This is a genomic window from Streptomyces sp. NPDC044063, from assembly GCF_056434285.1.
In genome coordinates this window covers 158,507-214,008 of sequence record NZ_JBWKFM010000009.1, presented here as the reverse complement: position 1 = coordinate 214,008, position 55,502 = coordinate 158,507, and the positions used below count along the sequence as shown (strand labels likewise).

At 71.8% G+C, this 55,502-nt stretch carries 54 protein-coding genes, 1 tRNA gene and 1 pseudogene (2 of these 56 running past the window's edge); 35 read left to right on the top strand and 21 right to left on the bottom strand.

The window, feature by feature from the left end:
- The 4 genes from AC07BS_RS14495 to AC07BS_RS14480 form a co-directional block, all read left to right on the top strand.
- Window positions 1-1,611, top strand: the 3' portion of a protein-coding gene (locus AC07BS_RS14495) for a DNA polymerase III subunit gamma and tau (protein WP_478932321.1). 648 nt of this gene lie to the left of the window's left edge; the window shows 1,611 of its 2,259 coding nt (coding positions 649-2,259); its start codon lies off the left edge, out of view; it ends in the stop codon at window positions 1,609-1,611.
- A 108-nt stretch (window positions 1,612-1,719) separates the two neighbouring features.
- Window positions 1,720-2,064 (top strand): YbaB/EbfC family nucleoid-associated protein, encoded by a 345-nt coding sequence (locus AC07BS_RS14490; RefSeq protein WP_478645525.1) that lies wholly within the window; start codon window positions 1,720-1,722, stop codon window positions 2,062-2,064.
- An 89-nt stretch (window positions 2,065-2,153) separates the two neighbouring features.
- A complete protein-coding gene (gene recR, locus AC07BS_RS14485) occupies window positions 2,154-2,753 on the top strand; it encodes a recombination mediator RecR (protein WP_368434589.1) in 600 nt (199 codons plus the stop codon).
- Entirely contained in the window at window positions 2,746-3,429 is a 684-nt protein-coding gene (locus tag AC07BS_RS14480; RefSeq protein WP_478645528.1) for a DUF5063 domain-containing protein, read from the top strand. The genes recR and AC07BS_RS14480 overlap by 8 nt, the downstream gene beginning before the upstream one ends.
- 28 nt (window positions 3,430-3,457) lie before the next feature.
- Here the strand turns inward: AC07BS_RS14480 and AC07BS_RS14475 are convergent, their stop codons facing one another.
- Window positions 3,458-3,679 (bottom strand): hypothetical protein, encoded by a 222-nt coding sequence (locus AC07BS_RS14475; protein WP_478932318.1) that lies wholly within the window; start codon window positions 3,677-3,679, stop codon window positions 3,458-3,460.
- A 239-nt stretch (window positions 3,680-3,918) separates the two neighbouring features.
- Here AC07BS_RS14475 and AC07BS_RS14470 point away from each other — a divergent pair, with 239 nt between their 5' ends.
- The 5 genes and pseudogenes from AC07BS_RS14470 to AC07BS_RS14450 all read left to right on the top strand — a co-directional run.
- The gene (locus AC07BS_RS14470) at window positions 3,919-5,190 is read left to right on the top strand and encodes an aspartate kinase (RefSeq protein WP_478645532.1); all 1,272 of its coding nucleotides are present in this window, start codon (window positions 3,919-3,921) and stop codon (window positions 5,188-5,190) included.
- Window positions 5,187-6,296, top strand: coding sequence for an aspartate-semialdehyde dehydrogenase (locus AC07BS_RS14465; RefSeq protein WP_478645534.1), 1,110 nt, complete (start codon window positions 5,187-5,189; stop codon window positions 6,294-6,296). The genes AC07BS_RS14470 and AC07BS_RS14465 overlap by 4 nt, the downstream gene beginning before the upstream one ends.
- A 428-nt stretch (window positions 6,297-6,724) precedes the next feature.
- A complete protein-coding gene (locus AC07BS_RS14460; RefSeq protein WP_478645536.1) occupies window positions 6,725-7,324 on the top strand; it encodes a SigE family RNA polymerase sigma factor in 600 nt (199 codons plus the stop codon).
- A complete protein-coding gene (locus tag AC07BS_RS14455) occupies window positions 7,321-8,406 on the top strand; it encodes a hypothetical protein (protein WP_478645539.1) in 1,086 nt (361 codons plus the stop codon). Before AC07BS_RS14460 ends, AC07BS_RS14455 begins: the two co-directional genes overlap by 4 nt.
- Window positions 8,407-8,481: 75 nt before the next feature.
- Window positions 8,482-9,300, top strand: a pseudogene (locus tag AC07BS_RS14450) (SURF1 family protein); the annotation flags it as partial.
- Here AC07BS_RS14450 and AC07BS_RS14445 read toward each other — a convergent pair.
- From AC07BS_RS14445 to AC07BS_RS14435, 3 genes are all read right to left on the bottom strand, one after another.
- Window positions 9,254-11,161: a S9 family peptidase gene (locus AC07BS_RS14445; RefSeq protein ID WP_478932315.1), complete on the bottom strand. Its 1,908-nt coding sequence runs from the start codon at window positions 11,159-11,161 to the stop codon at window positions 9,254-9,256. The pseudogene AC07BS_RS14450 and the gene AC07BS_RS14445 sit on opposite strands and share 47 nt — an antisense overlap.
- Window positions 11,162-11,380: 219 nt before the next feature.
- Window positions 11,381-12,169: an alpha/beta fold hydrolase gene (locus tag AC07BS_RS14440; protein WP_478932372.1), complete on the bottom strand. Its 789-nt coding sequence runs from the start codon at window positions 12,167-12,169 to the stop codon at window positions 11,381-11,383.
- Between the two features lie 90 nt (window positions 12,170-12,259).
- On the bottom strand, window positions 12,260-13,177 hold the full coding sequence (locus AC07BS_RS14435; protein ID WP_478932313.1) for a TetR/AcrR family transcriptional regulator C-terminal domain-containing protein: 918 nt from the start codon (window positions 13,175-13,177) through the stop codon (window positions 12,260-12,262).
- Between the two features lie 90 nt (window positions 13,178-13,267).
- On the opposite strand from AC07BS_RS14435, the gene AC07BS_RS14430 reads away from it, so the two are divergent.
- Window positions 13,268-14,440 carry an FAD-dependent monooxygenase gene (locus tag AC07BS_RS14430; protein WP_478932311.1) on the top strand — a complete coding sequence of 391 codons (1,173 nt, stop codon included), beginning with the start codon at window positions 13,268-13,270 and terminating at the stop codon, window positions 14,438-14,440.
- 226 nt (window positions 14,441-14,666) lie between these two features.
- On the opposite strand, the gene AC07BS_RS14425 is transcribed toward AC07BS_RS14430, so the two are convergent.
- Entirely contained in the window at window positions 14,667-15,356 is a 690-nt protein-coding gene (locus AC07BS_RS14425; RefSeq protein WP_478932309.1) for an HAD family hydrolase, read from the bottom strand.
- Window positions 15,346-16,212 carry a GntR family transcriptional regulator gene (locus AC07BS_RS14420; protein WP_478932307.1) on the bottom strand — a complete coding sequence of 289 codons (867 nt, stop codon included), beginning with the start codon at window positions 16,210-16,212 and terminating at the stop codon, window positions 15,346-15,348. The genes AC07BS_RS14425 and AC07BS_RS14420 overlap by 11 nt, the downstream gene beginning before the upstream one ends.
- 441 nt (window positions 16,213-16,653) lie before the next feature.
- Between AC07BS_RS14420 and AC07BS_RS14415 the strand changes: the two genes are divergently transcribed.
- From AC07BS_RS14415 to AC07BS_RS14345, 15 genes are all read left to right on the top strand, one after another.
- Window positions 16,654-17,667, top strand: coding sequence for a DUF4097 family beta strand repeat-containing protein (locus AC07BS_RS14415; protein ID WP_478932305.1), 1,014 nt, complete (start codon window positions 16,654-16,656; stop codon window positions 17,665-17,667).
- A 108-nt stretch (window positions 17,668-17,775) separates the two neighbouring features.
- On the top strand, window positions 17,776-18,225 hold the full coding sequence (locus AC07BS_RS14410; RefSeq protein ID WP_478932304.1) for a transcriptional regulator: 450 nt from the start codon (window positions 17,776-17,778) through the stop codon (window positions 18,223-18,225).
- A 93-nt stretch (window positions 18,226-18,318) separates the two neighbouring features.
- Window positions 18,319-18,609, top strand: coding sequence for a hypothetical protein (locus AC07BS_RS14405; protein WP_478932370.1), 291 nt, complete (start codon window positions 18,319-18,321; stop codon window positions 18,607-18,609).
- Entirely contained in the window at window positions 18,606-19,733 is a 1,128-nt protein-coding gene (locus AC07BS_RS14400; protein ID WP_478932302.1) for a conjugal transfer protein, read from the top strand. The genes AC07BS_RS14405 and AC07BS_RS14400 overlap by 4 nt, the downstream gene beginning before the upstream one ends.
- Window positions 19,730-20,734 (top strand): DNA cytosine methyltransferase, encoded by a 1,005-nt coding sequence (locus AC07BS_RS14395; RefSeq protein WP_478932300.1) that lies wholly within the window; start codon window positions 19,730-19,732, stop codon window positions 20,732-20,734. Before AC07BS_RS14400 ends, AC07BS_RS14395 begins: the two co-directional genes overlap by 4 nt.
- 49 nt (window positions 20,735-20,783) lie before the next feature.
- Window positions 20,784-21,098, top strand: a complete 315-nt coding sequence (locus tag AC07BS_RS14390; RefSeq protein WP_478932298.1) for a hypothetical protein — start codon at window positions 20,784-20,786, stop codon at window positions 21,096-21,098.
- Window positions 21,099-21,100: 2 nt separating this feature from the next.
- Window positions 21,101-21,271, top strand: coding sequence for a pRL2-8 (locus tag AC07BS_RS14385; RefSeq protein ID WP_478932296.1), 171 nt, complete (start codon window positions 21,101-21,103; stop codon window positions 21,269-21,271).
- Window positions 21,272-21,422: 151 nt separating this feature from the next.
- A complete protein-coding gene (locus AC07BS_RS14380; RefSeq protein WP_478932294.1) occupies window positions 21,423-23,552 on the top strand; it encodes an FtsK/SpoIIIE domain-containing protein in 2,130 nt (709 codons plus the stop codon).
- Window positions 23,553-23,755: 203 nt separating this feature from the next.
- Window positions 23,756-24,223: a hypothetical protein gene (locus AC07BS_RS14375; protein WP_478932292.1), complete on the top strand. Its 468-nt coding sequence runs from the start codon at window positions 23,756-23,758 to the stop codon at window positions 24,221-24,223.
- A 15-nt stretch (window positions 24,224-24,238) separates the two neighbouring features.
- The gene (locus AC07BS_RS14370; RefSeq protein ID WP_478932290.1) at window positions 24,239-24,490 is read left to right on the top strand and encodes a hypothetical protein; all 252 of its coding nucleotides are present in this window, start codon (window positions 24,239-24,241) and stop codon (window positions 24,488-24,490) included.
- Between the two features lie 18 nt (window positions 24,491-24,508).
- Window positions 24,509-25,234 (top strand): hypothetical protein, encoded by a 726-nt coding sequence (locus AC07BS_RS14365; RefSeq protein ID WP_478932288.1) that lies wholly within the window; start codon window positions 24,509-24,511, stop codon window positions 25,232-25,234.
- An 89-nt stretch (window positions 25,235-25,323) separates the two neighbouring features.
- Window positions 25,324-26,196 carry a bifunctional DNA primase/polymerase gene (locus AC07BS_RS14360; protein ID WP_478932286.1) on the top strand — a complete coding sequence of 291 codons (873 nt, stop codon included), beginning with the start codon at window positions 25,324-25,326 and terminating at the stop codon, window positions 26,194-26,196.
- Window positions 26,197-26,198: 2 nt separating this feature from the next.
- Complete coding sequence (locus AC07BS_RS14355; protein WP_478645575.1) at window positions 26,199-27,665, top strand: ATP-binding protein; 1,467 nt, start codon at window positions 26,199-26,201, stop codon at window positions 27,663-27,665.
- A 482-nt stretch (window positions 27,666-28,147) separates the two neighbouring features.
- A complete protein-coding gene (locus tag AC07BS_RS14350) occupies window positions 28,148-28,363 on the top strand; it encodes a helix-turn-helix domain-containing protein (protein ID WP_478932285.1) in 216 nt (71 codons plus the stop codon).
- Window positions 28,360-29,526 carry a site-specific integrase gene (locus AC07BS_RS14345; protein WP_478932284.1) on the top strand — a complete coding sequence of 389 codons (1,167 nt, stop codon included), beginning with the start codon at window positions 28,360-28,362 and terminating at the stop codon, window positions 29,524-29,526. The genes AC07BS_RS14350 and AC07BS_RS14345 overlap by 4 nt, the downstream gene beginning before the upstream one ends.
- Window positions 29,527-29,603: 77 nt before the next feature.
- Here AC07BS_RS14345 and AC07BS_RS14340 read toward each other — a convergent pair.
- From AC07BS_RS14340 to AC07BS_RS14330, 3 genes are all read right to left on the bottom strand, one after another.
- Window positions 29,604-29,677: transfer RNA gene (locus AC07BS_RS14340), tRNA-Pro, on the bottom strand.
- Between the two features lie 47 nt (window positions 29,678-29,724).
- Window positions 29,725-30,504 (bottom strand): Pr6Pr family membrane protein, encoded by a 780-nt coding sequence (locus AC07BS_RS14335; protein ID WP_478645582.1) that lies wholly within the window; start codon window positions 30,502-30,504, stop codon window positions 29,725-29,727.
- 34 nt (window positions 30,505-30,538) lie between these two features.
- Complete coding sequence (locus AC07BS_RS14330; RefSeq protein ID WP_478645585.1) at window positions 30,539-31,465, bottom strand: metallophosphoesterase; 927 nt, start codon at window positions 31,463-31,465, stop codon at window positions 30,539-30,541.
- A 139-nt stretch (window positions 31,466-31,604) separates the two neighbouring features.
- On the opposite strand from AC07BS_RS14330, the gene AC07BS_RS14325 reads away from it, so the two are divergent.
- Entirely contained in the window at window positions 31,605-32,069 is a 465-nt protein-coding gene (locus AC07BS_RS14325; protein ID WP_478932281.1) for a GatB/YqeY domain-containing protein, read from the top strand.
- A 123-nt stretch (window positions 32,070-32,192) separates the two neighbouring features.
- On the opposite strand, the gene AC07BS_RS14320 is transcribed toward AC07BS_RS14325, so the two are convergent.
- Window positions 32,193-34,454 (bottom strand): transglycosylase domain-containing protein, encoded by a 2,262-nt coding sequence (locus AC07BS_RS14320; protein ID WP_478645591.1) that lies wholly within the window; start codon window positions 34,452-34,454, stop codon window positions 32,193-32,195.
- 385 nt (window positions 34,455-34,839) lie between these two features.
- Between AC07BS_RS14320 and AC07BS_RS14315 the strand changes: the two genes are divergently transcribed.
- Window positions 34,840-35,175, top strand: coding sequence for a WhiB family transcriptional regulator (locus AC07BS_RS14315; protein WP_478645593.1), 336 nt, complete (start codon window positions 34,840-34,842; stop codon window positions 35,173-35,175).
- Window positions 35,176-35,385: 210 nt separating this feature from the next.
- Here AC07BS_RS14315 and bagB read toward each other — a convergent pair whose 3' ends face one another.
- The gene (gene bagB / locus AC07BS_RS14310) at window positions 35,386-36,876 is read right to left on the bottom strand and encodes an ATPase BagB (protein WP_478645595.1); all 1,491 of its coding nucleotides are present in this window, start codon (window positions 36,874-36,876) and stop codon (window positions 35,386-35,388) included.
- A complete protein-coding gene (gene bagA / locus AC07BS_RS14305; protein WP_478932278.1) occupies window positions 36,873-37,937 on the bottom strand; it encodes an ATPase BagA in 1,065 nt (354 codons plus the stop codon). Before bagA ends, bagB begins: the two co-directional genes overlap by 4 nt.
- A 71-nt stretch (window positions 37,938-38,008) precedes the next feature.
- Between bagA and AC07BS_RS14300 the strand changes: the two genes are divergently transcribed.
- The 4 genes from AC07BS_RS14300 to AC07BS_RS14285 all read left to right on the top strand — a co-directional run bounded on the left by AC07BS_RS14300 (window position 38,009) and on the right by AC07BS_RS14285 (window position 40,627).
- Window positions 38,009-38,167, top strand: a complete 159-nt coding sequence (locus tag AC07BS_RS14300) for a Sp36 family protein (protein ID WP_019992579.1) — start codon at window positions 38,009-38,011, stop codon at window positions 38,165-38,167.
- Entirely contained in the window at window positions 38,164-38,628 is a 465-nt protein-coding gene (locus AC07BS_RS14295; protein ID WP_478645600.1) for a RidA family protein, read from the top strand. The genes AC07BS_RS14300 and AC07BS_RS14295 overlap by 4 nt, the downstream gene beginning before the upstream one ends.
- Window positions 38,629-38,858: 230 nt before the next feature.
- Window positions 38,859-39,800 (top strand): NUDIX hydrolase, encoded by a 942-nt coding sequence (locus tag AC07BS_RS14290; RefSeq protein ID WP_478932276.1) that lies wholly within the window; start codon window positions 38,859-38,861, stop codon window positions 39,798-39,800.
- Window positions 39,797-40,627 carry an MBL fold metallo-hydrolase gene (locus AC07BS_RS14285; protein WP_478932274.1) on the top strand — a complete coding sequence of 277 codons (831 nt, stop codon included), beginning with the start codon at window positions 39,797-39,799 and terminating at the stop codon, window positions 40,625-40,627. Before AC07BS_RS14290 ends, AC07BS_RS14285 begins: the two co-directional genes overlap by 4 nt.
- A gap of 188 nt (window positions 40,628-40,815) precedes the next feature.
- Here AC07BS_RS14285 and AC07BS_RS14280 read toward each other — a convergent pair whose 3' ends face one another.
- Entirely contained in the window at window positions 40,816-41,490 is a 675-nt protein-coding gene (locus AC07BS_RS14280) for a Crp/Fnr family transcriptional regulator (protein WP_004939715.1), read from the bottom strand.
- A gap of 250 nt (window positions 41,491-41,740) precedes the next feature.
- Here AC07BS_RS14280 and nth point away from each other — a divergent pair, with 250 nt between their 5' ends.
- From nth to AC07BS_RS14265, 3 genes are all read left to right on the top strand, one after another.
- Window positions 41,741-42,673: an endonuclease III gene (nth, locus tag AC07BS_RS14275; RefSeq protein ID WP_478932271.1), complete on the top strand. Its 933-nt coding sequence runs from the start codon at window positions 41,741-41,743 to the stop codon at window positions 42,671-42,673.
- Between the two features lie 143 nt (window positions 42,674-42,816).
- Complete coding sequence (locus AC07BS_RS14270) at window positions 42,817-43,536, top strand: NUDIX hydrolase (RefSeq protein WP_478645945.1); 720 nt, start codon at window positions 42,817-42,819, stop codon at window positions 43,534-43,536.
- Window positions 43,537-43,586: 50 nt separating this feature from the next.
- Entirely contained in the window at window positions 43,587-44,786 is a 1,200-nt protein-coding gene (locus tag AC07BS_RS14265; RefSeq protein WP_478645610.1) for a MarP family serine protease, read from the top strand.
- A 51-nt stretch (window positions 44,787-44,837) separates the two neighbouring features.
- Here AC07BS_RS14265 and AC07BS_RS14260 read toward each other — a convergent pair whose 3' ends face one another.
- The 7 genes from AC07BS_RS14260 to AC07BS_RS14230 form a co-directional block, all read right to left on the bottom strand.
- Window positions 44,838-45,044 carry a hypothetical protein gene (locus tag AC07BS_RS14260; protein WP_478645612.1) on the bottom strand — a complete coding sequence of 69 codons (207 nt, stop codon included), beginning with the start codon at window positions 45,042-45,044 and terminating at the stop codon, window positions 44,838-44,840.
- A gap of 201 nt (window positions 45,045-45,245) precedes the next feature.
- Complete coding sequence (locus AC07BS_RS14255) at window positions 45,246-46,256, bottom strand: alpha/beta fold hydrolase (RefSeq protein WP_478645615.1); 1,011 nt, start codon at window positions 46,254-46,256, stop codon at window positions 45,246-45,248.
- Complete coding sequence (locus AC07BS_RS14250; RefSeq protein WP_478645618.1) at window positions 46,253-46,711, bottom strand: phage holin family protein; 459 nt, start codon at window positions 46,709-46,711, stop codon at window positions 46,253-46,255. The genes AC07BS_RS14255 and AC07BS_RS14250 overlap by 4 nt, the downstream gene beginning before the upstream one ends.
- Window positions 46,712-46,757: 46 nt before the next feature.
- Entirely contained in the window at window positions 46,758-48,155 is a 1,398-nt protein-coding gene (nhaA, locus tag AC07BS_RS14245; protein ID WP_478932268.1) for a Na+/H+ antiporter NhaA, read from the bottom strand.
- A 205-nt stretch (window positions 48,156-48,360) separates the two neighbouring features.
- Window positions 48,361-50,331: an acetate--CoA ligase gene (acs, locus tag AC07BS_RS14240; protein WP_478932266.1), complete on the bottom strand. Its 1,971-nt coding sequence runs from the start codon at window positions 50,329-50,331 to the stop codon at window positions 48,361-48,363.
- 174 nt (window positions 50,332-50,505) lie between these two features.
- The gene (locus tag AC07BS_RS14235) at window positions 50,506-52,347 is read right to left on the bottom strand and encodes a carbonic anhydrase (protein ID WP_478932264.1); all 1,842 of its coding nucleotides are present in this window, start codon (window positions 52,345-52,347) and stop codon (window positions 50,506-50,508) included.
- A gap of 179 nt (window positions 52,348-52,526) precedes the next feature.
- Entirely contained in the window at window positions 52,527-53,519 is a 993-nt protein-coding gene (locus AC07BS_RS14230; RefSeq protein ID WP_478932262.1) for an ATP-binding protein, read from the bottom strand.
- 101 nt (window positions 53,520-53,620) lie between these two features.
- On the opposite strand from AC07BS_RS14230, the gene AC07BS_RS14225 reads away from it, so the two are divergent.
- Window positions 53,621-54,442 carry a Fic family protein gene (locus AC07BS_RS14225; protein WP_478932260.1) on the top strand — a complete coding sequence of 274 codons (822 nt, stop codon included), beginning with the start codon at window positions 53,621-53,623 and terminating at the stop codon, window positions 54,440-54,442.
- A gap of 313 nt (window positions 54,443-54,755) precedes the next feature.
- On the opposite strand, the gene AC07BS_RS14220 is transcribed toward AC07BS_RS14225, so the two are convergent.
- Window positions 54,756-55,502, bottom strand: partial view of an HAD family hydrolase gene (locus AC07BS_RS14220; protein WP_478645630.1) — the 3' portion only. The gene runs 93 nt beyond the window's last position; 747 of the gene's 840 nt are visible here — the last part of the coding sequence; its start codon lies off the right edge, out of view; its stop codon occupies window positions 54,756-54,758.

The following is a 55,502-nucleotide window of genomic DNA, read 5'->3' as shown; positions in this document are numbered from 1 at the left end:
CGTGACTCCATGTCCGTCATGGACCAGCTCCTCGCCGGCGCCGCCGAGGACGGTGTGACATACGCCATGGCGACGTCCCTCCTCGGGTACACGGACGGCTCGCTCCTCGACTCCGTCGTCGACGCCTTCGCCGCGGGCGACGGCGCGGCCGCCTTCGAGGTCGTCGACCGGGTCATCGAGGGCGGCAACGACCCCCGCCGGTTCGTGGCCGACCTCCTGGAGCGGCTGCGCGACCTCGTGATCCTCGCCGCCGTCCCCGACGCCGCCGAGAAGGGCCTCATCGACGCCCCTGTGGACGTCGTGGAGCGCATGCAGGCGCAGGCCTCCGTCTTCGGCGCCGGGGAGCTCAGCCGGGCCGCCGACCTCGTCAACGAGGGCCTGACGGAGATGCGCGGCGCCACCTCGCCGCGGCTCCAGCTGGAACTGATCTGCGCGCGGGTGCTGCTGCCGGCCGCCTTCGACGACGAGCGCTCGGTGCGCGCCCGCCTCGACCGGCTGGAGCGCGGCGGCATCGTGGCCGCGCCTCCCGGCGGCCCCGCCATGGGGTACGTGCCCGGGCCCGAGGGCCACGCCCCGGCCGCCGCCGGGATGCCCGGTGCCGGTCTGTCCGGGCCCGCCGCGGCCCGTGCCGCCGTCGGCCCCGCCGCCGGCGCCCCCGCCGCGCCCCCGGCCGCCCCGGCCCCGGTTCAGGCCCAGCCCCCGGCCGCCCCGGCCCCGGCGCAAGCCCCCGCTCCCGCCCCCGTCCAGCCTCCGCAGGCCCCGCCGGCCGCCCCCGCTCCCGCCGCCCCGGCTCCCGCCGCCCCGGCCCCGGCCGTGGGCGCCTGGCCCACCGCGGCCGCCCCGGGCGGCCAGGCCCCCGCGGCCCCGCGGGCCGGCGCCTGGCCGACCGCCGCCACGGCCCCGCAGCCCGCCGCGGCGCCGGCCCCGGCCGCGCCCGGCGCCGGCGTACCGCAGGGCGCGCCCGCCGCGCAGGTCCAGGGCGACGCCACGCAGGCGCGCCAGCTGTGGCCGAACATCCTGGAGGCGGTCAAGAACCGCCGCCGCTTCACCTGGATCCTGCTGAGCCAGAACGCCCAGGTCGCCGCCTGCGACGGCGCCACCCTGCAGGTCGGCTTCTCCAACGCCGGCGCGCGCGACAGCTTCGCCAACAGCGGCAGCGAGGAGGTCCTGCGCCAGGCTCTCGGCGACCTCGGCCTCCCGTGGAGGACCGAGCTGATCGTCGACCCCTCCGGCGGCGCGGGCGGTGGCTCACCGTCCGCCGGCGGTTTCGGCGGTGGCGGGTACGGCGGTGGCGCGGCGGCCTCCTACGCCCGCCCCCAGGCCGCCCCGGCGTCGCCCCAGGCGTACGCCCCGGCGGCTCCCCAGCCCGCCGCGGCGGCTCCGGGCGCCCCCGCGCCCGCCCAGGAGCCCCGCCAGGCCCCGCCCGGCCCCTCCGTGCCTCCCGCGCCTCCGGCGCAGCAGTACCGGGAGCCGGAGCCGCCGCCCGTCCCCCTCGAGGACGACGTCCCCGCCGAGGACGACCCCGACCTCGTCGACAGCGCCCTGAGCGGCCACGACCTCATCGTGCGCGAGCTGGGGGCGACGGTGATCGAGGAGATCGCCAACGAATGACCCGCGGCGGTGCGCCCGTCTCCTTCCCACGGTGTAGGGCGCGCCGCGCGGTGAGCACGTAGGCTCGGGCTACCGAAGCATTCAGTCGTCGACAGCCAGGAGCGACCCGTGATCCCCGGTGGTGGCCAGCCCAACATGCAGCAGCTGCTCAAGCAGGCCCAGAAGATGCAGCAGGATCTCGCCGTGGCCCAGGAGGAGCTGGCGCGCACGCTCGTCGAGGGATCGGCCGGCGGCGGCCTGGTGAAGGCCACTGTCAGCGGTGCCGGCGAGCTCAAGGGCCTGGCGATCGACCCCAAGGCGGTGGACCCCGAGGACACCGAGACCCTCGCGGACCTCGTCCTCGCCGCCGTGCGCGACGCCAACGCGACCGCCCAGCAGCTGCAGGAGCGGAAGCTCGGCCCGCTCGCCCAGGGCCTGGGCGGCGGCAGCGGCATCCCCGGCCTGCCGTTCTGAGGCCGTACGCCTGACAGACATCCGTACGCAGCCCCTCGCACACGGAGCGCGCGTACGACAACCGCAGAAGCAGAAGGAGAACCCGATCCGTGTATGAAGGCGTGGTCCAGGACCTGATCGACGAGCTGGGCAGGCTGCCCGGCGTCGGTCCCAAGAGCGCCCAGCGGATCGCCTTCCACATCCTCCAGGCGGAGCCGGCCGACGTCCGCCGGCTCGCCCACGCGCTGACCGAGGTCAAGGCGAAGGTCCGCTTCTGCGCGGTCTGCGGCAACGTGGCGCAGGAGGAGCGGTGCCGGGTCTGCCAGGACCCGCGCCGCGACCCCTCCGTCATCTGTGTCGTCGAGGAGTCCAAGGACGTCGTCGCGATCGAGCGGACGCGAGAGTTCCGCGGCCGCTACCACGTACTGGGCGGGGCGATCAGCCCCATCGAGGGCGTCGGCCCGGACGACCTGCGCATCCGCGAGCTGCTCGCGCGGCTCGCGGACGGCACGGTCACCGAGCTGATCCTGGCCACCGACCCCAACCTGGAGGGCGAGGCCACGGCCACGTACCTCGCGCGCATGGTGAAGCCCATGGGGATGAAGGTCACACGGCTGGCCAGTGGCCTGCCCGTGGGTGGGGATCTTGAATATGCCGACGAGGTCACGCTCGGGCGTGCCTTCGAAGGGAGAAGACTGCTCGATGTCTGACGCAACGCTGCACGACTCCAAGCGCGATCCCGGCGACTTCGTCGTTTCGGTCGCGGACTCGATCGAGAGCTTCATCGTGGCCGTCACCGAGGTGTCACGCGGCGACGAGCCCGACAGCGCGGTCCCCTTCCTGCTGCTGGAGGTCTCGCAGCTCCTCCTCACCGGCGGCCGGCTGGGTGCCCACGAGGACTTCGTCCCCGACGAGCGCTACGAGCCGGACGTCGGCCCCGAGCCGGACGTCGACGAGCTGCGCGAGCGGTTCGCGACCCTGCTCGACCCGGTCGACGTCTACTCCGAGGTCTTCGACCCCTATGTGCCGCGCAGCGCGCCCGTGGCGTCGCGCATCTCCGACGACCTCGCCGACATCATCACCGACCTGCGGCACGGCATGGCCCACTACCGCGACGGCCGCGTCAACGAGGCCCTGTGGTGGTGGCAGTTCTCCTACCTCTCCAACTGGGGCCCCACCGCCTCGGCGTGCCTGCGCGCCCTGCAGTCGCTCGTGGCGCACGTACGGCTGGACCAGCCGCTGGACGAGCTCGACGGGCTCGACACGGACACCGACGTCACGGCCGACGAGCAGCTGGCCGAGGAGGCGGGACGCGTCATGGCGGCGGAGATCGGCGGCCCGCTGGGCCTGCGGGCCAAGGCACCGGGCGCCCAGCCGCGCGCCTGACCGCCGGGGGCGGGTCAGGAGCCGGACGTCAGTCCTGCTCCCGCTCGCTCTCGGCGTCCGCGTCCATGACGGCCCCTTCGGCCTGCCCCTCGCCCTCGGGCGGGCTCTCCTCGGCCGCGGCCGCGCCCTCCGCGCCCGCCTCTTCCGCGCCCGCCTCTTCCGCGCGCTCCTCGCGCCGCTTGCGCGCGAGCTCCGCGGCGATCCTGTCCGAGTACAGCCGCATGTCCACCTCGGCCTTGCGGTCGAACATGGCACCGCCCCCCTCCCGGCTCCCCGTCCACTGTGCGCCCCGCCCCCGGACACACGACGGCGTACGGATGCGGCGTACGGATGCGCCGCGCGGCGCGCACGCCCCGCGCCGGGCGCTGTCGTCGCAGGTGGCGCGGCCCGGCGCCGCCCGCTGTCTCACCATGCGGGACCGGCGGGGCCGGTTCCTGTCCCTCGTTAGACTGACGGCGACCGCATTACGTATAGCTGCGAGGAGCGCACGTGGGCCTTGTCGTGCAGAAGTACGGAGGCTCCTCCGTTGCCGATGCCGAGGGCATCAAGCGGGTTGCCAAGCGAATCGTGGAAGCCAAGAAGAACGGCCACCAGGTGGTCGTCGTGGTCTCCGCGATGGGCGACACGACGGACGAGTTGATCGATCTCGCCGAGCAGGTCTCTCCCATGCCTGCCGGTCGTGAGTTCGACATGCTGCTGACCGCGGGAGAGCGGATTTCCATGGCCCTGCTGGCCATGGCGATCAAAAACCTCGGTCACGAGGCGCAGTCGTTCACGGGCAGCCAGGCCGGTGTCATCACGGACTCGGTCCACAACAAAGCGCGCATCATCGACGTCACGCCCGGCCGCATCCAGCAGTCGGTCGACGCGGGCAACATCGCGATCGTGGCCGGTTTCCAGGGTGTGTCCCAGGACAAGAAGGACATCACCACCCTGGGCCGCGGCGGCAGCGACACCACCGCCGTCGCGCTCGCCGCGGCGCTGAACGCCGAGGTGTGCGAGATCTACACCGACGTCGACGGTGTCTTCACCGCCGACCCGCGGGTGGTGAAGAAGGCCCGCAAGATCGAGTGGATCTCGTTCGAGGACATGCTGGAGCTGGCGAGCTCCGGCTCCAAGGTGCTGCTCCACCGCTGTGTGGAGTACGCGCGCCGTTACAACATCCCGATCCACGTGCGCTCGTCCTTCTCCGGGCTGCGCGGCACCTGGGTCAGCAACGAACCGCAAGGGGACCAGCCGATGGAGCAGGCGATCATCTCGGGCGTCGCGCACGACACCTCCGAGGCGAAGGTCACGGTCGTCGGGGTGCCGGACAAGCCGGGCGAGGCCGCGTCCCTGTTCCGGGCGATCGCGGACGCCGAGATCAACATCGACATGGTCGTGCAGAACGTGTCGGCGGCGACGACCGGGCTGACCGACATCTCCTTCACGCTGCCGAAGACCGAGGGCCGCAAGGCCGTCGAGGCGCTGGAGAAGACGAAGGCCCGCGTGGGCTTCGACTCGCTGCGCTACGACGACCAGATCGCGAAGATCTCGCTGGTCGGCGCGGGCATGAAGACGAACCCGGGCGTCACGGCGACGTTCTTCGAGGCGCTGTCCGACGCCGGCGTGAACATCGAGCTGATCTCGACCTCCGAGATCCGCATCTCGGTCGTCACGCGCGCCGACGACGTGAACGAGGCCGTGCGGGCCGTCCACACGGCGTTCGGCCTGGACACCGACAGCGACGAGGCCGTGGTCTACGGAGGCACCGGCCGATGACGGCCGCCGGTGGTACGGGCGTCGCGCGCGGCAGTGCGGACGACGCCCGTACCGCCCGGCCCACCCTCGCCGTCGTCGGCGCGACCGGCGCGGTGGGCTCGGTGATGCTGGAGATCCTCTCCCGGCACGCGGACATCTGGGGCGAGATCCGGCTTGTCGCGTCGTCGCGCTCGGCCGGGCGGATGCTGTCCGTCCGGGGCGAGGAGACCGAGGTCGTCGCGCTGAGCGAGGAGGCGTTCGAGGGCGTCGCCGTCGCGATGTTCGACGTGCCCGACGAGGTGGCCGCGCGCTGGGCGCCGATCGCGGCGGCCAAGGGCGCGGTGGTCGTGGACAATTCGGCGGCGTTCCGGATGGATCCGGACGTCCCGCTGGTGGTGCCCGAGGTGAACGCGCACGCGGCGCGGATGCGGCCGCGCGGGATCGTCGCGACCCCGAACTGCACGACGCTGTCGATGATCGTCGCGGTGGGCGCGCTGCACGCCGGGTTCGGGCTGAGCGATCTGGTGGTCTCCTCGTACCAGGCGGTGTCGGGCGCGGGCCGCGCCGGTGTGGACGCGCTGCGGGCGCAGCTGGCGGCCGTGACGGGCACGGATCTGGGCACGCGGCCCGGCGATGTGCGCCGGGCGGTCGGTGACGGCATGGGCCCGTTCCCGGCCCCGGTGGCGCTGAACGTGGTGCCGTGGGTCGGGTCGCTGATGGAGGACGGCTGGTCCTCGGAGGAGCTGAAGGTCCGGGCCGAGACGCGGAAGATCCTGGGACTGCCGGACCTCAGGGTGGCCGTGACCTGTGTACGGGTGCCGGTGGTCACGACGCACTCGCTGAGCGTGCACGCGCGTTTCGAGAACGAGGTGACGGTCGAGCGGGCCCACGAGATCCTGGCGAACGCGCCGGGTGTGGTGCTGTGCGACAGCCCGGCGGAGGGGGAGTTCCCCACGCCCGCCGACGCGGTGGGCACGGACCCGACGTGGGTGGGGCGCGTACGGCGCTCGCTGGACGACCCCAGGGCGCTCGAACTCTTCGTCTGTGGCGACAATCTGCGCAAGGGGGCGGCGCTGAACACGGCGCAGATCGCGGAAGTCGTGGCGGCGGAGCTGACCGCTCCGTAATACTGGGGCGAAGTGTGAAGGTCCTGTGATCACCGTTGTTCCGCGTGTGATCAACTTGTTGGTACGGACCACTGGAACAACGGGGCAGACGGACTGTTCGGCGATCCGCTCCCCGCCCACTGCAACCGCGGTCGAGGCGGGGAGCGTCTTTGTTGCCGTCTCTCGCAGCGGTACCACATACGGGGCATTGAGGAAGAGTTGGTACGCATGAGGGCATGTGACGCGTGGTCCGGGGGTGTGTCGGTCGCGATGTCCCTGTGCGTCGTGCCGAACACCGCGCCGGGCACCGCGGCGGGCGTCGTGCCCCGCGCGTACAACCCTGACGGGGGGAAGCGTGTCCAACAGGCGTGGCAGAGGTCATCAGCATCGCAACCGTTCCGCGGCGCGGGGGCGCCCCGGCGCGTCCGCGTGCCGGCTCGCCGGGCGGTATGCCGGTGATAGCCCCCTGGTCGGCCGCCCGTCCCGGCCGGATACCGCCCCAGATCCCCACGCAGACGTCCGCGCCGCGCGGGGACGCTGACGAGGCGATGGCAGCGGGCACCACCGTCGACCACCTCACCGAGACCTACCGGGCCCACTACCGGTCGCTGCTCGGCCTCGCCGCCCTGCTTCTCGACGACACCGCGTCCTGCGAGGACGTGGTCCAGGAAGCGTTCATCCGCGTGCACTCCGCGCGCGGCCGGGTCCGCGACCCGGAGAAGACCCTCGCCTATCTGCGGCAGACCGTCGTCAATCTGTCCCGCTCCGCCCTCCGCCGCCGCATCCTCGGACTGAAGCTGCTGTCCAAGCCGATGCCCGACATGGCGAGCGCGGAGGAGGGCGCGTACGAACAGCTGGAGCGCGACCAATTGATCAAAGCGATGCGTGGACTGCAGCGCCGCCAGCGTGAGGTCCTCGTCCTCCGCTATTTCGCCGACATGACCGAGGCCCAGGTCGCCGAGACCCTCGGCCTGTCGCTGGGCTCGGTGAAGGCGTACGGCTCGCGGGGGATCGCGGCGCTCCGGGTCGCCATGGAGGCACCGGTATGAGCCAGCACCAGCACCACGACCCGGGTGCCGGCGACGGCGGCGGTGCCGAGGGCGGTGTCGACGAGCAGGCGCTGAGCCGCCTGCTGCGGGACGCGGTCGGCGGCATCGAGCCGTCCCCGGACGCGCTGGAGCACCTCCGCCGCGCCGTGCCGCTGCGGCGTACCCGCAAGCGGCAGGCCGTCGTGGGGGCCGCCGCCGCGGTGATCCTCGGTGCCACGGCCCTGCCCGTGCTCATCCACGCCGCCACCACCGGCTCCACCACCGACGGGCGGTCGGCCAACGCGGCCAGCAGCCGCCAGCGCACCCATGACTCGTACCCCGGCGGCCCCTCGCTCACGGACGGCGGGGACGGCGGCCCGCGGGACGCCGCGCACGGCCAGGACCGCCGCGAGGCCGAGGCGAAGGAGAAGACGGGGCCGAGCGGGAAGGACGCCGGTACGCCGGGCCCCTCGGGCACGACCGGCGGCGCGCCGTCCGCCTCCGCCCCGACCCTGGCCGCCTCCTCGCCCACCTGCGACCGCAACCAGCTCGGCCGGGGCGTGGGCTCCGTCGGCACGGCCGACCGCGACGGCCGGGTGTACGGCGCCTTCCGCGTGGTCAACGTCTCGGGCAAGGTCTGCGCGGTGAACGGCGGCGGCGAGGTCGCCGTCCGCACCCCGGGCGGGAGCGCCGGCTCCCGCGTCTCCGTGGTGGACCACACCTCGGGCGACGCGGCCACCGGGCTGCCCGACCCGGCCGGCGAGCCCAGCGAGGTGATCCTCCAGCCCGGCCAGGCGTACGAGATCCAGTTCGCCTGGATCCCGTCGGCCGACGGCGGCGCCGGCGGCTGCTCCCGGCCCGCCCGCCCCACGCCCAGCCAGCAGCCCGCCCCGTCCTCGGCCCCGGGCTCCGGCCACCCCGCCGTCGCGGAGCGGACCCAGCCGCAGGAGGACACCGCGGCGCCCGGGCCGTCCCCGGCGGGCGTCACCGTGAGCCACACCCCGGAGCCGGGCGAGCCCAAGGCGGCGGCCGCCACCATCCCGGACGCCTGCGCGGGCACCCTCTACCGGACGGGACCGCTGGCGACCAACCCGGCGGCCTAGGGACTCCTCCGGCTGATCCCCGCGGGCTCCTGCCCCGGGGGACGCGCTCCGGCGCCGTGCCCGTACCGTGGTGGTGTGTATCGGTTCCTGCTGACTCCCCGGTGGTGGGGGATCAACGTCTTCACCGTGCTGGCCATCCCCGTGTGCCTGTTCATGGGCACCTGGCAGCTCGGCCGCTTCGAGACGCGCGTCGACTCGCACCGCGATCAGCGGGACCGGGCCGGCGAGGCCCGGGCGGCGGACGCCGCGCCGCTGCGGGACCTGCTGCCGGTGAGCACCGAGACGTCCGGGCGCCGGGCCACCGCGTCCGGACGCTACGACGCCGGCCACCAACTGCTCGTCCCGGACCGCGATCTGGACGGCCGCAAGGGCTTCTACGTCCTGACGCTCCTCCGAACGGACGGCGCCGGCGGCAAGGCGCTGCCCGTCGTCCGCGGCTGGCTGCCCGGCGACGCCGCCTCGCGGGCCGACACCGCGAAGGTCCCGGCGCCGCCGGCCGGGAAGGTCACCGTCACCGGCGCCCTCCAGCCCTCCGAGAGCCCGTCGTCCAAGGGCGTACGGACCTCCGGCGGCGTGGACGCCGGCCAGGTCGCCGTGATCAGCGCGGCCTCGCTGGTCAACCTCGTGCCGTACGAGGTGGAGGACGCCTGGGTCACGGTGACCGAGGCGCGGGACGGGCTGACCGCGGTGCCCGCGGCCGCCGCCCCCAACACCGGCCTGGACCTCAAGGCCTTCCAGAACCTCGGCTACACCGGCGAGTGGTTCGTCTTCGCCGGCTTCGTGCTCTTCATGTGGTTCCGGCTCTTCCGCCGCGACGCGGAGGCCGCGCGCGACCTCGCGCTCGGCATCACGCCCGAGGAGCCCGAGGAGCCCGAGGAGCCCGGGGCGCCCGCGGGTCCGGAGCGCCCGGACGGTCCGGAGCATCCGGACGGTCCGGACGGCCCAGATGACGCTCCGCGAAGGCGATCTCCTGCCGGAGCTGCTTGATCCGCTCCTCCACCACCAGGGAGCCGTGGCCCGCGTCGTACCGGTACACCTCGTGGGCGTGGCCGCGCCGCTCCAGCCGTTCCACGTAGTTCTCGACCTGCCGTATCGGGCAGCGCGGGTCGTTCATGCCGGCGGAGATGTACACCGGCGCGCGCACCTCGTCGACGTACGTCAGTGGTGACGAGGCCGCGTAGCGCTCCGGCACCTCCTCCGGGGTGCCGCCCAGCAGCGTGCGGTCCAGGGCCTTCAGCGCCTCCATCTCGTCGTGGTAGGCGGTGACGTAGTCGGCGACGGGCACCGCGGCCAGGCCCACCGCCCAGGCGTCGGGCCGGGTGCCCAGGCCGAGGAGGGTGAGGTAGCCGCCCCAGGAGCCGCCGGCCAGGACCAGCCGCTCGGGGTCGGCGAGCCCGGAGGCCACCGCCCACGCGCGGACGGCCTCGATGTCCTCCAGCTCGATCAGACCGACCCGGTGCTTGAGCGCGTCGGTCCAGGCGCGCCCGTAGCCGGTGGAGCCGCGGTAGTTGACGCGGACGACCGCGAAGCCGTGGTCGACCCAGGCGGCCGGGCCGGCGGCGAAGGCGTCGCTGTCGTGCCAGGTCGGCCCGCCGTGGACGTCGAAGACCGTGGGGAACGGCCCCTCGCCCGCCGGCTTCTGCACCAGGGCGTGCACCGTGCCGCCCGGGCCCTCGACCCAGGCGTCGGTGACCGGCACGGAGTCGGGCGCGTGCGCCGGCCCCTCCGGCACGGCCGGGGCGGTCAGCACGACGTGGCCCGCCGTGGACCGCACCACCGGCGGCTTGGCCGCCGAGGACCACAGGAACTCCACCGTGCCGTCCGGCCGGGGCAGCGCCCCGGAGACGGTGCCGCGCGGGGTGTCGAGCCGGGTGAGCGTGCCGTCGGCCAGGTCGTAGCGCCACAGCTCGCTACGGGCGTGGTGGCTGTGGTCGACGAGGAGCGCGGTGCCGTCGGGGAACCAGGCCGCGGCCAGGTCGCCGGGCAGATCGAGGGCGAGCGGCGTCTCCTCGCCCGTGACCGCGTCCCACAGCATCGGCTCCCAGCGGCCGGCGCGCTGATGGCCCACGAGCAGCCGGGAGTCACCGTCGACGGGCGCGAAGCCCATGACGCCCAGGCCCAGTTCGACAGTGCCGCCGAGGCTGTCGTCGAGCTCGCCGACGACAGTGCCGTCCGTTCGCACGACCCGGATCGCGTAGTGCATGGCGTCGCCGTGCTCGGTGTGCTCGATCGCGATCAGCGAGCCGTCGTGGGAGAGGTCGCCGACGCCGGCGGACTGCCGGTGGCGGTAGATCTCGTCGGGCTCCTGCCCGGGGCGCACGACGTGGATCGTCGAGCCGCCCTTGTCGGTGGACCGGCCGACCACGGCGGTGCCGTCCCGGCCCAGCGCCAGCCCGTCGGGGTACGAGGGGTCGAGGCCCGGCGTGGCGGGCTCGTCGGGACCGCCGTGGAACGGCTGGCGCACCCAGGTGCCGAACTCGTCGCCGTCGGTGTCGGCGAACCACCAGATCCACTCGCCGTCCGGGGAGAGCACCCCGCCCGTCGTGCCGTTGGGCCGGTCGGTGACCTGCCGCTGCCGCCCGGTGGCGCGGTCCCAGGCGTACAGCTCGAAGGTCCCCGTCGCGTTGCAGGTGAACAGCGACCGGTCGGGCGCGTCCTCCGCCCACTTCGGCAGCCCCATGCGCGGTGCCCGGAACCGCTTCTCCCAGTCCGGCACGCCCGCCTCGCCCCGCAGGGGCCCATTGCTATCGGTCATGCCCCCCATTCTGCGCCGCCGGGCGCGGCGGATGCGGACCGCGTCACTCCTGTGGAAAACGGCGGTGAACCGGGCGCCGTCGGCGAGGCCGGAGACGCCCGGACGAAGCCGGTGAGGACCGAGCCGGTCGGGACCGAGCCGGTCGGGACCGAGCCGGTCAGGACCGAGCCTGTAAGGACCAGCCTGTAAGGACCGAGCCGTTCGGGGATCAGGCCGTGATCAGGCCGGTGAGCCCTGCGCGGCCGGTGCCCCGAGCGCCTCGGCGGTCAGCCGGACGAAGTCCTCGGGTCGGTCCAGCATGATGTTGTGCCCGGCGCCGGGAACGGCCAGCAGCCGCACCCCGGCAGCGGCCAGCTCCTCGGGACGGGCCGGGGCCTCGCCGTGCTCCCCGTACAGCAGGGTGCGCGGTACGGACAGCAGGGTCAGCGTCTCCCGCATGGTGGGGACTGTCGCCGCGGCCAGGCGGACCGCGCTGCGGTGCAGGGCCAGTGGGTCCGCGAGCCGCATGGTGACCGCCCAGCCGGGGTCGACCCGTTCGAGGGTCTCCGCGAAGCCGTGGTCCAGGAACTCCGCCTCGGAGTACGCGGCGATGCCGCTGCTGCCCGGCTGTGTGCCCGGGGCGATCCGGTCCAGGTTGGGCTCGGCGAGCACCAGCCGTGCCACCAGGTCGGGGTGACGGTCCGTCAGCACGATGGCCACCGCGCCGCCCATGCTGTGCCCGATCACATCGGCGTCCCGCACCCCCGCCGACCGCAGGGCGGCAGCGAGGGCGTCGGCGTGGGACTCCAGGGCGTAGTCGAAGTCCGCGGGGCGATCGCTGAGTCCGAAGCCCAGCATGTCGGTCAGGAGCGAGCGGTGCCCGGCCAGCAGCGGGTGGGCCGCGACGCGCGCGTAGTACGCCGATGCCATCGCCCCGAGGCCGTGCACGTACACCCGGGCCGGCCCGTCGCCCGGCAGCTCCACCCAGCGCAGGTGGGCGCCGGCCGGGGTGACGACTGCCTGATGGATGCTCATACGCGCTGCTCTCCAGGGTCGCTGGTGGTCGGGACGGGCGGGTCGGCCGATCGTACGCCGGTCGGGGCCCCGAGCGGGAGCGCGTCAGTCGTTGGTGATCGCGGAGACGCGCGCCGCGAGGCCGTCGAGGAGGGTGGCGAGGCCGAACTCGTACAGCGAGGCGGCCGAGAGGTCGGCCTCGGGGGCGACGGCGGCGAAGTGCGGCAGGCGGCCCTGGTCCAGCAGCGCCGTGATGCGCTGCCGCTGGGCGTCCATCCACTGCTCCCCGGTGATGCCGCTGGCCCGGGTGGCGCGCGCCTCGGGCTCCGTGTCGACCGCCTGACCCCGGACGTATCCGAAGAGGGTGACGGCCGCGTGCATACGGGTGCCGGCGTCGAGCCCGAGGCCGTCCAGGGCGGCCAGGGCCCACTCGATGTGCCGCATGCCGTGCGGCGCGAGCAGGGGCCGGCTGAGGTTGAGGGACGCCGCCAGCCAGGGGTGGGTCCGGTAGAGGCGCCACTGGACGGCGGCGGCCAGCTCCAGCCGGGCCCGCCAGCCCTCCGGCGGCGGCTCGGGCAGCGGCTCCCGCGCGAAGGCGGCGTCCACCATCAGCGCGATCAGCTGCTCCTTGCTCGCGACGTGGCGGTAGAGCGTCATGGTCGGCATGCCGAGTTCCGTGGCGACCCGGCGCATCGTCAGTCCGTCCGTGCCCTCGGCGTCGGCGAGCGCGATGGCCGCGCGGACGACGCGGGCCCGGACGGCCGGGTCGTCGGCGGAGCCCTTGGCGGGACGGGCCCGGGTCGGCGGGGCGTCGGCGACGACGGTCCCGACCCCGGGAACGGCCCGCACCAGGCCTTCGTGCCTCAGTACGGTCAGCGCCTTGGTGGCGGTGGCCATGGCGACGCCCCACCGCTGGGTGATCGCCCGGGTGGAGGGCACGCGGTCGCCGGGGGCGAGCTCGCCGGTCTCGATGCGGTGGCGCAGCTCGGCGGCGATGCGGGCGTAGGGGGGCTGGAGGGTCACAGCACTAGTACACCATGACTGATGCGCACTAGAACGCTTTCGCTAAAAGACCACTTCACAGGGGCTGTCGAGTGTTCGTACGTTGTTCACATGGCGACGGAGAAGAGCATGACGACAGAGAAGAAGACAGTCCTGATCTCGGGTGCGGGTGTGGCGGGGCTGGCGCTCGCGTACTGGCTGGACCGCAGGGGCTTCAGCGCGACGGTGGTGGAGCGGGCCCCGGAGGTGCGGCACGGCGGCTATGCCGTCGACTTCCGGGGTGAGGCCCTGGACGTCCTGGACCGGATGGACCTGCTGGAGCGGGTGCGGGCGCTGGACACCCGGATGGGCGATGCGGCGATGGTGGACGCGGAGGGCAGGCAGTACGCCACGCTGCCGGCCGCGATCTTCGCGGGCGACCTGGAGGTTCCCAAGGGCGAACTGACCCGGCTGCTGTACGCGGCCGCCCAGGACCGGGCGGAGTTCGTGTTCGGCGACTCGATCGCCGGGCTGGAGCAGGACGCGGACGGGGTGCGCGTCACCTTCGAGAACGGCCCGGCGCGCCGGTTCGACCTGGTGGTGGGCGCCGACGGGCTGCACTCGCGGACCCGGGCGCTGGCGTTCGGCCCGGAGGAGAGCTTCGTACGCCCGCTGGGCATCCACACCGCGATCTTCAGCCTCCCGAACCACCTGGGGCTGCACCGCACAGGGCAGCTCTACGTCTCCCCCGGGAAGGCGGCCAACATGTTCGCCGACGACGAGGCCGGCCGGGCCAGGGCGGCCCTGCACTTCGCCGCCGACGACCTGCGGTACGACCGCCGCGACACGGACGAGCAGCGGCGGATCGTGGCCGAACGGTTCGCCGGCGAGGGCTGGGAGGTCCCGCGGCTGCTGACGGAGATGCGCACGGCCGAGGACTTCTGGTTCGACGCCAACGCCCAGGTGGTGATGGACACGTGGAGCGCCGGCCGGGTCGTCCTGCTGGGGGACGCCGGCTACTGCGCGGCCCCCACCTCGGGCCGCGGCACGTCCCAGGCGCTGATCGGCGCGTACCTCCTGGCCGGCGAGCTGGCACGGTCCCACGGCGACCACACGACGGCGTTCGCGGCGTACGAGACGGCGCTGCGCCCCCTGGTCGACGAGCACCAGGCGGTGGGCCGCGAGGGCGCGGAACGCTTCTTCATGCCCGCCCCCACCCAGGAGATCCTGGACATGCTGGCCGCCAACGCCCCGGAACACACCCGCCCGGAACCGGTCCGTCTCCCCGACTACACGACCCACTGAACGGCCACAGGGCCCGAAGGCCTCCGGAAACACCTCGGGGCCGGTCTCCTGAAAGGAGACCGGCCCCGAGATCACTGTCGGGGTGGCGGGATTTGAACCCACGACCTCTTCGTCCCGAAGCAATCTCGGTGTTCCTCGGGCCAAGGAAGGGCAGGGAGCTGACCTGCGCCGGACGTGCCTGAACGTACGTGGATGTGCGCCGTCGTACGCGGTTGTTGTCACGCAGTTAGACACTCATCAGGGCGTCGGCTACGGCGGCCATGTCGGTCACGACTGCGTCAGCACCTGCGTCCCCGAGGGCGTGGTCCTTGCCCGGCTTGTTGGCGAAGCCGATAGAACGCCCTCCTGTGGCCCTGGCGGCTTCGATGTCCGTCACGGAATCGCCGATGAGCGTGCAGTCGTGGGGATGGGTGCCCAGTTGACTGGCGGCCTTCAGCAGCGAGTGAGGATCGGGCTTCATGAGATTTGGCCAGTAGGGGGCGCGGCCGACGACCTCGTCCACGAGATGGCGAAGGCCGTGCAACATCAGGAAGGCCCTCACGCACGCCGTGGAGTTGTTGCTGACGATGGCAACCTTCCGGCCTGACGACTTCGCCGCTTCCAGGGCGGCGACCGCGCCGGGGATGGGGGTCCCCGCGACCTTGACGGCCGACACTTCGGCCCTGGTCAGCGCTTCCTCAATGGCACGGACAGCGGGTTCGCCGCCGTCTGGGGCGAGGCGCAGGATCTCCATGGGGTCGTGGACACCGTGAGCCTTGCCGCCGAGTGCCGCGTCGTGTTGGGCCAGGATTTCGGCGAGCCGCCGCGCGACGTCGGGTGCAGGCTGGCCAGCGAACACGTCGCAGATCGGCCCGTCGAAGTCGAACAGGACCGCTCTGGTGGCTCCAATGGCCTCGATGAGCTTGCTACTTCCCATCAGGGGCGAAGTCCCTTCCGATGGTGTCCCACACGCTTTCGAACCACATACAAGCCTGCTCGACCTGTTGTGCACCGCTCGATGACTCGCCCTCGTTCAGCGAGTAATGGAAGAGCGTGGCATCCGCGCCCACCAGGTCGTAGATCTCTATGGCTTCGCCCTGGGCTACGACCTTGTTCGGCCGGATCGGGTAGTACCCGAAGAACGCGTCTTCCTGGTTGATCACGTAGAGCTTGAAGAACTGCGTGCCGCTGTGGACCCGCACGCTGACCTTCGCCTCGCCTACCAGTCCCAGCACGCTCAGCTCGTGGATGGAGTTGGCGATGCTCCGAGTGAAGCCGACCATCATGTCGTGCATGCGGCTCCGGAGGCGGGGGTCGTCGGCTCCGTCTTCGCGGCGTACGGGTGCGGCCTGGGGTACGGACATGTCCGGCACCAAGATGCGCACGGCGATGCTCGACGGGGTCAGGCGCCCGACGCGAATCTTGTCGATTGGCTCCTGAAGGGCGCCGTGCAAGGTCTCGCTGGAGAAGCCGGCGAAGTCGATCGACACGTTAGGGCTGGCGAACGCTTGCTCGACGTACGGCCGCAGACCCGCGGGACGTTCGGTGCGGGCGCGGACGTACACACCACTGCCCTTGCGGGACACGACAAGTCCCTCGTCCTCCAGTTCGCGGAGGGCGCGTTGGATGGTGGCACGAGCAAAGCCATACATCTCGGTCAGGTCCTTGTGCGACGGGATCTTGTCGCCGGGCCCTAGCTTTCTCGTCCGAATGGCGGCGCCGAGACTGCTCGCCACCTGCTCGTATGGCGGCCGGTCGTCGTCCGGGTCCAAGGGTTCGGGCGTGAAGGTCATGCCTCGATGCTACGGCCTCTTCCATCGATCAGGACATCCAAGCTAGCCAGGTGTTGACGTGGCTAGCCAGGCTGGCTACGTTGTTCTCATCCCGATCGGGCTAGCCAAGTTGGCCAGGTTGCTTCGGGTTGTCGTGCCTGGTCAAGCAGGGGCGGCGCCAGTCGGGATCGCTCGGCAGTGCGCGGCTTTGGCTGCGCGCTCCGGGCCCCGAGCTGGGTGTTCTTTGAGAACTCAACAGCGTGCTAGTCGACGGGGTGCGAGTCCCCGTCCCCGCAAGGCCCGGGTGATGGCCGCCGGCGGCCACTTCGTGGCAGGTGAACTTGCCCTGCCCCGCGTGTCAGCTCTGGAGAACAGTCCTGGGGATCATCCCGTCATTGCTGACGGTCAGCCCCTTGACTGCCACCTGGTGCGCGCCGCCCTGCTGGCGTCAGAGCAGTGACGATGACGCACCCGATCCCGGGCTCGGGACCGGCTGGCCGCAGCAACGGCCGGTTTGGTGAAGCCCGCGCACGCTTCCGCACGTTCGTCTCGATGGTCGTAGGCCGGGTTCGACTCCCGGCCGGGGCGTTTGGCCTGCCGCGGCTTGCGGCGTGGGCCCTCATTCCCGGATGCGGCGGCACTCCCGGACAGGACAGCCCGCCGTGTTCGGCCTTCCACCCGACAGAGTCAAGGAGTTCATCCATGACCGAGCGTGCTTTTGACTCCACCACCGTCGGCCCGATCACGCTGGGCATCTCGCTGCCGGTCGGCAGCGTCCGAGTCCAGGTCATCGACAGTCTGACGAGCGCCCGGGTGGTGCTGCGCACGGACGACGCCACGGGGCCGGCGGCCGACGCCGTGAACGGCGCCCGCATCACGCAGAACGGGCAGGCGTTCGGCATCGAGGTGCCGGAGATGCCCGACAACGTGATGGTGCAGAGCCGTAGCGGTACCCGCATCGTGCAGAACTTCGGCACGGTCTACGGGTCGGTGACCGGCGTGACCATCATCGGCGGCCGTGTCGTCTCCGGCGGTATGAGCGACATGCAGACCGTCAGCCTGATCGAGGCCAGGGTGTTCTTGCCCTCGAATTCCTCCATCGCGATCGTCTCGCAGTCCGCCGACGTGACGGTCTGCGGTTGGGTTCATCGAATGGACTTCCGCTCCGTCTCCGGAGACATGAACGTCGACGGCGTCTGGGCGCTGCGGGTCGACACCACCTCCGGTGACATCCGCGCGGGCCACGTTACCGAGCAGATCATGGCGCGGTCGGTCTCCGGTGACATCGAGGTGGCCCTGTACGACGGCCGCGGCGCCGCCCTGAGCACCATCTCCGGTGACATCACGATGCAAGCCTCGGACGGCGCTTCCGGGAACGTCACCGCGAACAGCGTCTCCGGCGACGTCCGCATCGCCGGCGCCCGTCACCTGAACGTGTCGGCCACCACCGTCTCCGGCCGCGTTCGCAACCGCTGACCAGCACCGCAGCACCTAGTCCCGCACGTCGCGGGGCGGTCGCACTCCCGGACATGGACAGCCGACCGTCCCGTCCTCCCGCCTTCACCCCGACAGGAGCCGGCCACCGTGGACGCTGCCACCTTCGCCGCTGTCTTTATCGCCCTGTACGTCGCTCACAGCGTGGGTGACCACTGGGTGCAGACCTCACACCAGTCCGCGCACAAGGGCCGTCCCGGCTGGGTCGGCCGTTTCGCGGACGCCCGGCACGTCGCCACCCTGACGCTCACCAAGCTCGCCGTCCTCATCCCGGCCGCCGCGCTGCTGGGGCTGCGCCTGTCGGTACCCGGCGTCGTCGCCGGACTCGGCATCGACGCAGCGTCGCACTGGTGGGCCGACCGGCGCGCCACGCTCGCGTGGCTGGCCAAGGCGACTGGCAAGGGCGAGTTCTACCGGCTCGGCGCCCCGCGCACCGGGCACGACGACAACCCGCACATCGGCACCGGCGCGTACGCGCTTGACCAGTCCTTCCACCACCTGTGGCTGCTGGTCGCCGCACTCGTCATCGCCACCGTCTGACCCTCGCTTCGCGGGGCGGTCGCACTCCCGGACAAGGACAGCCGACCGCCCCGCGCCTTCCCTACGTAGCAAGAGGAGAGATCCATCATGCGTATGCGTACCTTCGTCGCCGGCCAGGAAGCGCACGGCGACGTGGAGTTCGCGGAACTGGCGCTCGGAATCGACGTCGACCTCTTCAGGGGCCCCCTGGAAGGTGAGACGGATGAGGAGCGCGTGGCTCGTCAGGACGCGGCCCGTGACATCCTCGCCGACCTGCGACGTGAAGCGGAGGCCGGTGACGAGATCGCCGGTTGGGACGCCCTGTACGCCGACGCGCTGACCCGCACGCTGCCGTTCCTGCGCGCCCGCCGCGGCCGCCAGGCGGGAGCGGGGGAAGCGGCATGACCGAGAGCCGCAGGTCCCTGACGAAGGTCCAGGGCGGTGTTCTGGCCGGTGCGTTCGCACCCATGCTCGCCACAGGCGTGGTCGGTGGCATCGGCACGTACAGCAACATCGGGCACGCCTACGGCAAGGGCACCGCGCTCGGTGCGCTCGGCGCCGGTGAAGGTGCCACCGCCGTTCTCGCCCTGGTGCTGCTGGGGCTGACCATGCTGGGGCAGTCCTCGCCGCGCGTCGTGCGTCTGGGCCTGTGGATGCTGCCGGCCGCTGCCGCCGTCATGGGGGCAATGGCCGCGCCGGACGCGGGCCGGACCGTCGTCTACGCGTTGACCCCGATGGGCATGTCCGTCTCGGCGGAGGGCATGGCGTTCCTCGCCCGCCGGATCGTCGTCCACACCGACGGGCGCGACGCGGAGACCGAGCGGCGCATCACCGACATCGTGCAGGCCCTGGCCTATCACCGGGCCCGGGCCGCCCATCATCCGAGTGGCTGGGTGAGGAAGCTGTCCGATCGGGCGTCGTGGCGTCTGGCCCGCAAGGTGGGGGCCGGGGACGCGGCATTGGGATCGAGGCTGCTGGACGTCCAGCGCAGTCGGGTCACGGCTGGCGCGGATGACGCACTCGCGTCGATGTTCGGTGGCGTCACCCCCACCGCCGCCCTCGATCCCGCACCGGGCGCGAACACGGAGGAATCTACTGAGACCGCCATGAAACGGTCTATGGCTGAGCTGCGGGAATCGACCCCCGCCCCGGTAATGACGCTTACTCGACTGTCGGTGCCGGATCCGGTCGCGGTCGACCTGGGCAAGTCGATTCCCCCGCTTAAGCCCCTGCCCGCGATCGCGGCCCCGATCGAGCCCGTGGTCGAGGCGACTGAGCGGCGGGCTGTTCCGGCGGAGTCGACCACGCCGCGACGGGCGACCGGTCGACTCCCCGAGGCGGCCCGATCGCCCCGACCGAAGCGCACCCCGGATCAGTTGCTTGATGAGGCACGCAGGGCAACCGCCGACTGGCCGGACGCCAAGGTGACCGGCGAAGGTATCCGCCGCGCGATCCGCACTTCGCCGGCGAACGCGCGGATGCTGCGTGATGCCCTGCTCGCTGAGCGGGCTGATGGAGCGGCGGCATGAGTGCACTGCGCATCGGTTCGCTCTGCACCGGTTACGGCGGCCTGGATATGGCCGTCCAGGCCATGTTCGGCGGCGAGCATGCGTGGGTTGCGGACAACGATCCCGGAGCCGCCCGCATCCTCGCCCACCGCTACCCGCACGTGGCGAACCTGGGTGACATCACCGCTGTCCGCTGGGAGGGCCTGGAACCGGTCGACATTGTGACCGGCGGCTACCCCTGCCAGCCCTTCAGCACCGCCGGCCACCGAAAGGGGACCGCAGATGCCCGGCACATCTGGCCGTACATCGCCGACGCCCTTCGCGTTCTACGACCCCGCGTCGCGATCTTTGAGAACGTCGCAAACCACCTTCGACTCGGATTTGCCGACGTCCTCGCCGACCTTGCCCGCATCGGGTTCGATGCGGAGTGGTGCCTTGTACGCGCGGACGAGGTCGGCGCTCCCCACCAGCGGCGCCGGCTCATCGTCCTCGCCACAGCTGCCGACGCCCCGCGCCAGGGACAGTCGGGGCCGGGGGTACGAGGACGGGCTACCGAACGTGGTGCAACTACTGCCGACCCCGCGAACCTCGGACACGAACGGAACGGGGGCACACGGGGACGGGGGTCCGGACCTACGGACGGTCGTGTCCCTGCTGCCGACGCCGCGAGCGACGGACGGGGAGAAGGGCGGCCCGAACCAGCGCGGCAGCAAAGGGGACCTGGCCCTGCCTGCGGTGGCACACCGGATTGGGGCGTCTACGGCCCCGCCGTCGGCCGCTGGGAGGCGGTCACCGGGCGCGCCGCCCCAGGGCCAGTTGACGCTGTGGGACGGCTGAACCCCGTCTTCGTCGAATGGCTCATGGGCCTGCCTTCCGGGCACGTCACCGACGTTCCCGGCCTCTCGCGAACCGCGCAGCTCAAGGCCCTGGGCAACGGGGTGGTGCCCCTCCAGGCCGTTCACGCCCTGCATCTTCTGTGCCGCCGCACGGCCCACGAGACCGGCCGCGCCACGGCGGCTTGACCCCCGACCCGTTCATCCCTCCACAGACCACCCCGAGGAGTAGCTGACCATGGGCAACACTGAGATCCGCCGCCTGGACCGTGAGATCCGCGAGACGACGAAGAGGCTTGAGGCGGTTCGTCGGGGCGAGATGTGGCCCCTGACCAGTGCGGAGCGTCGCGCCGCGCTCCGTGCGCTCGCGAGCGGCTCGTACCGGGTGCTGCGCGGCAAGAGCACCACTCGCGCGGACGGCCGGCTGGAGTCCGTCTCGGAGGCTGCGGTCACTCGGCTGACGGCGGAGATCACCGCGCTGCACATCGAGCGGCAGCGGATTATGCGGGAGGCCGCCGCCGCGAAGGCCAAGAAGTCCTCGGGGCGGTGGTGACCATGGCAGTGAAGGACACGCCTCCCGGTCAGTGCCCGCAGTGCTGGCAGCACGCCTACGACCGGCGCATTCACCGCAAGCTCGGGCCCCGAGAGGACTGCCCGGAGTGCGTGGACCACATGGTCAACGGGTGCCCCTACATCGTGCCCAAGAAGCCGTCGATGTGGTGGTGACCGCGCCCGCCAGCCCGGTTCGTACCGCGTGATGCACGGCCCGTACGTCTCGGCTGCCGGAGCGGTCGTCCCCTGCCACGGACCCGACCGCTCCGGCACCCCTTCTTCTTCAACTCCCGGCCTGATCGAAACAGTCAGGAGTAACCTCAGCATGACCGACAACGTCGTTCACCTGCACAAGAACACCGACCCGCCGCCCGCTGATGAGCCGGGTGTGACCACGCTGACCGTGGTCCCCGACCCCGCACCGCCGGCGCCCGTGCCGCTTTGGGTGCGCTCCGGCCGCGCCATCCGGGCGGCCGTCACGCACGAGACCACCAAGACGACCGTGCGCGCGGTGGCCCGCCATGGCCTTTACACCGTCAACGGGGGCCGGATCGTGGCCCGCCGTACGTGGGACGGCCGTACCGCTGCCCGCTATGAGCGCATGCTCCGCACGGCTGAGGCCGCCGGGAACTACGAGGCGGCCACCGAGTGGGAGGAGCGCGGGCAGCGCTTCCGCGACGCCCGCCACCGCCGCCGCATGGACCTGCTGCACTCCCCGGCCGACGCCGCCAAGGGCGCCGTCGTCACCGCCGGGATGGGCGTCGGCTCGCTGGTCACCCTCGGGGTCGTCCTCGCGATCGCCAACAAGGACATCACCGACGTCATCACCCCCATCGCGGCAGTGATCAGCTTCATCGCCCTGATGATCACCATCGTGCAGGTCGTCTGGCCCTACGCGATCACCCTCGGCCCGCTGGTCGCCCTGCTCGGACTGTGGGCCGTCGGCCAGCACCAGCAGGCCGCGCCGCAGTGGGCTCTTCCGGCGCACGTCCGCTCCGGCGAGGGTGAGCCCATCACCCCGTCCATCGTGGTCAAGGCCCTGCGCGATCTCGGTGTGCCCGCCCTGCGCAACGCCATCAAGGAAATGGGTGATGGCGGTGCCTCGATGCTGTCCCCGATCGTGATCGCTGGATGCGGTGTCGAAGTCGACGTCACCCTCCCCTCGGGGGTGTCGACGAACGAGGTGCAGCAGCGGCGCCGCAAGCTCGCGGAGAACCTGAGCCGGCACGAGCATGAAGTGTTCATCACCATTCCCGCCGCCGCGCGCACGGTGCGGCTGTGGGTGGCCGACTCCGGGGCGCTGGACGAGCCGATCGGCCCGTCCCCGCTGACCACGGACGAGACGATGACCGGCAACTACGCCAAGGGCCGTGCCCCGTGGGGCCAGGATCTGCGCGGCGACGCGGCATCGCTGAGCCTGTACCAGCGGCACCTTTTGATCACGGGCCTGTCCAACCAGGGCAAGACCGCCGCACTTCGGGCGCTCGCTCTGTGGCTGGCACTTGACCGCACGGTGGAGTTCCGGATCGCCGACCTCAAGGGCGCTGGTGACTGGGCCATGTTCGATGGCCTCGCCACCATCCTGATCCAGGGGCCGGCCGATGAGCAGGTCGTGGCGGCCACCGAGATGGTCGAGGGCCTGGTCGAGGAGATGAACCGCCGCATTGAGATCCGTCGCGCCAACCCGGATGCGGTGTTCCCGCCGCTGATCGGAATCGTGGACGAAGAACAGGTCGCGTTCATGTGCCCGGTCAAGGACGAAGACGGCCGCCCCTACGGTGGCTCGAAGGCCACGAGCCGCTATTTCATGGCTGTCCGCAAGGTCAACAACCAGGGCCGTGTGGTCGACGTGCTGATGTGGCAGGGCACCCAGGACCCCACGAACGAGAACCTGCCCAAGCTCGTGCGCGAAGGCGCCCACACCCGCGCCTCCCTTGCCCTGGGCACCGAGCAGCAGTCCCGCATGGCGCTCGGCGACAAGGCCGTCGACGGTGGCGCCGCCCCACATCTGCTCCGCCCGGGCATGGACAAGGGCACCCTCGTGGTCGCGTCCGACGGTATCGACATCCCGGCCGGGCAGGCGTCCATCACCGTCCGCACCCACTACATCGACGACGAACAGGCCTACGCCATCACCGACCGCGCCAAGGCCATGCGCGACAGCGTCACCACCCTGCACGCCATCGACCGCGGCGAGGAGCGCGACCCGCTCGCCGACATCGCCAACGTGCTGGGCACCGACGCCCGGGTTCGCACCCAGGAGGTCATCACGCGTCTGGGCGCACTGAACGCAGACGCCTACGGCGGCTGGTCGTTCCTCGACCTCAAACGCGTTCTGGACGAGGCCGGCGCGGAGCCGTACAAGTCCGACGGCCGCATGGTCGTCGCCCGCGACCGCGTCGCCGCCGCCCTCGCCAACCGCGACGCGGATGGTTCCGCTTCCGCCCCTGAGTGACAGGGAGACGACCCCCGCCGGGCCAGGGAGGCAGGGAGAACTCCCTGAACCCCTCCCTGACTCCCCTCCCTGGCCCTGACCTGCGCGAATGATCACTCAGGGAGGCAGGGAGGCGTGCAGGTCAGCACCCTCGAAACCCCTCCACGGCGCCCCCTCAAGGGGGTGTGTCTGCCTCCCTGCCCGTCCACCGGAAGGGATTCCGCATGTACCCCGACCACGCCGACCCGGCGCCCGCCGTGCGGGCTCCGGAAGTCCACCAGCCCACCCCCATCACCCCCGTGGCCCAGTACGTGGAGCCCCTCGCCGCGGTGCAGCCGCACGGCGTGCCGGCGGTCGCGAGCGTCGTGCTCCCGGACGGCCGCGTCGTCACCGGCTACGCCATCGAGCCCACCAGGCCGGACCCGGTCGTGGCCAAGCCGGTCGTCTCCCGCGCTGCGGTGAACATCGCCCTCGGGGGCGTCGGCTTCCTCGCCGTGGCCGGCGGGCTGCTCCTGCTGACCACGTTCATCACCGCCCTGACCGCGCTGATCACCCAACTGGTCATCCTCGCCGCCGTCATCTTCGGCGGATGGATCGCCGTGCAGGTGTTCGGCGGACGCAGCCACAGCGAGGGCGGGACGACGGTCAACATCCGCAAGGCCGTCTTCAAGCGCAACCACTTCAACGGCTGACAGGAGACAGGCTCCATGCTCCGACTCCGTCTCAAGGTCATCTACTGGCCGCGCCGCACGCTGGCCCTGACCGATACCCCCCGCCCCGACTGCCCCGACTGCCAGGGCGATGGCGGCACCGACTACGACTACGGCGACCACACCGGCGAGTACGCCGGTACCGGATGGGCGCCCTGCCCCTGCTGGAACGAGAACCGCCACCTGCTCCTGCTGCCGCTCCCGCGCCGTCCCCGGTGGACGCGCCGTCGCGACGAATGCCCGTTCTGAGATCACGAAGGAGTGCACATGAGCTACTTCGCACGCTGCATGACCTGCCGCACGCTCCTCACCTGGTCCGACGGCCCGTCCGGCGGACGGTGGCAGCACGACCAGCACCAGGGCGACACCCACACGGCCCTGCCCTTCCCCGCCGTGGGAACCCGGATCGGGGCCGCCGCCGCGCTGATCGACGACATCCTGGCCAAGGAGACCGACCAGCACCGCGCCAGCGCCCTGCGCTCGGCTCTGCTCTCCCTGGCCGCCGCCGAATTCGCCGTCGCCGACGACGGAACCTTCGTGCCCCAGACGGCGGGGCAGGGTGGGGGCCGCGGGGACACGTCTCCCACCGCCGGCGGGCTCTGCGACCCCGACGCCGTCTACGAACAGGCGCCGTCGCTGCTGCGCGAGATGTTCGACGTGATGGAGATGGGGTCGGACTTCGGGATGTCGGAGGACAGCCTCCGCCCGTACCGGATCCGCCGGGCCGCGCTGCTGGACCGCATCGCCCTGCACGAGTCCGAGACCTGCCCGCCCACTGTCGCCGATGAAGCGGCCAATGCAGCGGAGGTTGCTGCGTGGGGGCTGTCGGCCACGGATGACGAGGACGGCTTCCGGATCCCCGCGTGGGCCGAGGAATGGCCGCGTGACTACGTCCGGCGAGAGTACGCGCGCTACCGGTCCGGGGACTGCGTCTGTGACCTGTTCGACGTCAGCCTCTGCCCGAACCACTGGCACCTGCACCTCGACCGCTAGCAACGCCCGTGGGCGGCGGCACTCCCGGACAAGGACAACCCGCCGCCCACGGCCTCCCCATCCCGACGAAGGAACAGGAGACCTACAGCATGACCCATCCCATCCTGATCCGGCGAGAAGGCCAGACCGGCCATCTCGACCTCGCGCTGTCCCTGGCGGCCGGCGGGCTGCCGGTGCTGCCGCTTCGAGCGGGGAAGGGCCCGTTCGGCAACTGCGCCACCTGCGCGGACAACGCGTGTGGCGGGCGGCCGAACATGAAGACCCCCGGCCCCTGCGCGTGCCCGCGCCCGTGCCACGCCTGGGCCGCTGCCACCACCGACCCGCGCGTTCTGTCCTCGGCCGCGTGGGCGTCCGCCTGGCGCCGCACCGGGGGCGTGGCCTATCACCCTGGCGGAGCCGGGCTGACCGTCGTGGACCTCGACAACGCGGCGGCGGTCGCGTGGGCCCGCGAGAACCTGCCCGCCACCCGGACCGTCCAGACGACCCGCGGCGAGCACTGGATCTATCGGGGCGCCATGCGCTCGGTGAACGGCGTCCGTGCCGGTGTCGACCTGAAGTCCACGATGTCCTACGCCCGCTGGCGTGGCCCCGGCACCGGCACCATGACCGAGTTGCCGGAAGTCGTGCGGGCACTGGCCGTGAAGGAGCCCACGGCGGTCCGGTCAGCGCCGCATCCCGTCACCGTTCCCGTACTGGCTGGGAGTAGGGAGTGCCGTCACCGCACCCCGGCCTACCTCGAGCGCGGCATCGCCATGGCGGAGCAGCGCATCACCGACGCCACCAGCGCGGTGCACGCCACCGTGTACCGGACGTTCCTCGCTGTGCTGTCCACCCACGGCTGGTGCGGCTGCCTCACCGAGGCACACGTGGCGCGGCTGTTCACCGCCGCGCAGGCCAAGGGGGAGTCACCCCGGCACTGCACGGTGGCGTGGGGCAACGCTCGTACGGCGCTGGGGATGTAGCCGTGGCCGAGGACGAGAAGACTCCCGCCCGCGAGATCATCACCGACTACGCGCAGGCGCACTTCCGGTACTTCCGCACCGTCGACGGGACCGTGTACGCGCAGCGCAACGCTCACCCGGTCGCCCGCCCCATCCGCTCCCAGGGAACGACGGGCAGCCACCGGCAGGAACTCATGGTGGGGTTGTTCCGGGACGGGTTCGGCGTGTTCAACGGCACGGCCTTGAAGGAGGCGTTGGACTTGATCGAAGCGCTCGCGCTGAACGAGGACGTGCAGCCCACCCACATCCGGGTCGCTCCGGGGTTCGATGGCGCGACGTGGCTGGACCTGGGCCGCGACGACGGCAGGTCCGTCCGCATCCACCCCACCGGATGGGAGATCCTCACCCCCGATCCGCGAGAGGTGTGCTGGCGGCGTACTCAGCTCACCGGGGAGATGCCCCTGCCGGTCAAGGACACCGACGGCAAGGGCATTGACCTCCTGATGCGGCTGTGCAACTTCGCCAGTGCCCAGGCCGAGAGCCTGGCCATTGCGTGGCTGATCGGCTGCCTCGGGCCGGACGCCCCCGTCCCCGCCCCGTTCCTCACCGGGCCCCAGGGCGCGGGGAAGTCCACCGGCGGCCGGATGCTCGTGCGGATCATCGAGGGCATGAGCGGCGACCTGCGCCGGGCGCCGAAGGATGAGGAGAACCTGATCACGGCCGTGGCCGCCGGCTGGGTCACCGCTCTGGACAACCTCTCCCACCTGGGCCCGGACCTGTCCGACGCGATGTGCTGCATCGTGACGGGGGCCGAGTCCCTCAAACGCGCCCTGTTCACCGACGGCGACGTGGTGCGCTCCCGCTACCGCCGCCCGCTGCTGCTGACCGGCATCGACGTGGGCGTCATCCGACCCGACCTCGCCGAACGCCTCCTCCCCCTCCGCCTGGAACGCCCCCGGGTGCGGCGGACCGAGGCGGAGCTGTGGGCGGAGTTCGAAGAGGCTCTGCCCGTCATCCTCGGGTCCCTCCTCGACCTCACCGTCAAGGTCCGCGCCACCGAAGCCGGCGGCCCTACCGACCTGCGCATGGCCGACTTCGCCCACCTGTGCGCGCAGCTGGACGCCGCCACCGGCTTCGGGGCCCTGGACGCCTACCGGACCACTCTCGACGACCTCAACGACGACGTCATCGAGGGCGATCTGCTGGCCCAGACCGTCCTCAAGCACGCCGCCGGCATCGACCCGGGCACGGAGGTCCGGATGACCTCCGCCGAATGGCTGCACGCCCTCACCCAGCTCTACACCGGCGAGGACACCCGCCCCCTGCCCAAGGGCTGGCCCACCACCGGCAAGGTCCTCTCCGACCGCCTCAAGCGCCTTCAGCCCGTCCTCGCCGCCCGTGGCGTGCTCGTCGACTGGGGCCGCACCCGGACCGCCCGCTACATCGAACTCAGGCGACCGGCCGCCCCGCCGCCCGACCCGATGTTCTAACCCGCACCGCCGCGGACCGCCCCCGCACAAGCAAGAGGAGCACCCGGCCCGGCTGCGGGGGCGTGCTCCTCTTGCTGTTCGGCGGCAACGCCGCCCGATGGACGCGCCGCTTTGCGGCTCCTTCTTCACGTCCTAAGGCGCGCACAACAACAGACACCCGCCCCCCTTTTTTCCTAAGAGAAGAGATGCTGCGTCACCGCGTCACCACCGGCCAGAAAACAGGCTCTGACCTGCGACGACGGCGGTGACGCAGACGGTCGATCCGTGCGTCACCCCGCGTCACCTGCGTCACCAGTGACAAAGGCCTGCGTCACCGGTGACGCACCCGGAAAGTCCCTGCGTCACCGAAAACCGCAGGTCAGGCGAGCGAATGACGCAGATGACGCGGTGACGCAGAAATCCGAACCTCGGACAGACCCGGCGGGCCGGACGTGGAAACTGCCACCCCCGGCCGGCCAGTGGCACCGCTGCTAGGAGGCGCCATGACTCTCGCTCTCTCTGAGCGATCCGTCGAACCCCTCTTCTACAAGGTCTCCGACGCTGAACGCGTCCTGAGTATGAGCCGCACCGTGATCTACGGCCTGATACGCACCGGCCGCCTCCGCACCGTCAAGGAGGGGCGCGCACGGCTCATCCCCGTATCCGCCATCCACGAGTACGCCGCGCTGCTGGAGCGCGAGGCAGGAGAGACGAAGTGACCAAGCGCCGCAGCAGGGGAGACGGTGGCCTCCACTGGGACGACAAGCGCCAGCGCTGGATCGCCACCGCGAGCCTGGGTTTCGACCCCAGCGGCAAGCGGATCGTGAAGCGGGCCAGCGGCAAGACCAAGACCGGGGCCAAGGAGAAGCTCAAGGAGGTGCTGCGGGACTACGAGGACGGGCTGGCCATTGCGCCGACCGGCTACACGGTCAAGGACGCGGTGACCGATTGGCTCGCGTACGGACTCAACGGCAGGGATGCAGGCACGGTCACGACGTGCACGATCCTGTGCAACACCCACGTCATCCCGGCCCTGGGCGCCCGGAAGCTTCGGGACCTCAGTGCCGATGACGTCGACCGGTGGCTCGCTGACAAGGCGCAGGTGCTGAGCACCCGGACGCTGGAAGCGATCCGCTCGTGTCTGAACCGGGCCGTGAAGCGAGCCATGGCGCGGGACAAGGTGAAGCGGAACGTCGTGGAGCTGTGCTCCGTCCCGACGGGCCAGCCCGGGCGCCCCTCGAAGTCTTTGACTCTGGCGCAGGCTGAAGGCGTACTGACTGCCGCTGCGGACTCCCCGCTGTACACGTACATGGTGGTGTCGCTCCTGACGGGCGGCCGCACGGAAGAGATCCGACCCCTGCGCTGGGACCACGTCGACCTCGACGGTGCCCCGGGCGCGAACCCCAAGGTCCCGCCGCACATCGCCGTGTGGCGCTCGGTCCGAAGCGGCGGCGACACGAAGACCAGGAAGTCTCGCCGGACGCTGGCCCTGCCTGGCCGGGCCATCGACGCGCTGCGGATTCAGTGGGAGCGGCAGGGCTGGCAGAGAGTCGCGGCCGGCGACGCGTGGCAGGAGAACGGTCTGGTCTTCACGTCGGCCGTTGGTACGCAGCTCGACTCGGCGAATGTGCGGCGTGAGTTTCGTAGGGCGCTCAAGGGCGTCGACGGGATCGTCCCGGCGGAGTGGACGCCGCGGGAGCTCCGGCAGTCCTTCGTCTCGATCTTGTCGGACCGGGGCCTCTCGCTGGAGGAGATCTCCCGGCTGTGCGGCCACTCCAGTACGGCTGTGACCGAAGAGGTCTACCGGAAGCAGATCCGCCCGGTGATCCAGACCGGTGCGACCGCCATGGACGACATTTTCGGCGCCGGTCCGAGGCGGTAGTCACGCAGTTAGTCACACACAGCAGATCAGGCCCGGTGCTGATTTCTCAGCACCGGGCCTGACCTGGTGTTTCTCTGTCGGGGTGGCGGGATTTGAACCCACGACCTCTTCGTCCCGAACGAAGCGCGCTGCCAAGCTGCGCTACACCCCGATGTGCGTCGTTTCCCTGGTTTTCGCAGGTGCCCGGCGCAACGAGGTCTACTTTAGCGGACCGGAGCCCGTAGGCGAAATCCGATTCCCGGGGGCCTGTGGATGGGGGCGTACGCGGTCGAGGAGGACCAGGACGAGGGCCAGGCCGTAGAAGGCCAGGCCGAAGACGACGGCGTTGCCGAGGATGCCGGCGTAGCCGTGGAGGTCGACGTCCAGGAAGGGGTACGGGTAGCGGCCCTCGGTGCCCGGGTCGAGGAGGGCGCCGCGGATCAGGGCGAAGGGGAGGTAGAGGAAGGGGTAGGCCAGCCACTGCCCGGCGTGGCGGAGGAGGAAGCCGCCGGGGGCCGTGAGGACGAGCCAGTCGAAGGCCGCCGCGAGCGGGGTCACGGTGTGGAGGAGGTGGTTGGCGACCGATTCGAGCGGGGTGCGCTCGCTGGTCATGGCGAATCCGCTGGCGTCGTTCGACAGCACGAAGTGGAACACGAGTCCCGTGATGCTGATGTAGAGCAGCGCGCCGCCGGTGATCCGCGGGGAGAGGGCCGGGCGGCCGGTCCAGGCGCGGTGGGCGGACCAGGCGCAGGCGATCGCCAGCAGGAGGTTGGACTGGATCGTGAAGTAGCTGAAGAGCCGGCCCAGGTCGTCGGACTCGACCGCGTCCAGGGCGACGCCGGTGAGCGCCGCCAGGGTCACGAGCGCCCGGAAGGCCGCGGCGAACGGCCGGCGGCCCGTGGTGGGGGCCGCCGGAGAGGGAGCGGGGGAGGGCGCCGGGGCGCCCTCCGTGTCGGCCGGGCCGGGCCGCGGCGCGGTGGAGGAAGTCGGGTCGGTCATCCCCCCACCGTACGTGCGGCCCCGCGGACCCCTGTCAGTCGCGGGCGACCAGGGTGAGGAGCGTGGCCTCCGGCGGGCAGGCGAAGCGGACCGGGGTGTAGCGGTTGGTGCCGCAGCCGGCGGAGACGTGGAGGTACGACTGGTGGCCGCCCGCCCGGTGGGTGGACAGGCCCTTCACCCGGTCGGGGTCGATGTCGCAGTTGGTGACCAGCGCGCCGTAGAAGGGGATGCACAGCTGGCCGCCGTGGGTATGCCCGGCGAGGATCAGCGGGTAGCGGTCGGCCGTGAAGGCGTCCAGGACCCGCAGGTAGGGGGCGTGGACCACGGCGAGCGAGAAGTCCGCGTCCTCCTGCGGGCCGCCGGTCACGCGGTCGTAGCGGTCCCGCTTGATGTGCGGGTCGTCGAGGCCGGTGAGGGCGATCTCGAGCCCGTCGATCTTGAGCGAGCCCCGGGTGTTGGTGAGGTTGACCCAGCCCGCGGCGTCGAAGCCGTCGCGCAGCTCCTCCCACGGGTTGTGGATCGCGCCGACGACCGGGGCGTTGCCGTTGAGGCCGTGCCGGCCGGTGGTGCGCTCCAGCAGGTAGCGGGCGGGGTTGCGCAGCTTGGGCCCGTAGTAGTCGTTGGAGCCGAAGACGTACGCGCCGGGGAAGTCCATCAGGGGGCCGAGCGCGTCCAGGGTCTCCGGCACACCCTCGGGGTCGGAGAGGTTGTCGCCGGTGTTGATCACGAAGTCCGGGCGGAGCCCGGCCAGCGACTGGAGCCAGCGCTGCTTCTTGCGCTGTCCGCCGACCATGTGGATGTCGGAGACCTGGAGCACCCGCAGCGGCCGCATCCCGGGCGGCAGAACGGGCACGGTGACCCGCCGCAGCCGGAAGGACCGCACTTCGAAGCCGGCGGCATAGGCGAGGCCCGCCGCGCCTACGGCGGTGATGGCCAGGGGAACTCCGTATCGCGCACGCATGGGGTCATCGTCGCAGATCCGGGGGGTTGCGTTCACACGGGCCGGGGTATGTACGGGAGTTGCGGGCGCGCGGCATCCGGCGCGGGGCGCCGGCGGTTAATACGGGGCGCGCGCCGGGCCGGGATGCGAAGATTGCGGCATGACCACGCTGAAGTCCAAGCTCCACGACGACCTCACGACCGCCATCAAGGCGCGCGACGAGCTGCGCTCCTCCACCCTCCGTCTCACCCTGTCCGCCGTCGCCTACGAGGAGACCGCCGGCAAGCAGGCCCGTGAGCTCTCGGACGACGAGGTGCTGAAGGTGATCGTGCGCGAGGCGAAGAAGCGTCGCGAGGCCGCGGAGGCCTTCGACAAGGGCGGCCGGGCCGAGTCCGCCGAGCGCGAGCGTGCCGAGGGCGAGGTGCTCGCCGCGTACCTGCCGCAGCAGCTGTCGGACGAGGAGCTCACCGCGATCGTCACGGCCGCCGTGGCCGAGGTGAAGGCCGCCGGTGCCGAGGGCCCGAAGGCCATGGGCGCCGTCATGAAGATCGTGAAGCCGCAGGTGGGCGACCGCGCCGAGGGCGGCCGCGTGGCCGCCGCGGTGAAGGGCGCGCTCGCGGGCTGATCGCGCCGCGGCGTCGCCCGTACGCGAAAGCCGCACCGCCTGTACGCGAAAGGGGCGCCCGGACCGTCATGGTCCGGGCGCCCCTTTCTTCAGTGTTCTTCAGTGTTCTTCAGCGGGCCGCTGCTACTGCTCCTTCACGATCCCCGGGATGTTCACGCCGTCCGGGACCGTGATGCCGCCCGGCAGCTCCGGGACGGGCTTGGTGTTGCCGGGCTTGTTCGTGCCCGGCTTGCCGCCGGGCTTGCCGTTGCCCGGCTTGCGCTGGCCGCCGCGCCCGTTGCCGGGCTTGTCACCGGAACCGGAACCGGCGCCGGAGCCCTTGTCCGCGCCCGCGATCGGCACGGTGTCGAAGGACGGGGCCTCCCGGCCGTCCAGCGCGCCCGCCATGGCGTCGCGCCAGATGGGGCCGGGGGTGTCGGCGCCGTAGACCTTGTCGTGGTAGACGCCACCGATGGTGATGTTCTCCATCTCGACCTTGTCGCCGGGGCCGCCGACCCAGACCGCGCCGGCCAGGTTCGGGGTGTAGCCGACGAACCAGGCGGCCCGGCGCTCGTCCGTCGTACCGGTCTTGCCCGCGCTGTCGCGGCCGCTGAGACCGGCCTCCTTGCCCGTACCGTCCTCGACGACGCCCTGCAGCAGGGTGTTCATGGTGTCGGCGGTCTGCTCGGACATCGCCCGCGAGCACTTGGTCTTCGGGACACGCAGCTTCTTGCCGTCGGGGCCGGTGGCCGACTCGACGAGGACCGGGGTGCAGTAGGTGCCGCGGTTGGCGAAGGTCGCGTAGGCGGAGGCCATGGTCAGCGGGGACATGCCGTCCGAGCCGCCGAGGGTCAGGGCGGGCAGCTGCTGGAGCTTGCCGCCGTCGGCGGGCTTCACGCCCATCTTCTCCGCCATCTTGACCACCGGGCAGAGGCCGATGTCACCGGACATCTGGACGAAGTAGGTGTTCACCGACTTCGCCAGGGCCTCGCGCATGGCGTAGGGGCCGACCTCGCTGCGGTTCTCGTTGTTGACCGTCTCGCCGTTGCTGTTCTTCCACGTCTTGCCGCAGGTCTCGACCTCCTCCGGATACGGCATCCGGAACGGCGACGAGTACGTCTTGTACGGCGACATGCCCTCCTCGAGGGCGGCCGCGGCGACGATCGGCTTGAAGGTCGAGCCGACCTGGAAGCCGTAGGTGGAGCCACCCATGTCCTTGTCGGCGGAGAGGTTGATCTGCGTCTGGTACTGGCCGAAGCCGTACGGACGCGACTGACCCATGCCGAGCACCTTGCCGGTGCCGGGCTGGACGATCGAGATGGCGGTGGCCACCTTGTCGTCCTGGTTGACGTGGTCGGTGATCGACTTCTGGACCGACTTCTGGGTCTGCGGGTCGAGGGTGGTGCGGATCGTCATGCCGCCCTCGTTCCAGCGCTTGGCGCGGGCCTCCTTGGTCTTGCCGAAGACCGGGTCGTTGAGGAAGGTCTCGCGCACGTAGTCGCAGAAGAAGCCCGCGCCGTCGACGGCCGTGATGCAGCCGCTCTTGGGCCGGCTGACGTTCAGCTTGAGCGGCTTGGCCTGCTCGGCCGCGGCCTCGGCGGGCGTGATGTTCTTCAGGTCCGCCATGCGCGCCAGCACGGTGTTGCGCCGCTTGGTGGCCTCCTTGGGGGCCAGCACGGGGTTGTAGCGGCTGGGCGACTGGACGATGCCCGCCAGCAGCGCGGACTCGCCGAGGGTGAGGTCCTTGGCGTGCTTGCTGAAGTAGCGCTGGGACGCCGCCTCGACGCCGTAGGCCTGCTGGCCGAAGAAGGTGATGTTCAGATAGTTGGCGAGGATGCGCTCCTTGCCCAGCTCCTTCTCGACCTGGATCGCGTACTTCAGCTCCTTGACCTTGCGGCCGAGGGTCTGCTGCTGGGCGACGGCGACCTTGTCGGGGTCGTCGCCGGCCTCCTCCACGAAGACGTTCTTCACGTACTGCTGGGTGAGCGTGGAGGCGCCCTCGGAGACGTTGCCCGACTGCGCGTTCTTGTTGAGCGCCCGGAGCACGCCCTTGAGGTCGATCGCGCCGTGCTCGTAGAAGCGGGCGTCCTCGATCGCTACGAGCGCCTGCCGCATGTACGGCGAGATGTCCTTCAGCGGCACCACGGTGCGGTCGCGGGAGTAGACCTTGGCTATCTCGCCGCCCTGCGAGTCCAGGATGGTGGTGCGCTGGCTGAGCGGCGGCGTCTTGAGGTTGGCGGGGATCTCGTCGAACCCTTCCACCGTCCCCTTGGCCACCAGGCCGAACGCGCCGATGCCCGGCAGGGCGAGACCCGCCAGTACCACTCCCGAGAGGGCGCTGACGCCAAGGAATTTCGCGGCCTGCCGGGTCAACGTCGGACCCTCGCCGGAGCGCTTCGTAGCCATGGAGCGAAGCCTACGTTCTCATTCGGAGGACAGACGCAGGTGTGTTCGCCTACGCTGTTTCACGCCAGTCACTACGGTGCCCTTCAGCATCACCTCTGACCTCACTCTTGTGGGTGATGAGGTGTGCCCGTATTGCCGTCTGTGTCCTCGACTGCCCCACGTGGCGCGAGTAAAACGTCCCTGTTCGGTGGGGTACGTCCGTGATGTCGTTGGGTCACTCCGTTGGGTGATCTGCCGCATACTCATAGTCCGTTCGGGCCATTCAAGATTGGGCCCGAAGGGGGTGTTGCCCCCTGTCCGCCTTCCGTAACGTCCTCAACTGGCAACGGTGAATATGCCGCTGCCGCCGTGGGGGAGCCTCGATTCGGGAGAGGACGGCGCCAGCATGGGCTGGGTAACCGACTGGAGTGCGCAGGCCGCCTGCCGCACGACCGATCCGGACGAACTTTTCGTTCAGGGCGCAGCACAGAACAGGGCCAAAGCGGTCTGCACCGGCTGCCCGGTGCGCACCGAGTGCCTCGCCGACGCGCTCGACAACCGCGTCGAGTTCGGCGTGTGGGGCGGGATGACCGAGCGCGAGCGCCGGGCGCTCCTGCGCCGCCGGCCGACGGTCACGTCCTGGCGCCGGCTCCTCGAGACCGCGCGCTCGGAGTACGAGCGCGGTGCGGGCATCCTGCCGCTCGGCGAGCCGGGTTACGAGGAGTACGCGGCCGTGGGTTAGGCGGCCGTGGGCTGACGACCGCCGAGCGGGAGCGACCGCCGAGCGGGAGTACGCGGCGGCAGCGGGCCGGTGACGCGCGGCGGGCAGGGGGCCTGCCGCCGGGAGCCGACGTGCCGTCAGCGCCTGGGTGCGGAGCCGCGCCTCGCGCCGTTCGCCCTTCGGTGGAGAGGCGTGTCGTTTACGCCCTCATGCCGTCATGCCGTTACGCCGTCATGCCTCGACGGAGGTGTCCTCGGCCTCTGCCTCTGCCGCGCGTGCGGCCTTCCCGGCGTCGGCCTTTCCGGCCTCCTCCGTGGCCTCCGTGGCTTCCTTCGCTCCGGGCTCCGCTCCGGACTCCGGCTCAGCCCCGGACTCCGGCCGTGCCGCGAGACGGTCGCCGATCTCCCGCAGGCCGGCCAGGTCGTGCACGTCGCCGGCCAGCGCGGCGACCTCCGCCACCGGGACCTCGGGGTGGAGGGCGGTGAAGCGGTCACGCGTACGCCGCTCGCGTGCGAGCACCCGCATGCGCTCGGCGTGCAGGCGCAGCAGCCCGGCGGCGAGGCGTGAAGAAGGATCCGACGGTACTGGTGCCGGTGCGTCCGAGGCAGCCGCTCCTGAGGACGCGGGCCGGGGGAAGCCGCTCTCGGGAGAAGACGTGTCCGTGGGAGTGACGGTGCCAGGGTCGTCAGCGGTACGTGAGCCAGCCTGCCCGCTGCCACGATCCACAATGCCGGAGCCGTCAAGATTTTCTGTGTATTCGGGGGGCCCGTCGGACCGCCCGCCCGACAGCGCCTCGGCCGCGGCGAGCGCCCGTTCCGCCGTGAGCCGGGCGGCGTCGCTGCCGTGCACCCGGTTCAGTACGAGCCCGGCCAGTGGCATGCGCTCCGCCGCCAGCCGTTCGACGAAGTAGGCGGCCTCGCGCAGGGCGTCCCGCTCGGGCGCGGCGACGACGAGGAAGGCCGTACCGGGCGCCTGCAGCAGCCGGTACGTGGCGTCAGCACGGGTACGGAACCCGCCGAACATGGTGTCCATCGCGGCGACGAAGGTCTGTACGTCGCGCAGGAGCTGGGTCCCCATCAGTTTGTTCAGGGGGCCGCTCATCACGGACATGCCGACGCCGAGGAACTTCATCCCGGCCCGGCCGCCGATCTTCGCCGGGGCCATCAGCACCTTGATGAACTTGCCGTCCAGGAAGGACCCCAGGCGGCCCGGGGCGTCCAGGAAGTCCAGCGCCGAGCGGCTCGGCGGGGTGTCGACGACGATCAGGTCCCACTCGTCGCGGGCGCGGAGCTGGCCGAGCTTCTCCATGGCCATGTACTCCTGCGTGCCGGCGAATCCGGCGGACAGGGACTGGTAGAAGGGGTTCTCCAGGATCGCCCGGGCGCGCTCGCCGTCGGCGTGCGCCTCGACGATCTCGTCGAAGGTCCGCTTCATGTCGAGCATCATGGCGTGCAGCTCGCCGCCGGCGGAGCCGTCGATGCCGGGCACCCGGCGCGGCACGTTGTCGAGTTCGTCGATGCCCATCGACTGCGCGAGGCGGCGCGCCGGGTCGATGGTCAGGACGACGACCCTCCGGCCGCGCTCCGCCGCCCGTACGCCCAGGGCCGCGGCGGTCGTGGTCTTGCCGACGCCGCCGGAGCCGCAGCACACCACGATGCGGGTCCGGGGGTTGTCGATGATCGGGTCTATGGCGAGCGGTTCCGCAACCGGATCGAGAGTCACGCGGAGGCTCCTTGCTCTGATCGCTCGGTCTGCTCTGGACGGTCGGTCTGCTCGGGACGGTCACTCAGAGGCTGCTGGGTGAACTGCCGCCGGAGGTCGCGGGCCATGCGGTAGAGCCCCGCGAGGTCCACGCCGTCGCCGAGCAGCCCCAGCTCGTAGGTGGGCAGGGCGAGGGCGGCCACCCGCGCGCGTTCCTGGTGCTCGAGGGCGAGCCGCTCGGTGTGCTCGCGCGCCTGCCGCAGCAGGGGGTCGACGAGCTGCTCCGCGAGTCCCGTACGCCCCCCGTCGCCCGGGGCGGTGCGCTCCAAGGCGTACGCGAGGGCGTGCACGACGTCCGCGCGCCGGCCGTTCGCGGCGTCCTCGACGGCCGGGCCGTCGAGTATCCCGGGCCGCACCATGTTGACCACGACCCCGCCGACGGGGAGCCCGGCGGCCCGCAGCTCGGCGATGCCGTCCGCCGTCTCCTGGACCGGCATCTCCTCCAGCAGCGTCACGAAGTGCACGGCTGTCTCCGGCGACTTGAGCACCCGCATGACGGCCTGCGCCTGGTTGTGGATCGGGCCGATCCGGGCCAGCCCGGCCACCTCGTCGTTGACGTTGAGGAAGCGCGTCAGACGGCCCGTGGGGGGCGCGTCCATGACCACGTAGTCGTAGACGAAGCGGCCGGCGCGGTCCTTCCGGCGGACCGCCTCGCACGCCTTGCCGGTCAGCAGGACGTCGCGCAGGCCGGGCGCGATGGTGGTCGCGAAGTCGATCGCGCCCAGCTTCTTGAGCGCCCGCCCGGCGCTGCCGAGCTTGTAGAACATGTGGAGGTAGTCCAGAAGCGCGCGTTCGGCGTCGATGGCGAGCGCGTACACCTCGCCGCCCCCCGGCGCTACGGCGATCTTCCGTTCCTCGTAGGGCAACGCCTCGGTCTCGAAGAGCTGCGCGATGCCCTGCCGGCCTTCGACCTCGACCAGCAGAGCGCGCTTCCCCTCGGCGGCGAGGGCGAGCGCGAGGGCCGCGGCGACCGTGGTCTTGCCGGTACCGCCCTTGCCGCTGACGACATGGAGCCTGCTCATGATTCGGAGCCTAACCAGTCGCCGCGCGGGCTACGCACGAGGCTGCCGGTGCGAGGCATTACAGTCAGGCCATGACCAAGTGGGAATACGCGACCGTGCCGCTTCTGGTGCACGCGACCAAGCAGATCCTGGACACCTGGGGCGAGGACGGCTGGGAGCTCGTCCAGGTCGTCCCGGGCCCGAACAACCCCGAGCAGCTGGTGGCCTACCTCAAGCGGGAGAAGCCGTGAGCTCGGTCGAGGACAAGCTCGCCGAGCTCGGCCTGACCCTGCCCGACGTGGTGCCCCCGCTGGCCGCCTACCAGCCGGCCGTGCGCAGCGGCGCCTACGTCCACACCGCGGGCCAGCTGCCCATGGTGCAGGGCTCCATCTCGGAGACCGGCAAGGTCGGTGCCGAGGTCAGCCCGGAGACCGCCAAGGAACTCGCCCGGATCTGCGCGCTCAACGCGCTCGCCGCGGTGAAGTCCGTCGTCGGCGACCTCGACCGCATCGTGCGCGTCGTGAAGGTCGTGGGCTTCGTGGCCTCCGCCCCCGACTTCACCGGGCAGCCGGCCGTCCTCAACGGCGCCAGCGAGCTGCTGGGCGAGGTGCTGGGCGAGAAGGGCGTGCACGCCCGCTCGGCCGTCGGCGTCGCGGTCCTGCCGCTGGACGCGCCGGTCGAGGTCGAGATCATGGTGGAAGTGCGGGACTGAGGCCCTTCCGAGGGTCGCTGGCCAGCTCCTCAGGGCGGCCGGCGCGCTCCTCAGGGCGGTCGGCGCGCTCCTCGGAGTCGTCGGCGTGCTCCTCAGGGCTGCTGACGCGCTCCTCAGGGTCGCTGACGCGCTTTCCGCGTCCGGTGTCGGGGCCGGGGCCGTACGAGGTACGACGCCCCGGCCTCCGCCGTACCCTCGAACATCCGCGCGCGAGCGCATAGCATCCGGCCATGTCGACTGCGAACGGCCAGTGGTACCCGTCGGAGTGGCCGGACCTCATCAGATCGCTCGCCCGCGGCGAGCTCCGGCCGGTGTCCCCGCGCCGTGCCTCCACCGTCCTCCTGCTGCGCAGCGCTCCCGGCGGGATCGCCGTCCACATGCTGCGCAGACGTGCCTCCATGGCCTTCGGCGCCGGCGCGTACGCCTATCCGGGCGGCTCGGTGGACCCGCGCGACGAGCGCGACGTGCCGTGGGCCGGACCGTCACGCCAGGAATGGGCCGCGCGGCTGGGCACCGACGCCGCGACCGCGCAGGCCATCGTCTGCGCCGCCGTCCGCGAGACCTTCGAAGAGGCGGGCGTCCTGCTCGCCGGGCCGACGCCCGGCACGGTCGTCGCCGACACTACCGGCGAGGAGTGGGAGGCCGACCGGGCGGCGCTCGTCGGCCGCGACCTGTCCTTCGCCGAGTTCCTCGACCGCCGCGGCTTGCTGCTGCGCAGCGACCTGCTCGGCGCCTGGGCCCGCTGGATCACCCCCGAGTTCGAGCCGCGCCGCTACGACACCTGGTTCTTCGTGGCCGCCCTCCCCGAGGGACAGCGCACCCGCAACGCCTCGACGGAGGCCGACCGTACGGTGTGGGCCCTGCCCGGCGAGGCGGCCGCCGCGTACGACCGCGGCGAGCTGGTGATGATGCCGCCCACCATCTCCACGCTGCGCTCCCTGACGCCGTACGCCACCCCCGGCGACGTGCTGGCGGCCGCGAGTGAGCGGGATCTCAGCCCCGTTCTGGCGGAGGCCCGGCTTGAGGGGGAAGAGATCGTACTGAGCTGGCCGGGCCACGAGGAGTTCACCAAGCGCATCGCCGCACGGACTCCTCGGCGGCCGACGACGGAGACGGCCGCGGGAAGCACGGGAAACACGGAAAACACGGGAAACACGGGAGCCGACGCATGACGAACCCCAGCGACCTGCCCGGACGTCCCCGCCCGGGCGCCCCCGGCGGCCCGGCGACCGCCCGCGCCACCTGCGTGCTCGCCCCCAACCCGTCCGTCCTGTCGCTCGACGGCACCAACACCTGGATCCTCGCCGAACCGGACTCCGACCTCGCGGTCGTCGTCGACCCCGGTCCCCTGGACGAGGCGCACCTGGCGAACATCATCGCCACCGCCGAGGCGGCGGGCCGGCGCGTCGCCCTGACGCTCCTCACCCACGGCCACCCCGACCACTCCGAGGGCGCCGCGCGCTTCGCGGAGCTGACGGGTACGCGCGTACGGGCGCTGGACCCGGCGCTGCGCCTGGGCGGTGAGGGGCTGGGCGTCGGCGACGTGATCACGACCGGCGGCCTGGAGCTGCACGTGGTGTCGACGCCCGGCCACACCACCGACTCGCTGTGCTTCCACCTGCCGGCCGACGACGCGGTGCTCACCGGCGACACGGTGCTCGGGCGCGGCACGACGATAGTGGCCCACCCGGACGGCCGGCTGGGCGACTACCTCGACTCGCTGCGCCGGCTGCGCGCGCTCACGGTCGACGAGGGCGTACGGGTGCTGCTGCCGGGGCACGGGCCGGTGCTGGACGACGCGCGGGGCGCCGTCGAGTACTACCTGGCCCACCGGGCCAAGCGGCTGGCCCAGGTCGAGACGGCGGTCGAGAACGGGCACCGTACGGCGGAGGAGGTCGTGGCGACGGTCTACGCGGACGTGGACCGCTCGCTGTGGCCCGCCGCGGAACTCTCGGTGCGGGCCCAGCTGGACTACCTCGACGAACATGGCCTGATCTGATCGGTGCCCGCCGGACCCTCGGCGCCACCCTCGCCACTCTCGGCACCCTCGGCGCCTGATCGGAACCTGACCGGGGGACCGGGGACCTGATCGGTGCCTGACCCGACGCGAAGGGGCCCCGCCACGCGCTCGTCGCGCGCGGGGGGCCCCTTCCGCGTACGTGGGCCGTACGGCCGGCCGTCGTCCCGTCAGCGGGAGCGCTTGGCGAGGCGCTCCACGTCGAGCAGGATCACGGCGCGGGCCTCCAGCCGCAGCCAGCCGCGGCCGGCGAAGTCGGCGAGCGCCTTGTTGACGGTCTCCCGGGAGGCGCCGACGAGCTGGGCGAGCTCCTCCTGGGTGAGGTCGTGCACCACATGGATGCCCTCCTCCGACTGCACGCCGAAGCGGCGCGACAGGTCGAGCAGGGCCTTGGCGACGCGGCCGGGGACGTCCGAGAAGACGAGGTCCGACATCGAGTCGTTGGTGCGGCGCAGCCGGCGGGCGACGGCGCGCAGCAGGGCGGTGGCCACCTCCGGGCGGGCGTTGAGCCAGGGCTGGAGGTCGCCGTGGCCCAGGCCGAGCAGCTTGACCTCGGTGAGCGCGGTGGCGGTGGCGGTGCGCGGTCCCGGGTCGAAGAGGGACAGCTCGCCGATGAGCTCGCCGGGGCCGAGGACCGCCAGCATGTTCTCGCGGCCGTCGGGGGAGGTGCGGTGGAGCTTCACCTTGCCCTCGGTCACCACGTAGAGGCGGTCGCCCGGGTCTCCTTCGTGGAACAGGGCGTCGCCCCTCGCGAGGGTGACCTCGCCCATGGAGGCGCGCAGCTCAGCGGCCTGCTCGTCATCGAGCGCCGCGAAGAGCGGGGCGCGCCGCAGAACGTCGTCCACGAGTTCTCTCCTTGTCGACATGCACAGAGGACCGTGGTCCCCATGATGCCCGTCGGTAAAACTGTGTGATCAAACACAAGTGTGGCGCATCGTCGCCCGGAGCCCTACGGCAGGGGTCCGATTGGGCTGTGGTTTTCCTGCGGTCGGGGCGGATGTCGGTGCCGGGCTTTAGTCTGGCCGGGTGTCCAATACGCCGGTGAGAGCACAGGGCAAGGGGGCCGGGAGGGTGACGTCGACCGGTAATTCCGCTGTGGGCGAACGTCCCGCGGTGAAGAGCGCAAAAGCCGCGAAGGGGGAGAAATCCCCGGTCGGGGCGACGAAGCCGGAGGCCAGGACGACGACCGGGCGGGCGGCCGAGTCGGCGACGAAGCCCGAGGCCAGGCCCGCGAAGAAGCCGGCGACGAAGCCGGCGACCAAGCCGGAGTCGCGGACCGCCCTCGTCCGCCGCGCCCGCCGGATCAACCGCGAGCTCGCCGAGGTCTATCCGTACGCCCATCCCGAGCTGGACTTCGAGGATCCGTTCCAGCTGCTGGTCGCCACGGTCCTGTCCGCCCAGACCACCGACCTGCGGGTCAACCAGACCACGCCCGCCGTGTTCGCCGCCTACCCGACGCCGGAGGACATGGCGGCCGCCGACCCGGAGAGGCTGGAGCAGCTGATCCGGCCGACCGGCTTCTTCCGCGCCAAGGCGAAGTCCCTGATAGGCCTCTCCACCGCGCTCCGCGACCGCTTCGACGGCGAGGTGCCCGGGCGCCTGGAGGACCTGGTCTCCCTCCCCGGCGTCGGCCGCAAGACGGCCAACGTCGTGCTGGGTAACGCGTTCGGCGTGCCGGGCGTCACGGTCGACACGCACTTCGGCCGGCTCGTGCGGCGCTGGAAGTGGACCGCCGCCGAGGACCCGGAGAAGGTCGAGGCCGAGGTCTGCTCGCTCTTCCCGAAGAGCGAGTGGACGATGCTCTCGCACCGCGTGATCTTCCACGGCCGGCGCGTCTGCCACTCCCGCCGCCCCGCCTGCGGCGCCTGCCCGATCGCCCCGCTCTGCCCGTCGTACGGCGAGGGCGAGACCGACCCGGAGAAGGCGAAGAAGCTGCTCAAGTACGAGATGGGCGGACAGCCGGGGCAGCGGCTCAAGCCCCCGGCGGACTATCCGGGCCTGCCCGCCCGCCCCCTGGGAGCCGAGTGAGCGAGCCCCCGCCGGACGCCGCCCCGGGCGGCCCACAGGACGACCAGCACACGCAGGGCGACCAGCACACGCATGACGACCACCACGCACAGGACGACCGCACGGACGACCGCACGACGGCCGGGGAAGGCCAGGGGGTACGCATGACGAGGACGTACGGAGGGGAGACCGGCGGGGCCGGGACGGCCGGGGAGGCCCTGCTCTCCGCCGACGGGCTGCCCGAATGGCTGGATCCCGTCGTGCGCGCGGCGCGGACCGTCGAGCCCCACCAGCTGAGCCGCTTCCTTCCGCCGGAGACCGGAGGCAGGCAGTCCGCCGTGCTGGTCCTCTTCGGCGAGGGCGACCGCGGCCCCGAGCTGCTGCTCCTCGAACGGGCCGGCACGCTCCGCTCCCACGCCGGGCAGCCGTCCTTCCCCGGCGGCGCCCTCGATCCGGAGGACGGCGATCCGGAGGGCGAGGGCCCGGTCCGGGCGGCGCTGCGCGAGGCCGAGGAGGAGACCGGACTCGACCCGTCCGGCGTCCAGGTCTTCGGCGTGCTGCCCCGGCTCTACATCCCGGTGAGCGGCTTCGTGGTGACCCCCGTGCTCGGCTGGTGGCGCAAGCCCAGCCCGGTCGCGCCGGTCTCGCCCCAGGAGACCGCCCGCGTGTTCACCGTCCCCGTCGCCGACCTCACCGACCCGGCGAAGCGGGCCGTGACCGTCCACCCCAGCGGCCAGAAGGGCCCGGCCTTCCAGGTGGGCCCGGCGCTGGTGTGGGGGTTCACGGCCGGGGTGATCGACCGCATCCTGCACTACGCGGGCTGGGAGCGGCCCTGGGACCGGGCCCGGGAGGTCCCTCTCGACTGGCGCCCCCGGCAGGCATGAGACGGTGGCCCCCCGCGGGCCACGACGACTTCAATGCGAGGCATCTTTCGGTGAACGTGCTGGACATCGTGCTGTTGACCGCCGCTGTGTGGTTCGCGGTCATCGGCTACCGCCAGGGCTTCGTCGTCGGCGTGCTCTCGGTGATCGGTTTTCTGGGCGGTGGCCTGGCCGCCGTCTACGGGCTGCCGGTGATCTGGGCCGCGGCCACCGGTGACGGCGAGCCCGGCACGGTCGTGGCCGTCCTGGCCGTCGCCGTCGTCATCGTCTGCGCCTCCGTGGGCCAGGCCGCCACCACCCACCTCGGCAACAAGCTCCGCCGCCACATCACGTGGTCGCCCGCCCGCGCGCTCGACGCCACGGGCGGCGCGCTCGTCAACGTCGTCGCGATGCTGCTGGTGGCCTGGCTGATCGGCTCGGCGCTGGCCGGTACGACCCTGCCGACGCTGGGCCGGGAGGTGCGCGGCTCCAAGGTGCTGCTGGGCGTCGCCCGGGTGGTGCCCGCGCAGGCCAACACCTGGTTCGCGGACTTCAGCGCCGTCCTCGCGCAGAACGGCTTCCCGCAGGTCTTCGCGCCGTTCTCCACCGAACCCATCACCTCGGTGCCCGCCCCGGACCCCGAGCTGGCGGGCAGCCCCGTCGCCGTGGCCGCCCAGCGCAGCATCGTCAAGGTCGTCGGCAACGCCCCCGGCTGCGGCAAGGTGCTCGAGGGCACCGGCTTCGTCTTCGCGCCCGGCCGGGTGATGACCAACGCCCATGTCGTCGGCGGGGTGGACGAGCCGACCGTGCAGATCGGCGGTCAGGGACGGCTGCACGACGGCAGGGTGGTGCTCTACGACTGGAAGCGCGACATCGCCGTGCTCGACGTGCCCGGACTCGACGCGCCCCCGCTGCAGTTCGCCACGGCGGACGCGGAGAGCGGCAAGAGCGCCATCGTCGCCGGCTTCCCGGAGAACGGCTCGTACGACGTGCGCGCGGCCCGCGTCCGCAGCCGGGTCCAGGCCAACGGTCCGGACATCTACCACCGCGGCAATGTGCGCCGCGACGTCTACTCCCTCTACGCCACCGTCCGGCAGGGCAACTCCGGCGGCCCGCTGCTCACCCCGGACGGCAAGGTCTACGGCGTGGTCTTCGCCAAGTCCCTGGACGACCCCGACACGGGGTACGCCCTGACCGCGGACGAGGTGCGCGAGGACGCCCGCTACGGCCGTACGGCCACGGGCCGGGCCGATACCCAGGGCTGCGCGCTCTGAGCCGTTCCGGGCCCGCTCCGGCCGTCCTGGGTGTCGTGGGGGCGGCGCTGCTCAGCGGCCGCGCGGATGGCGCAGCCGCGCCGACACCCAGCGGGCGCGGCGGCGGATGATCCGGGGGATGCCGATGCGGGGGTCGGGTCCGGCCCCCGGCCGGTGATCGCCCCGCTCCGGTACGTCCGTCACGGCCACGGCGGCGTCGCCGTCGCCGCGCTCCGGAGTCACTTCGGTCACGTCACGGTAGTCGTGCGTCCAGCCCATACCAAAAGCTCTGCCCGGGCCCAAAGGTCGGTAATCGCCCATGGGTCCGTCAATTGGCCTATGCGCGCGGCAAGTGGCTGTTCGGTGAACGGACGTTCCTGTTCGTTCAGTGGCCAATGGCCCGCTGTTCGGCTTGTCTGCCGTCCGGATGGCCTACCGGTCGGCTCGTCCACCGTCCGGCTCGTCCACCGTCCGGCTTGTCTACCGGTCGGGTTCCGGGTCCTTCAGCCAGCTGATCAGCTCCGCCGAGAACGCGGCCGGGTCCTCCTCGTGCGGGAAGTGCCCCAGACCGTCGAACAGCCGCCAGCGGTAGGGCGCCTCGACATACTCGCCGGAGCCCGCCGCGCTGCGCGTCCGCATCACCGGATCGAGCGATCCGTGCAGGTGGAGCGTGGGCACTCGCACCGGCCGCTTCATCCGGCGGTTGAACTGGACGCCGTCCGGCCGGGCCATCGACCGCACCATCCAGCGGTACGGCTCGATGGAGCAGTGCGCCGTGGAGGGGATCGACATGGCCCGCCGGTAGACGTCGACCGACTCGTCGTCCGGCAGGGAGGGGCCCGACCACTCCCTGATCAGCCGCGCCACCAGCGCCGCGTCGTCCGCGACCAGCCTGCGCTCGGGCAGCCACGGCCGCTGGAAGCCCCAGATGTGGGAGCTCGCCGCGCTCTGCTTGACGTCCGCGAGCATCGCCGCGCGCCAGCGGCGCGGGTGCGGCATGGAGGAGACCGCCAGCCGGCGCACCAGCTTGGGCCGCATCACGGCCGCGGTCCAGGCCAGGTAGCCGCCCAGGTCGTGACCGACCAGCGCGGCGTCCGGCTCGCCGAGGGAACGGACGACGCCGGTGATGTCGAGGGCGAGGTTCGCGGGGTCGTAGCCCCGGGGCGTACGGTCGCTGCCGCCCACTCCGCGCAGGTCCATCGCCACCGCCCGGAACCCGGCCTCCGCCAGCGCCGGCATCTGATGCCGCCACGTCCACCAGAACTGCGGGAAACCGTGCAGCAGGAGAACCAGCGGCCCCTCGCCCATCTCGGCGATGTGGAACCGGGCCCCGTTCGCCGCGACCTCCCGGTGCGTCCAGGGGCCGTCCGGGCGTACGACCGCGGTGGGCGACGACGCCACCGACCCGGCCGGGGCCGGGGACGCCGGGGCGCCGTCGGGCCGGTCGGGATCGGGGGACGCGGGCGCTGCGGAGGTCTCGGGCACCGTCATACGGACGAGCGTGTCACAGATGCGTCCGCCGGGCTCGTGTCGGCCACCGGACGCGGGTGCGGCTTGACGGTGCCGAGCACCGCCGCCGTCTCCTTGGCCGAGGCGATGCTCTTCTCGGGCTTCTTGATCTTCTTGAACTTGGCCACGGCCATCAGCCCGAGCAGCGCCGCGAGCACCAGGTAGGCGCCGCCGGTGATCAGGAAGGACCAGGCGAGCCCGAGCCCGAGGTTGTGGATGCCGTAGGCCGCCGCGAAGCTCAGCACGGGCAGCGAGAAGAGCGCCAGGACACCCGCGGCGGCGATGGCGCCACCGCCGATGCCCAGCCGCCGGACGTCCTGCCGCAGCTCGGCCTTGGCCAGTGCGATCTCGTCGTGCACCAGCGCGGACAGCTCGGTGGTGGCCGTCGCCACCAGCTGGCCGAGGCTGCGGTTCGCGCCGTCGTCGGCTGCGCTCATCGGCTGCTCCCTCATCATCATCAGCTCGGGCGTAAAGACTCTCAGATCATGCCGGACCGTCGCCCAGGGTGGTGCGCTCCGAGGCGACTTGTGCCAGTTTGCGGTGCGTGGCCGCCTTCGCTTCGTAGATCGCGGCCATGCGGAGGTGGAACTCGGGGTTGTCCTGCTCGTAGACGTCCGGGATGCCGTCCTCGTCGTCGTCCCGGTCCTCTTCCGCGCACAGCTTCTTGTACTTGTTGTCGCGCAGTTTGAGAAGAATGCCCGCCAGGATCGCGGCGATGAGGGAACCCATCAGCACCGCGGCCTTGATCTCGCCGACGAGGCCGGGGTCGCCGTCGAAGGCGAGCTCGCCGATCAGCAGTGACACCGTGAAGCCGATGCCGGCCAGCGTGGCGAGGGCCAGCACGTCCGGCCACTTCAGGTCCGGGTTGAGCTCCGCCCGGGTGAAGCGGGCGGCCGCCCAGGTGCCGCCGAACACGCCGATCGTCTTGCCCACCACCAGGCCCAGGACGACGCCCAGCGTCTCCGGCCGGGTGAAGACGTCCGACAGGGCACCGCCGGAGAGCGTCACCCCGGCGGAGAACAACGCGAACAGCGGTACGGCCAGCCCCGCCGACAGGGGGCGCACCAGATGCTCGATGTGCTCGCCGGGGGAGTGCTCCTCGGCGTCGCGCCGGGTGCAGCGCAGCATCAGGCCCATGGAGACGCCCGCGATCGTGGCGTGGACGCCGCTGTTGTACATCAGCGCCCAGTTGACGACTGCCAGCGGCACGTAGATGTACCAGCCGCGTACGCCCTTGCGCAGCAGCAGCCAGAAGACGGCCAGGCCCAGCACGGCGAAGCCGAGGGCGGCGAAGTTCAGCTTCGACGTGAAGAAGATCGCGATGATGAGGATCGCGAAGAGGTCGTCGACCACGGCCAGCGTCAGCAGGAAGGCGCGCAGCGCCGACGGCAGGGAGGTGCCGATGACGGCGAGCACGGCGAGGGCGAAGGCGATGTCGGTCGCCGTGGGGACGGCCCAGCCGCCCAGCGAGCCGCTGCCGGCCGTGGCGACGGTGGTGTAGACGAGGGCGGGGACGGCCATGCCGCAGAGCGCGGCCACCACCGGGAGGATCGCGGCCTTGGGGTCGCGCAGCTCGCCGGCGACCAGCTCGCGCTTGAGCTCGATGCCGGCGACGAAGAAGAACACGGCGAGCAGGCCGTCGGCCGCCCAGTGCTGCAGGGAGAGGTTCAGGCCGAGGGCCTCCGGGCCCAGGTGGAACGAGCGCACGGTCTCGTAGCCGCCACGTAGCGGGGTGTTCGCCCAGATCAGCGCGGCGACGGCGGCGGCGAGCAGCAGTACGCCGCCGACGGTCTCGGTGCGCAGCGCGTCCGCCAGGTAGTTCCGCTCGGGGAGGGGAAGCCTGCCGAGGAAGACGGAGCGGCGGTTCTTGGGCGCGGCCACGGTGGTGGACCTCCTGGGGTCGGCGTCGACTGAAACACGTACGTACACGTGGGTACACGTGTGCTGTGTGCCGACCAGACTTCCCGGCGCGCCTTTGATTCTTGTCACGATATTGACGCGACAAGTACTTACTTTAGCCGGAAAGAGTGAAAGGGCACCCGGTCCTGCCGGGTGCCCTTCCTGTGCGGAGCGGTGTTGCCGCTGGTCAGTCCTCGGTGGGGGCCGCGGGGAGCTTGGCCTGGATCAGGTCCATGACCGAGGAGTCGGTGAGCGTGGTGACGTCGCCGAGGGCGCGGTTCTCGGCCACGTCGCGCAGCAGGCGGCGCATGATCTTGCCGGAGCGGGTCTTGGGCAGCTCGGCGACCGGCAGGACGCGCTTCGGCTTGGCGATCGGGCCGAGCTGCTTGGCCACATGGGCCCGCAGCTCCTCGGTGAGGGTGTCGTTGTCCCCGGCGTCGACACCGCCGCGCAGGATGACGAAGGCGCAGATGGCCTGGGTGGTCTGCGGGTCCGTGGCGCCGACGACCGCGGCCTCGGCCACCTTGGGGTGGGAGACGAGGGCGGACTCGACCTCGGTGGTGGAGATGTTGTGGCCGGAGACGAGCATGACGTCGTCGACGCGGCCGAGCAGCCAGATGTCGCCGTCCTCGTCCTTCTTGGCGCCGTCGCCGGCGAAGTAGGTGTTCTCGAAGCGGGACCAGTAGGTGTCGAGGTAGCGCTGGTCGTCGCCCCAGATGGTGCGGAGCATGGCCGGCCACGGCTCGGTCAGGACCAGATAGCCGCCGGAGCCGTTGGGCACCTCCTCGCCGTGGTCGTCCACGACGGTGGCGGAGATGCCGGGCAGCGGCGCCTGGGCCGAACCGGGCTTGGCCTCGGTCACGCCCGGCAGCGGGCTGATCATCATGGCGCCGGTCTCGGTCTGCCACCAGGTGTCGACGACGGGGGTGGCGTCGGCGCCGATGTGCTTGCGGTACCAGACCCAGGCCTCGGGGTTGATGGGCTCGCCGACCGAGCCGAGGACGCGCAGGCTGGACAGGTCGAACTTGGCGGGGATGTCGTCGCCCCACTTCATGGCCGCCCGGATCGCGGTGGGGGCCGTGTAGAGGATCGTGACGCCGTACTTCTGGACGATCTCCCACCAGCGGCCCTGGTGGGGGCTGTCGGGCGTGCCCTCGTAGAGCACCTCGGTGGCGCCGTTGCTCAGCGGGCCGTAGACGATGTACGAGTGCCCGGTGACCCAGCCGACGTCGGCCGTGCACCAGAAGACGTCGGTCTCCGGCTTGAGGTCGAAGACGGCGTGGTGGGTGTACGAGGTCTGGGTGAGATAGCCGCCGGTGGTGTGGAGGATGCCCTTCGGCTTACCCGTGGTGCCCGAGGTGTAGAGGATGAACAGCGGGTGCTCGGCGTCGAACGCCTCGGGGGTGTGCTGGTCGGACTGGCGCTCGACGAGGTCGTGCCACCACACGTCGCGGCCCTCGGTCCAGGCGATGTCCTCCTGGCCCGTGCGGCGGACGACGAGCACACTGCGGACGTTCTCGGTGCCGGGCCGGGTGAGGGCCTCGTCGACGGCGGGCTTGAGGGCGGAGGGCTTGCCGCGGCGGTAGCCGCCGTCGGCGGTGATGACGACCCGGGCGTCGGCGTCGTTGACGCGCGCCGCCAGGGCGTCGGCGGAGAAGCCGCCGAAGACGACGGAGTGGGGGGCGCCGATGCGCGCGCAGGCGAGCATCGAGACGACCGCCTCGGGGATCATCGGCAGGTAGATGGCGACCCGGTCGCCGGCCCGGACGCCCAGCTCGGTCAGGGCGTTGGCGGCCTTGGAGACCTCGCGCTGGAGCTCGGCGTAGGTGATCGAACGGGAGTCGCCGGGCTCGCCCTCGAAGTGGAGGGCCACGCGGTCGCCCAGGCCGTTCTCCACGTGCCGGTCGACGCAGTTGTAGGCCACGTTCAGCCGGCCGTCGGCGAACCACTTGGCGAACGGCGGGTTGGACCAGTCCAGGGTCTCGGTGGGCTCGTTCTCCCAGCTCAGGCGGCGGGCCTGGGCGGCCCAGAAGCCCAGCCGGTCAGCCTTCGCCCGCTCGTACGCCTCCGCGGTGACGTTGGCCTGGGCGGCCAGGCCGGCCGGCGGCGCGAAGCGGCGCTCCTCCTTCAGAAGGTTGGCCAGGCTTTCGTTGCTCACGACATCTCCCTTTCCCAGGGGGCTCGTTGCTCCCGGCCATAGCTCATCAGCCCGGGGCACACCCTGACAAGGGGTGTGGGTAAAAACTGGTTTAGACCTTTGTCCGGGAGGTCGCCCGAGGTCAGAGGGGGTGGTGCGGTGCCCGGCCCGCGCCGGGGCGGGTGTGGGGACGGCCTACGCGGCGTCCAGGACGCCGGGCCGGACGGCGGTGAAGGTGCGCGAGCGGCGATCCAGGACATAGGCCTGGGCCTCTCCCACGTGGAAGTACATTCCGTGCAGCTGGAGCGAGCCTTCCGCCACCCGTCGGGCGACACAGGTGTGGGCCATCAGGTGGTCGAGCTGTTGCATCACATTGACGAGGGCCAGCCGCTCGACGTCGTCCGCCACCAGCCGCTCGGCCAGCGCCACCTCGCCGCGGCCCAGCCGGCCGATCCGCTGCATCCGGGCCAGGCTCGGACGGCCGTGCCGCAGCCATCGGGTGAGGGGGGTCTGCTCGCCGAGCGGCGGCGTGTGCCCGGCGGGGGAGTCGGCGAGGTCCAGCAGGGCCTGCATCGCCCCGCAGCCGGAGTGGCCGCACACGGTGATGCTGCCGACCTTCAGCACCTCGACCGCGTACTCCACGGCGGCCGCCACGGAGTCGCAGCTGGCGTCACTGCCGGGCGGAGGCATCAGATTGCCCACATTGCGCACGGTGAACAGGTCACCGGGGCCGCTGGAGGTGATCATGCTGGTCACCAGCCGCGAGTCGGCACAAGTCAGGAAGAGCTCGCTGGGGCGCTGGCCCTCGCGGGCGAGCCGGGCCAGCTCGTCGCGGACGAGCGGGGCGGTATTGCGCTGGAAGGCGCTCACGCCGCCCAGCAGTCGCCGTTCGGCGCCGATCGGAGCCGGGGCGGCTTCCGTCTCGGCGGCGGGCGGGCTGACGCAGTGGTGCTGGCGCCACGGTGTCCACGGCAGGCAGCTGTGGGGGCCGCCGGCCTCGGCCGCCGCCGGGCCCCTCCGGCCCGGGAAGCCCGCCAGGCGCCGCCGCAGCGCGAGAAGCGTGGTGATCGAGATGCCCACTGTGACCCCCTGCAGAACTCCGAACAGCAGTACGGCCACCGATGTGGCCGCGTACACCGCGAGATCGCCTCGCCGTCGCCCGCGCGGGAGGTGCGCCTCGCGCGCCATCCGCACCCCGGCCGCCATGGCGAGCACCGCCAGGGCGACCGCCGGGATCCGGGCGAGGACCGCCACGCCCGGGCCGGCGCACAACAGGGCCGCCACGCCGTAGGCGACCGCCGCCCCGCGGGACCCGGGCGCGGGTGGGTCGGCCACGGGCGGGTCGGCGGTGGATGCTCCGGAGGCGTCCGGCGCCGGGGCGGGCCTCTTCGTGCTCGTGACGAACGCGAGGGCGACGAGAGCCGTGAGAACGCCCGCGACCGGACCGCCCGGCAGCGCGGGGAGGCCCGGCGGCGACCAGGGGAACAAGGCGGCGCGGGCCACGCCCGCCCCGAAGCCGGCGGTCGTGGCGGCGACCGTGACGGCGACCGTGGCGACGGCCAGGGCTGCGAAGGGCGCGGGGATCGTCCGCGCCCGGCGCCCGGCCCGCCCGGGCAGCCGTGGCCAGGCGACCAGGACGGCCGCGGTGAGGGCGGCGACGAGGAGCGTCGGGAGGTGCGCCCGTACCGCCCCGGATGCCAGGGCCGCCGTCACCTCCTGCGTCGGCGGGCCCGGTCGGCCACCGAGGACCACGGGCAGCGGACCGAGCACGATCGTGGCGCCGATCGCGGCGAGCACGCCGCGCGCCACCGGCGACAGGATCACCGACAGCCTGTCCGCCGCCGCCGAGCCCGCCGGGACGGCCGAACCCAGGACCCCCAGGGCGAGTCGCGCGACGCTCAGGAGCGCGGTGACCGCGCAGGCCGCGACCGGCCCCGCCCAGAGCGGCGCGCCACAGGCGAGCGCGATCCCCGGGGAGAGGGGGACCGCGAGCAGGAGGACGGGGACGGAGGCGGACAAGGCGTGCCGGATGTGCATGGTCAATCCCGTCCTCGGTGCCGACGGCGGGCGTTTCTCAACTCTCAGTAAACGGATCGTAATGGAGAGTAAAGACTTTACCGAGGTTTGGAGGGGAGATTCCCCCTGTCGAGTGAATATCTCCTTTTGTCCGTTTGTCCGTTCTTCGGGTGGAGGCTCAGGCGGGGCGCAGGCGGGACTCAGGCGGGCTGAGGGGCCGCCAGGAGCCGTTCGTCCAGGATGAAGGCGGGGTCCACCTGGGCCGCCAGGTCGGCGCCGGTCTTCGCGTTGCCCCAGCTCTCGGCGTTCTTGAGGTGGAAGTGCACCATCTGGCGGGTGTAGCGCCGCCAGTCCCGTCGCTCGTACGACGCGTCGGCCGTGGCCCGCAGGGTCTGCAGGGCCTGCCGGTTGGCCTCCTCCAGCAGCTCGAACCGGGGCGGCCGGCCCTTCTCCATGGCCCGCACCCAGTCGGAGTGGCCGAACGTCGTCAGGAGGTCGTCGCCGACCTCGGCGCGCAGGAAGTCCAGGTCGTCCGGGCCCTGCACCTTGTTCCCCACGACCTTGAGTCCGACCCCGAAGTCCCGCGCGTACTCCTTGTACTGGCGGTACACCGAGACCCCCTTCCGGGTGGGCTCGGCGACCAGGAAGGTCATGTCGAAGCGGGTGAACATGCCGGACGCGAAGGAGTCGCTGCCCGCGGTCATGTCGACGACCACGTACTCGCCCGGGCCGTCGACGAGGTGGTTGAGGCACAGCTCCACCGCGCCGACCTTCGAGTGGTAGCAGGCGACGCCGAGGTCGGAGTCGTTGAACGGGCCGGTCACCATCAGCCGTGCGGTGGCGTGGTCGTCCAGTCCCACCGTGCGGGCGCACGCCTCGTAGACCGGGTTGTCCTCGCCGACGCGCAGCAGGCGGGAGCCCTCGCCCGGGGGTGTCGTCTTGATCATGGTTTCGGCCGAGATGATGCGGGGGTTCGAGCCGCGCAGATAGTCCTTGATCAGGGGGAGCCGGGCGCCCATCGCGGGCAGGGCGGCGCTCTCCGTCTCGTCGAGCCCCAGCGCTGCGCCGAGGTGCTGGTTGATGTCGGCGTCCACCGCGATGACGGGGGCCTGCCCGGCGGCGAGGTGGCGGATGAACAGAGAGGACAGGGTGGTCTTGCCGCTGCCGCCCTTCCCTACGAAAGCGATCTTCATGTTCACCAAGAGTAGGTGCGGAGGTGCTCTGAGTGAGAACCGTGAGTGAAGAGGACCACTCTTTCGAGGGGTTTCAGGGCAAGGTGCGTACTGTCTTACGCATGAGTACGCCAGCTGATCCGCTCGCCGTCCTGGGTTCCCTCCCGGGCGTGGCCGACGCCGTGGACTCCGTACGCAAGGCCGTGGACCGGGTGTACGGCCATCGGGTGATGCGCCGCCGCAGCAATGAGATCACCTCCGAGGCCGCCCTGCGTGGCGCCCGGGCCTCGGCCGCGCTGTCCGGTGCGGACTGGGCGCTCGAAGAGGTGCGCCGCCGTTCCGACTTCGGCGGGGAGGGCGAACCGCGGACGGTGGGCGCGGCGCTGCGGCTGACCGCGGAGGCGGGTCAACTGCTCAGCGTGTGGCGTCAGTCGCCGCTGCGGGTGCTGGCCAGGCTGCACCTCGTGGCCGCCGGCGGCGACCGGCCCGACGACACGATCGGCAGGCCGCGACTCGCCGGAGAGCCGGTCGAGGAGCCGCTGATCGAGCTGCCGCTGCCGGACGCCGGGGAGATGTCGGGCCGTCTGGAGGGCCTGGCCGACCTGCTGATCGCCGGGACTCAGGCGCCCGCGCTGGTCACGGCGGCCGTGGTGCACGGCGAGCTGCTGGCCCTGCGGCCGTTCGGGACGCACAACGGCCTCGTCGCGCGCGCGGCCGAGCGGATCGTGCTGGTGGGCAGTGGGCTCGACCCCAAGTCGATCTGCCCGGCGGAGGTCGGCCACGCGGAGCAGGGCCGTTCGGCGTACGCCGAGGCGCTGGAGGGCTACGTGTCGGGTACGCCCGAGGGGCTGGGGGCGTGGATCGCCCACTGCGGCCGGGCGATCGAGCTCGGTGTGCGGGAGAGCACGGCCGTCTGCGAGGCGCTCCAGCGCGGCGCGGCCTGACGGAGCCGGACAAAGGGTTGCGGCGGTACCTGTACTGCTCGGGTACCGCCGCTGGCACATCCGTCGGGTTACCAAGCGTGCACGATGTTTGCCCATCAGGTCGGGGACTTCGCCCGTCACCTGGTGCGGCTGGCCCGTAATCGACGGGTCGGCGTCGCGTGGGTGCCCGACTTCCGTGCGCGGTCCGTGGGGCCTTGGTGCGTGAAGGGCGTCCTCCCGGATGTCCCTGGTCTCGCGGGCCGTTAAGTCCTTTCTACTCCTGTCGTGACAGAACCGGAAGTGCGGGCCTCACTTCTTTGCTTTCCGTGACGAATCAGGTCAAGCCGCCCGAGGGGCCGCGGCGGCGGCCGGCGAGCCAGACCAGACCGGCCGTGGCGGCGGCCGCACCGAACGCGGCGGCCACCACCAGTGCGGGTCGCGACGGCATGGACAGCGCCGCCACGCGCTGCTTGAGTCGTACGGGCCGGTTGAAGGAGAGGATCGGCCAGTCGCGGGCGACCGCCTCGCGCCGCAACCCGCGATCGGGATTGACCGCATGCGGATGGCCCACGGACTCGAGCATCGGAATGTCGGTCACCGAATCGCTGTAGGCGTAGCAGCGCGACAGGTCGTATCCCTCCGAGGCGGCGAGCTCCCGGATGGCCTCGGCCTTGGTCGGGCCGTAGGCGTAGTACTCGATCTCCCCGGTGAAGACGCCGTCCTCCATGACCATGCGGGTGGCGACGACGCGGTCCGCGCCCAGCAGCGCCCCGATCGGCTCCACGACCTCGGCGCCCGAGGTGCTGACGATCACCACGTCGCGTCCGGCGGCGTGGTGCTCCTCGATGAGGGAGGCGGCTTCGTCGTAGATGATCGGGTCGATGAGCTCGTGGAGGGTCTCGGCGACGATCTCCCGGACCTGCTGGACGTTCCAGCCCCGGCAGAGCGCCGACAGATACTCGCGCATCCGCTCCATCTGGTCGTGGTCGGCGCCGCCGGCCAGGAAGACGAACTGGGCATAGGCGGTGCGCAACACGGCGCGCCTGTTGATCAGGCCGCCTTGGTAGAAGGACTTGCTGAA

Bases quoted from the DNA above. Each gene is read 5' to 3' on its own strand.
- AC07BS_RS14325 (WP_478932281.1), top strand. From the start codon at position 31,605: ATGACCACGCTGAAGTCCAAGCTCCACGACGACCTCACGACCGCCATC.
- AC07BS_RS14390 (WP_478932298.1), top strand. From the start codon at position 20,784: ATGGGCAACACTGAGATCCGCCGCCTGGACCGTGAGATCCGCGAGACG.
- AC07BS_RS14225 (WP_478932260.1), top strand. From the start codon at position 53,621: ATGAGTACGCCAGCTGATCCGCTCGCCGTCCTGGGTTCCCTCCCGGGC.
- AC07BS_RS14400 (WP_478932302.1), top strand. From the start codon at position 18,606: ATGACCGAGAGCCGCAGGTCCCTGACGAAGGTCCAGGGCGGTGTTCTG.
- AC07BS_RS14315 (WP_478645593.1), top strand. From the start codon at position 34,840: ATGGGCTGGGTAACCGACTGGAGTGCGCAGGCCGCCTGCCGCACGACC.
- AC07BS_RS14395 (WP_478932300.1), top strand. From the start codon at position 19,730: ATGAGTGCACTGCGCATCGGTTCGCTCTGCACCGGTTACGGCGGCCTG.
- AC07BS_RS14415 (WP_478932305.1), top strand. From the start codon at position 16,654: ATGACGCACCCGATCCCGGGCTCGGGACCGGCTGGCCGCAGCAACGGC.
- AC07BS_RS14380 (WP_478932294.1), top strand. From the start codon at position 21,423: ATGACCGACAACGTCGTTCACCTGCACAAGAACACCGACCCGCCGCCC.
- AC07BS_RS14270 (WP_478645945.1), top strand. From the start codon at position 42,817: ATGACGAGGACGTACGGAGGGGAGACCGGCGGGGCCGGGACGGCCGGG.
- AC07BS_RS14425 (WP_478932309.1), bottom strand. From the start codon at position 15,356: ATGGGAAGTAGCAAGCTCATCGAGGCCATTGGAGCCACCAGAGCGGTC.
- AC07BS_RS14370 (WP_478932290.1), top strand. From the start codon at position 24,239: ATGCTCCGACTCCGTCTCAAGGTCATCTACTGGCCGCGCCGCACGCTG.
- AC07BS_RS14330 (WP_478645585.1), bottom strand. From the start codon at position 31,465: ATGCGTGCGCGATACGGAGTTCCCCTGGCCATCACCGCCGTAGGCGCG.
- AC07BS_RS14300 (WP_019992579.1), top strand. From the start codon at position 38,009: ATGACCAAGTGGGAATACGCGACCGTGCCGCTTCTGGTGCACGCGACC.
- AC07BS_RS14230 (WP_478932262.1), bottom strand. From the start codon at position 53,519: ATGAAGATCGCTTTCGTAGGGAAGGGCGGCAGCGGCAAGACCACCCTG.
- AC07BS_RS14320 (WP_478645591.1), bottom strand. From the start codon at position 34,454: ATGGCTACGAAGCGCTCCGGCGAGGGTCCGACGTTGACCCGGCAGGCC.
- AC07BS_RS14385 (WP_478932296.1), top strand. From the start codon at position 21,101: ATGGCAGTGAAGGACACGCCTCCCGGTCAGTGCCCGCAGTGCTGGCAG.
- AC07BS_RS14365 (WP_478932288.1), top strand. From the start codon at position 24,509: ATGAGCTACTTCGCACGCTGCATGACCTGCCGCACGCTCCTCACCTGG.
- AC07BS_RS14255 (WP_478645615.1), bottom strand. From the start codon at position 46,256: ATGACGGTGCCCGAGACCTCCGCAGCGCCCGCGTCCCCCGATCCCGAC.
- AC07BS_RS14350 (WP_478932285.1), top strand. From the start codon at position 28,148: ATGACTCTCGCTCTCTCTGAGCGATCCGTCGAACCCCTCTTCTACAAG.
- AC07BS_RS14420 (WP_478932307.1), bottom strand. From the start codon at position 16,212: ATGACCTTCACGCCCGAACCCTTGGACCCGGACGACGACCGGCCGCCA.
- AC07BS_RS14360 (WP_478932286.1), top strand. From the start codon at position 25,324: ATGACCCATCCCATCCTGATCCGGCGAGAAGGCCAGACCGGCCATCTC.
- AC07BS_RS14430 (WP_478932311.1), top strand. From the start codon at position 13,268: ATGGCGACGGAGAAGAGCATGACGACAGAGAAGAAGACAGTCCTGATC.
- AC07BS_RS14335 (WP_478645582.1), bottom strand. From the start codon at position 30,504: ATGACCGACCCGACTTCCTCCACCGCGCCGCGGCCCGGCCCGGCCGAC.
- AC07BS_RS14375 (WP_478932292.1), top strand. From the start codon at position 23,756: ATGTACCCCGACCACGCCGACCCGGCGCCCGCCGTGCGGGCTCCGGAA.
- AC07BS_RS14260 (WP_478645612.1), bottom strand. From the start codon at position 45,044: ATGGGCTGGACGCACGACTACCGTGACGTGACCGAAGTGACTCCGGAG.
- AC07BS_RS14480 (WP_478645528.1), top strand. From the start codon at position 2,746: ATGTCTGACGCAACGCTGCACGACTCCAAGCGCGATCCCGGCGACTTC.
- AC07BS_RS14445 (WP_478932315.1), bottom strand. From the start codon at position 11,161: ATGACCGATAGCAATGGGCCCCTGCGGGGCGAGGCGGGCGTGCCGGAC.
- AC07BS_RS14290 (WP_478932276.1), top strand. From the start codon at position 38,859: ATGTCGACTGCGAACGGCCAGTGGTACCCGTCGGAGTGGCCGGACCTC.
- AC07BS_RS14405 (WP_478932370.1), top strand. From the start codon at position 18,319: ATGCGTACCTTCGTCGCCGGCCAGGAAGCGCACGGCGACGTGGAGTTC.
- AC07BS_RS14460 (WP_478645536.1), top strand. From the start codon at position 6,725: ATGCCGGTGATAGCCCCCTGGTCGGCCGCCCGTCCCGGCCGGATACCG.
- AC07BS_RS14475 (WP_478932318.1), bottom strand. From the start codon at position 3,679: ATGTTCGACCGCAAGGCCGAGGTGGACATGCGGCTGTACTCGGACAGG.
- bagA (WP_478932278.1), bottom strand. From the start codon at position 37,937: ATGAGCAGGCTCCATGTCGTCAGCGGCAAGGGCGGTACCGGCAAGACC.
- AC07BS_RS14235 (WP_478932264.1), bottom strand. From the start codon at position 52,347: ATGCACATCCGGCACGCCTTGTCCGCCTCCGTCCCCGTCCTCCTGCTC.
- AC07BS_RS14465 (WP_478645534.1), top strand. From the start codon at position 5,187: ATGACGGCCGCCGGTGGTACGGGCGTCGCGCGCGGCAGTGCGGACGAC.
- AC07BS_RS14250 (WP_478645618.1), bottom strand. From the start codon at position 46,711: ATGAGCGCAGCCGACGACGGCGCGAACCGCAGCCTCGGCCAGCTGGTG.
- AC07BS_RS14455 (WP_478645539.1), top strand. From the start codon at position 7,321: ATGAGCCAGCACCAGCACCACGACCCGGGTGCCGGCGACGGCGGCGGT.
- AC07BS_RS14285 (WP_478932274.1), top strand. From the start codon at position 39,797: ATGACGAACCCCAGCGACCTGCCCGGACGTCCCCGCCCGGGCGCCCCC.